The 57671-nt window shown below is 46.6% G+C and carries 58 protein-coding genes (2 of these 58 running past the window's edge); 10 read left to right on the top strand and 48 right to left on the bottom strand.

Features of this window, described 5'->3' with window-relative positions; genetic code table 11:
* From ACXX53_RS16780 to lpdA, 4 genes are all read right to left on the bottom strand, one after another.
* Nucleotides 1-577 carry the 5' portion of a dihydrolipoamide acetyltransferase family protein gene (locus ACXX53_RS16780; protein WP_458569810.1) on the bottom strand. Its footprint begins 812 nt before the window's first position, so 577 of the gene's 1389 nt are visible here — the first part of the coding sequence; its start codon is at nt 575-577; its stop codon lies off the left edge, out of view.
* 120 nt (nt 578-697) lie between these two features.
* Nucleotides 698-1684, bottom strand: coding sequence for an alpha-ketoacid dehydrogenase subunit beta (locus ACXX53_RS16775; RefSeq protein ID WP_458569809.1), 987 nt, complete (start codon nt 1682-1684; stop codon nt 698-700).
* A gap of 3 nt (nt 1685-1687) precedes the next feature.
* Nucleotides 1688-2707, bottom strand: a complete 1020-nt coding sequence (locus tag ACXX53_RS16770) for a thiamine pyrophosphate-dependent dehydrogenase E1 component subunit alpha (protein WP_458569808.1) — start codon at nt 2705-2707, stop codon at nt 1688-1690.
* 155 nt (nt 2708-2862) lie between these two features.
* Nucleotides 2863-4284, bottom strand: coding sequence for a dihydrolipoyl dehydrogenase (lpdA, locus tag ACXX53_RS16765; protein WP_458569807.1), 1422 nt, complete (start codon nt 4282-4284; stop codon nt 2863-2865).
* 320 nt (nt 4285-4604) lie between these two features.
* On the opposite strand from lpdA, the gene ACXX53_RS16760 reads away from it, so the two are divergent.
* A complete protein-coding gene (locus ACXX53_RS16760; protein WP_458569806.1) occupies nt 4605-5381 on the top strand; it encodes a hypothetical protein in 777 nt (258 codons plus the stop codon).
* A 118-nt stretch (nt 5382-5499) separates the two neighbouring features.
* Nucleotides 5500-5859 (top strand): DUF2627 domain-containing protein, encoded by a 360-nt coding sequence (locus ACXX53_RS16755; RefSeq protein ID WP_458569805.1) that lies wholly within the window; start codon nt 5500-5502, stop codon nt 5857-5859.
* A gap of 686 nt (nt 5860-6545) precedes the next feature.
* On the opposite strand, the gene ACXX53_RS16750 is transcribed toward ACXX53_RS16755, so the two are convergent.
* Together ACXX53_RS16750 and ACXX53_RS16745 are read right to left on the bottom strand one after the other, a co-directional pair.
* Nucleotides 6546-7037 carry a hypothetical protein gene (locus tag ACXX53_RS16750; protein WP_458569804.1) on the bottom strand — a complete coding sequence of 164 codons (492 nt, stop codon included), beginning with the start codon at nt 7035-7037 and terminating at the stop codon, nt 6546-6548.
* Between the two features lie 93 nt (nt 7038-7130).
* A complete protein-coding gene (locus ACXX53_RS16745) occupies nt 7131-8636 on the bottom strand; it encodes a VanZ family protein (protein WP_458569803.1) in 1506 nt (501 codons plus the stop codon).
* A 309-nt stretch (nt 8637-8945) separates the two neighbouring features.
* On the opposite strand from ACXX53_RS16745, the gene ACXX53_RS16740 reads away from it, so the two are divergent.
* Complete coding sequence (locus ACXX53_RS16740; protein ID WP_458569802.1) at nt 8946-9407, top strand: hypothetical protein; 462 nt, start codon at nt 8946-8948, stop codon at nt 9405-9407.
* Nucleotides 9408-9502: 95 nt separating this feature from the next.
* Here ACXX53_RS16740 and ACXX53_RS16735 read toward each other — a convergent pair whose 3' ends face one another.
* The 6 genes from ACXX53_RS16735 to glgB all read right to left on the bottom strand — a co-directional run bounded on the left by ACXX53_RS16735 (nt 9503) and on the right by glgB (nt 19579).
* Nucleotides 9503-11371 (bottom strand): glycoside hydrolase family 13 protein, encoded by a 1869-nt coding sequence (locus tag ACXX53_RS16735; protein WP_458569801.1) that lies wholly within the window; start codon nt 11369-11371, stop codon nt 9503-9505.
* Nucleotides 11372-11440: 69 nt separating this feature from the next.
* Nucleotides 11441-13861 carry a glycogen/starch/alpha-glucan phosphorylase gene (locus ACXX53_RS16730; protein WP_458569800.1) on the bottom strand — a complete coding sequence of 807 codons (2421 nt, stop codon included), beginning with the start codon at nt 13859-13861 and terminating at the stop codon, nt 11441-11443.
* 39 nt (nt 13862-13900) lie between these two features.
* Nucleotides 13901-15334, bottom strand: coding sequence for a glycogen synthase GlgA (glgA, locus tag ACXX53_RS16725; RefSeq protein ID WP_458569799.1), 1434 nt, complete (start codon nt 15332-15334; stop codon nt 13901-13903).
* Nucleotide 15335: 1 nt separating this feature from the next.
* Nucleotides 15336-16451 carry a glucose-1-phosphate adenylyltransferase subunit GlgD gene (gene glgD / locus ACXX53_RS16720; protein ID WP_458569798.1) on the bottom strand — a complete coding sequence of 372 codons (1116 nt, stop codon included), beginning with the start codon at nt 16449-16451 and terminating at the stop codon, nt 15336-15338.
* A 28-nt stretch (nt 16452-16479) separates the two neighbouring features.
* On the bottom strand, nt 16480-17673 hold the full coding sequence (locus ACXX53_RS16715; protein WP_458569797.1) for a glucose-1-phosphate adenylyltransferase: 1194 nt from the start codon (nt 17671-17673) through the stop codon (nt 16480-16482).
* 1 nt (nt 17674) lies between these two features.
* Nucleotides 17675-19579: a 1,4-alpha-glucan branching protein GlgB gene (gene glgB, locus ACXX53_RS16710; RefSeq protein ID WP_458569838.1), complete on the bottom strand. Its 1905-nt coding sequence runs from the start codon at nt 19577-19579 to the stop codon at nt 17675-17677.
* Nucleotides 19580-20328: 749 nt separating this feature from the next.
* On the opposite strand from glgB, the gene ACXX53_RS16705 reads away from it, so the two are divergent.
* Nucleotides 20329-20805 carry a GNAT family N-acetyltransferase gene (locus tag ACXX53_RS16705; RefSeq protein WP_458569796.1) on the top strand — a complete coding sequence of 159 codons (477 nt, stop codon included), beginning with the start codon at nt 20329-20331 and terminating at the stop codon, nt 20803-20805.
* A 149-nt stretch (nt 20806-20954) separates the two neighbouring features.
* Here the strand turns inward: ACXX53_RS16705 and ACXX53_RS16700 are convergent, their stop codons facing one another.
* Nucleotides 20955-21452: a C1q-like domain-containing protein gene (locus tag ACXX53_RS16700; RefSeq protein WP_458569837.1), complete on the bottom strand. Its 498-nt coding sequence runs from the start codon at nt 21450-21452 to the stop codon at nt 20955-20957.
* A gap of 859 nt (nt 21453-22311) precedes the next feature.
* Between ACXX53_RS16700 and ACXX53_RS16695 the strand changes: the two genes are divergently transcribed.
* Entirely contained in the window at nt 22312-23442 is a 1131-nt protein-coding gene (locus tag ACXX53_RS16695; RefSeq protein WP_458569836.1) for a DUF2515 family protein, read from the top strand.
* Between the two features lie 183 nt (nt 23443-23625).
* Here ACXX53_RS16695 and spo0A read toward each other — a convergent pair whose 3' ends face one another.
* The 26 genes from spo0A to ACXX53_RS16565 form a co-directional block, all read right to left on the bottom strand.
* Nucleotides 23626-24453, bottom strand: coding sequence for a sporulation transcription factor Spo0A (spo0A, locus tag ACXX53_RS16690; RefSeq protein ID WP_458569795.1), 828 nt, complete (start codon nt 24451-24453; stop codon nt 23626-23628).
* A 222-nt stretch (nt 24454-24675) separates the two neighbouring features.
* Nucleotides 24676-26028: a SpoIVB peptidase gene (gene spoIVB, locus ACXX53_RS16685; protein ID WP_458569794.1), complete on the bottom strand. Its 1353-nt coding sequence runs from the start codon at nt 26026-26028 to the stop codon at nt 24676-24678.
* 122 nt (nt 26029-26150) lie between these two features.
* Nucleotides 26151-27872 (bottom strand): DNA repair protein RecN, encoded by a 1722-nt coding sequence (gene recN / locus ACXX53_RS16680; protein ID WP_458569793.1) that lies wholly within the window; start codon nt 27870-27872, stop codon nt 26151-26153.
* Nucleotides 27873-27903: 31 nt separating this feature from the next.
* The gene (gene ahrC, locus ACXX53_RS16675; protein WP_458569792.1) at nt 27904-28353 is read right to left on the bottom strand and encodes a transcriptional regulator AhrC/ArgR; all 450 of its coding nucleotides are present in this window, start codon (nt 28351-28353) and stop codon (nt 27904-27906) included.
* A 58-nt stretch (nt 28354-28411) separates the two neighbouring features.
* Entirely contained in the window at nt 28412-28861 is a 450-nt protein-coding gene (locus ACXX53_RS16670) for a DNA-binding protein (protein ID WP_458569791.1), read from the bottom strand.
* Between the two features lie 186 nt (nt 28862-29047).
* Nucleotides 29048-29881 carry a TlyA family RNA methyltransferase gene (locus ACXX53_RS16665; protein ID WP_458569790.1) on the bottom strand — a complete coding sequence of 278 codons (834 nt, stop codon included), beginning with the start codon at nt 29879-29881 and terminating at the stop codon, nt 29048-29050.
* A 27-nt stretch (nt 29882-29908) separates the two neighbouring features.
* The gene (gene dxs / locus ACXX53_RS16660) at nt 29909-31819 is read right to left on the bottom strand and encodes a 1-deoxy-D-xylulose-5-phosphate synthase (protein WP_458569789.1); all 1911 of its coding nucleotides are present in this window, start codon (nt 31817-31819) and stop codon (nt 29909-29911) included.
* Between the two features lie 213 nt (nt 31820-32032).
* Nucleotides 32033-32941: a polyprenyl synthetase family protein gene (locus ACXX53_RS16655; RefSeq protein WP_458569788.1), complete on the bottom strand. Its 909-nt coding sequence runs from the start codon at nt 32939-32941 to the stop codon at nt 32033-32035.
* Entirely contained in the window at nt 32934-33194 is a 261-nt protein-coding gene (gene xseB, locus ACXX53_RS16650) for an exodeoxyribonuclease VII small subunit (RefSeq protein ID WP_458569787.1), read from the bottom strand. The genes ACXX53_RS16655 and xseB overlap by 8 nt, the downstream gene beginning before the upstream one ends.
* Entirely contained in the window at nt 33184-34554 is a 1371-nt protein-coding gene (gene xseA, locus ACXX53_RS16645; protein WP_458569786.1) for an exodeoxyribonuclease VII large subunit, read from the bottom strand. Before xseA ends, xseB begins: the two co-directional genes overlap by 11 nt.
* 33 nt (nt 34555-34587) lie before the next feature.
* A complete protein-coding gene (gene folD / locus ACXX53_RS16640) occupies nt 34588-35445 on the bottom strand; it encodes a bifunctional methylenetetrahydrofolate dehydrogenase/methenyltetrahydrofolate cyclohydrolase FolD (protein WP_458569785.1) in 858 nt (285 codons plus the stop codon).
* 105 nt (nt 35446-35550) lie between these two features.
* Nucleotides 35551-36018, bottom strand: a complete 468-nt coding sequence (gene nusB, locus ACXX53_RS16635) for a transcription antitermination factor NusB (RefSeq protein ID WP_458569784.1) — start codon at nt 36016-36018, stop codon at nt 35551-35553.
* A gap of 167 nt (nt 36019-36185) precedes the next feature.
* The gene (locus ACXX53_RS16630; protein ID WP_458569783.1) at nt 36186-36416 is read right to left on the bottom strand and encodes a DUF2273 domain-containing protein; all 231 of its coding nucleotides are present in this window, start codon (nt 36414-36416) and stop codon (nt 36186-36188) included.
* Between the two features lie 15 nt (nt 36417-36431).
* Complete coding sequence (amaP, locus tag ACXX53_RS16625; protein WP_458569782.1) at nt 36432-36968, bottom strand: alkaline shock response membrane anchor protein AmaP; 537 nt, start codon at nt 36966-36968, stop codon at nt 36432-36434.
* A gap of 68 nt (nt 36969-37036) precedes the next feature.
* Nucleotides 37037-37447, bottom strand: coding sequence for an Asp23/Gls24 family envelope stress response protein (locus ACXX53_RS16620; RefSeq protein WP_458569781.1), 411 nt, complete (start codon nt 37445-37447; stop codon nt 37037-37039).
* A gap of 119 nt (nt 37448-37566) precedes the next feature.
* Nucleotides 37567-38910, bottom strand: a complete 1344-nt coding sequence (gene accC, locus ACXX53_RS16615; RefSeq protein WP_458569780.1) for an acetyl-CoA carboxylase biotin carboxylase subunit — start codon at nt 38908-38910, stop codon at nt 37567-37569.
* A gap of 48 nt (nt 38911-38958) precedes the next feature.
* Complete coding sequence (gene accB / locus ACXX53_RS16610) at nt 38959-39450, bottom strand: acetyl-CoA carboxylase biotin carboxyl carrier protein (RefSeq protein ID WP_458569779.1); 492 nt, start codon at nt 39448-39450, stop codon at nt 38959-38961.
* A gap of 169 nt (nt 39451-39619) precedes the next feature.
* Nucleotides 39620-40264, bottom strand: a complete 645-nt coding sequence (locus ACXX53_RS16605) for a SpoIIIAH-like family protein (RefSeq protein ID WP_458569778.1) — start codon at nt 40262-40264, stop codon at nt 39620-39622.
* 29 nt (nt 40265-40293) lie between these two features.
* Nucleotides 40294-40953 (bottom strand): stage III sporulation protein AG, encoded by a 660-nt coding sequence (gene spoIIIAG / locus ACXX53_RS16600; RefSeq protein ID WP_458569777.1) that lies wholly within the window; start codon nt 40951-40953, stop codon nt 40294-40296.
* 109 nt (nt 40954-41062) lie between these two features.
* Nucleotides 41063-41908: a stage III sporulation protein AF gene (spoIIIAF, locus tag ACXX53_RS16595; protein ID WP_458569776.1), complete on the bottom strand. Its 846-nt coding sequence runs from the start codon at nt 41906-41908 to the stop codon at nt 41063-41065.
* A 24-nt stretch (nt 41909-41932) separates the two neighbouring features.
* The gene (gene spoIIIAE / locus ACXX53_RS16590) at nt 41933-43216 is read right to left on the bottom strand and encodes a stage III sporulation protein AE (protein ID WP_458569775.1); all 1284 of its coding nucleotides are present in this window, start codon (nt 43214-43216) and stop codon (nt 41933-41935) included.
* Between the two features lie 24 nt (nt 43217-43240).
* A complete protein-coding gene (gene spoIIIAD, locus ACXX53_RS16585; protein ID WP_458569774.1) occupies nt 43241-43630 on the bottom strand; it encodes a stage III sporulation protein AD in 390 nt (129 codons plus the stop codon).
* A 9-nt stretch (nt 43631-43639) separates the two neighbouring features.
* Complete coding sequence (spoIIIAC, locus tag ACXX53_RS16580; protein WP_458569773.1) at nt 43640-43843, bottom strand: stage III sporulation protein AC; 204 nt, start codon at nt 43841-43843, stop codon at nt 43640-43642.
* Nucleotides 43844-43854: 11 nt separating this feature from the next.
* Nucleotides 43855-44379, bottom strand: a complete 525-nt coding sequence (spoIIIAB, locus tag ACXX53_RS16575; RefSeq protein WP_458569772.1) for a stage III sporulation protein SpoIIIAB — start codon at nt 44377-44379, stop codon at nt 43855-43857.
* Nucleotides 44372-45451, bottom strand: a complete 1080-nt coding sequence (gene spoIIIAA / locus ACXX53_RS16570) for a stage III sporulation protein AA (protein ID WP_458569771.1) — start codon at nt 45449-45451, stop codon at nt 44372-44374. The genes spoIIIAB and spoIIIAA overlap by 8 nt, the downstream gene beginning before the upstream one ends.
* A gap of 112 nt (nt 45452-45563) precedes the next feature.
* Complete coding sequence (locus tag ACXX53_RS16565) at nt 45564-45833, bottom strand: YqhV family protein (RefSeq protein WP_458569770.1); 270 nt, start codon at nt 45831-45833, stop codon at nt 45564-45566.
* Between the two features lie 200 nt (nt 45834-46033).
* Between ACXX53_RS16565 and comA the strand changes: the two genes are divergently transcribed.
* The 3 genes from comA to ACXX53_RS16550 all read left to right on the top strand — a co-directional run bounded on the left by comA (nt 46034) and on the right by ACXX53_RS16550 (nt 48243).
* Nucleotides 46034-46852: a phosphosulfolactate synthase gene (gene comA, locus ACXX53_RS16560; RefSeq protein WP_458569769.1), complete on the top strand. Its 819-nt coding sequence runs from the start codon at nt 46034-46036 to the stop codon at nt 46850-46852.
* Nucleotides 46853-46911: 59 nt separating this feature from the next.
* Nucleotides 46912-47637 carry a 2-phosphosulfolactate phosphatase gene (locus tag ACXX53_RS16555; protein ID WP_458569768.1) on the top strand — a complete coding sequence of 242 codons (726 nt, stop codon included), beginning with the start codon at nt 46912-46914 and terminating at the stop codon, nt 47635-47637.
* A 144-nt stretch (nt 47638-47781) separates the two neighbouring features.
* Nucleotides 47782-48243: a DUF441 domain-containing protein gene (locus ACXX53_RS16550; RefSeq protein ID WP_458569767.1), complete on the top strand. Its 462-nt coding sequence runs from the start codon at nt 47782-47784 to the stop codon at nt 48241-48243.
* A 31-nt stretch (nt 48244-48274) separates the two neighbouring features.
* On the opposite strand, the gene ACXX53_RS16545 is transcribed toward ACXX53_RS16550, so the two are convergent.
* The 5 genes from ACXX53_RS16545 to ACXX53_RS16525 all read right to left on the bottom strand — a co-directional run bounded on the left by ACXX53_RS16545 (nt 48275) and on the right by ACXX53_RS16525 (nt 52710).
* A complete protein-coding gene (locus tag ACXX53_RS16545) occupies nt 48275-49528 on the bottom strand; it encodes an aspartate kinase (protein WP_458569766.1) in 1254 nt (417 codons plus the stop codon).
* 248 nt (nt 49529-49776) lie between these two features.
* Nucleotides 49777-50334, bottom strand: coding sequence for an elongation factor P (gene efp / locus ACXX53_RS16540; RefSeq protein ID WP_458569765.1), 558 nt, complete (start codon nt 50332-50334; stop codon nt 49777-49779).
* Between the two features lie 47 nt (nt 50335-50381).
* Complete coding sequence (locus ACXX53_RS16535; RefSeq protein ID WP_458569764.1) at nt 50382-51455, bottom strand: M24 family metallopeptidase; 1074 nt, start codon at nt 51453-51455, stop codon at nt 50382-50384.
* A gap of 46 nt (nt 51456-51501) precedes the next feature.
* Nucleotides 51502-51942 carry a type II 3-dehydroquinate dehydratase gene (gene aroQ, locus ACXX53_RS16530; RefSeq protein ID WP_458569763.1) on the bottom strand — a complete coding sequence of 147 codons (441 nt, stop codon included), beginning with the start codon at nt 51940-51942 and terminating at the stop codon, nt 51502-51504.
* Nucleotides 51943-52176: 234 nt separating this feature from the next.
* Complete coding sequence (locus ACXX53_RS16525; RefSeq protein WP_458569762.1) at nt 52177-52710, bottom strand: YqhR family membrane protein; 534 nt, start codon at nt 52708-52710, stop codon at nt 52177-52179.
* 238 nt (nt 52711-52948) lie between these two features.
* Between ACXX53_RS16525 and ACXX53_RS16520 the strand changes: the two genes are divergently transcribed.
* Complete coding sequence (locus tag ACXX53_RS16520; protein ID WP_458569761.1) at nt 52949-53896, top strand: DUF1385 domain-containing protein; 948 nt, start codon at nt 52949-52951, stop codon at nt 53894-53896.
* A gap of 33 nt (nt 53897-53929) precedes the next feature.
* The gene (locus ACXX53_RS16515; protein WP_458569760.1) at nt 53930-54241 is read left to right on the top strand and encodes a hypothetical protein; all 312 of its coding nucleotides are present in this window, start codon (nt 53930-53932) and stop codon (nt 54239-54241) included.
* 67 nt (nt 54242-54308) lie between these two features.
* Here ACXX53_RS16515 and ACXX53_RS16510 read toward each other — a convergent pair whose 3' ends face one another.
* From ACXX53_RS16510 to ACXX53_RS16495, 4 genes are all read right to left on the bottom strand, one after another.
* Entirely contained in the window at nt 54309-55277 is a 969-nt protein-coding gene (locus tag ACXX53_RS16510; RefSeq protein ID WP_458569759.1) for a patatin-like phospholipase family protein, read from the bottom strand.
* Between the two features lie 83 nt (nt 55278-55360).
* Nucleotides 55361-56956: a family 10 glycosylhydrolase gene (locus ACXX53_RS16505; RefSeq protein WP_458569758.1), complete on the bottom strand. Its 1596-nt coding sequence runs from the start codon at nt 56954-56956 to the stop codon at nt 55361-55363.
* A gap of 101 nt (nt 56957-57057) precedes the next feature.
* Nucleotides 57058-57483 carry a transcriptional regulator MntR gene (gene mntR, locus ACXX53_RS16500; protein WP_458569757.1) on the bottom strand — a complete coding sequence of 142 codons (426 nt, stop codon included), beginning with the start codon at nt 57481-57483 and terminating at the stop codon, nt 57058-57060.
* 138 nt (nt 57484-57621) lie between these two features.
* Nucleotides 57622-57671, bottom strand: partial view of an FAD:protein FMN transferase gene (locus ACXX53_RS16495; RefSeq protein WP_458569835.1) — the final stretch only. Its footprint extends 1045 nt past the window's final position; 50 of the gene's 1095 nt are visible here — the last part of the coding sequence; its start codon lies off the right edge, out of view; it ends in the stop codon at nt 57622-57624.

Genomic DNA, 57671 nt, shown 5'->3' with positions numbered 1-57671 from the left:
TCAATGTACGCGCAGCCTCAGAAGGCGGATTATACTGCATGGTTGATGGAGCTGCCGAGCGTTCTGCGGCAGATGGAGAAACTTGCTGAGGCGCGGATTGATTCTTTTCGATAAAGTCGCGAACGTCCTTCCGCGTGATACGTCCGCCAAGTCCTGTGCCCGTAACTTCGTTCAAGTTCACTTGATGCTCCTGTGCGAGACGCTGTACTGCAGGTGAATAACGATCACGCATCGCATTGTCTTGTGGCGCCGCACTGCCACCATGCGCTGGTTGAGCCGCAATTCCTGTTGGAGTTGCTCCCGTTGGTGCACTGTTCAGCTCAACTTCGCTGCCGATTCGGCAGATCACTGCGCCTACTGCTACAGTCTCGCCTTCCTTCGCGATCAACTCTAGCATCACACCTGATTCTGTCGAAGGAAGTTCAGCTACTACCTTCTCTGTAATGACCTCACAGATCGGTTCATAGGCATCGACGTAGTCGCCCGGCTGCTTTAGCCATTTGCCGATCGTAGCATTCACGAGAGACTCCGCTAGCTGCGGCATCACCACATCATTAGATCTTGTATTTGTTGACATCGATTCATCACTCCTATCGCATACATACGGTACGATAACTTCCGCTACCGCACCGTCATCATGCTTAGTTATTCTCTTTGCGTTGCTGCTCGCAACATGATGTAGTCTGTATGCGGTGAGCTAGAATAGAGCAAGCTGACGCATAGCTTCCTTCACTTTATCTTTGTTCAGCATGAACTCTCGTTCCATTGGCGGACTGATCGGCATAGCCGGTACATCCGGACCGCACAGGCGCATAATCGGCGCATCTAATTCAAATAACAATTCTTCTGCTATGATGGCTGATACCTCAGCGCCTACACCGCCTGTTTTGTTGTCTTCATGGATGATCAGAACTTTGCCTGTCTTGGCCGCTGCTTGCAGAATGCCTTCCCGATCAAGCGGTTGAATCGTGCGCAGGTCCAGAATGTGCGCGCTGATCCCTTCTTGGGCAAGCTCTTCCGCCGCCTGCAGTGCAAAGTGAAGCGGCAGGCTGTAGCCGATAACCGTGATGTCGTCGCCTTCACGCAGCACATTGCCTTTGCCGATTGGCACGATGTAGTCTGTGTCCGTCGGCACTTCGCCATTTATCATGCGATAGCACTTCTTATGCTCGAAGAACAGAACCGGGTCTGGGTCACGCACGGCTGCCTTCAGCAGCCCTTTCGCATCCGCAGCTGTAAATGGTGCGACGATCTTCAATCCAGGCGTGCCGAAGAATACAGACTCCGGACACTGTGAATGATATAGTCCGCCGAAGATGCCGCCGCCGATTGGCGCGCGAATGACGAGCGGGCAGCTCCAGTCGTTATTGGAACGATAGCGAATCTTTGCAGCTTCACTCATGATCTGGTTTACCGCCGGCAGCATAAAGTCTGAATACTGCATCTCGGCGATCGGCTTCATTCCTACGAGAGCCGCTCCGATCGCCACTCCAGCGATAGCGGATTCAGCAAGCGGCGTATCGATCGCGCGCTCTTCGCCGAACTGCTCATACAGACCTTTCGTGGTTGTGAATACGCCGCCTTTGACGCCAACGTCCTCACCAAGAACGAATACTTCGTCGTCTCGTTCCATTTCTTCCTTCATCGCCAAGCGAATGGCATCTATATATTCCATGACCGCCATAATCTATTGCCCCTCCTCTGCAAATACATGCTTATAGGTATCTTCCGGCAACGGATAAGGCGCTTCTTCAGCGTACTTGGTCGCTTCATTGATATGCTGCTGAAGTTCCTTATGAAGCGCGGCATCCTGTTCTTCCGACCACAAGCCGCAATCGATAAGATACTGCCGATAGCGAGGAAGTCCGTCCTTCTTGCGGTGCTCCTCAACTTCTTCCTTCGTTCGGTACAGCAAATCGTTATCCGAAGTAGAATGAGGCGGAATCCGATACATGAACGCTTCTATCAACGTCGGACCTTCACCCGCAACTGCACGAGCGCGAGCTTCCTTCATCACGCGATACACTTCCAGCGGGTCTGTGCCATCGACACGAATGCCCGGGAAGCCGTACCCTGCGGCACGATCTGCGATGCGTCCGGCCGACTGCTTCTCGAAAGGCACAGATATCGCGTACTGGTTATTCTCGCACATGATAATGACCGGCAGCTTGTGTACGCCTGCGAAGTTGCATCCCTCATGGAAGTCCCCTTGATTGCTGGAGCCTTCGCCAAATGTTACGAAGGATACGATATCCTGCTTGCGCATCTTGGCCGCGAGAGCGATGCCCACTGCATGCGGCACCTGCGTTGTAACCGGACTAGAGCTCGTCACGATCCGGTGACGCTTCGCGCCAAAGTGCGCCGGCATCTGCCGTCCTCCGCTGCTAATATCCTCCGCCTTGGCGAAAGAGGAGAGCAGCAGATCCTTCACGGTCAAGCCGACAGAGAGGACGAAGCCGTAATCGCGATAATACGGCAGAAAGTAGTCGCGTTCGCGGTCGAGCGCGAATGCGGCGGCTACCTGAGCGGTCTCTTGACCGATACCCGATATGTGAAATGTAATCTTGCCTGAGCGCTGCAGGACGATTCCTCGTTCATCAAACTTGCGGGCAAGCAGCATCATGCGGTACATTTCCACTGCCTGCTCATTGGACAAGCCAAGCTGTTCATGCTTCGTCTTCTGACGGAGCGAGATTTCTGGTGTCATGGAGTGATCCTCCTTTTATTAGAGCCGATTGAATATAACTGTAGGCTAGCCTTAATACCTGGTACTAAGACTTGCTCTAACAACTATTATACTCTTAACCCAGCAAAAAATAAAACGCATTAAATCATTCCATTTGCTCACGATATGAAACTAGGCTACATCACTAGCGATTTGCCTTCTACAGCAAGCATTGCTTCGCTCATCGCTTCAGATAATGAAGGGTGCGCATGGACAACATGTCCCAGCTCCCATTGCGATGCTTCCAGCAATTTAGCCAGAGATGCCTCACCTATTAATTCGGTCGCATGCGGACCGATTATATGGACGCCGAGCACGTCTGATGTGTCTTCATCCGCAACCACTTTGACGAAGCCGTCAGTGTCCCCCTGAACCATTGCTTTCCCGATCGCCTTGAATGAAATCTTGCCGATCTGAACATTCAACCCCTGTTCACGCGCTTGCTCCTCCGTTAAGCCGATGGATGCCGCTTCAGGACGTGAATAGATCGCTTTCGGTATATGAAGCGGCGATAACGCGATGCCTTGCTCGCCTGTTATATGCTTGACCGCTGCAATCCCTTCCGCTGATGCCGCATGCGCAAGCTGCAAACCGCCGATGCAGTCGCCGATCGCGTAGATATGCGGTTCATTCGTCTGCATATGCTCGTTAACGACTATAACGCCTTTATCCACGCGCACATTTGTATTGTCCAAACCAATATCTTCAACGTTAGCAACACGGCCAACCGAGACCAATACCCGATCTACCGATAACGTGATTGGTTCCTGTTTGCCTTTAAGCAATAGCTGCACAGCGTGCTCATCCTTCTTCACACCGTCCTGCTCTACGACCGTATTCGTATGGATGCGTACCCCTCGCTTCTTCATCACACGCTCCATCTCGCGCGACACGTCCTTGTCTTCCGTTGGAAGGACGCGAGGACCCGCTTCGATCACATTCACCTCAACGCCGAAGTCGGCGAGCATCGACGCCCATTCCATGCCGATAACGCCGCCGCCGATGATCGCGACACTGCTCGGCAGCGTCTGCCATGCCAGCGCATGGTCGCTTGTCGCGATGCGATCTCCGTCAGGCTCAAGTCCAGGCAGCACTCGCGGTCTGGAGCCTGTCGCGATGATCAGATGCTTTGGCACAACTGTCACAGCCTCGTCATCTGGCAGCTCAACGGCAACTGAACCGCTCTGCGGTGAGAAGATGGACGGCCCCATCACACGGCCGGTCCCGTTTATAACTTCGATGTTATGCTTTTTCATTAAATATTGAACACCACGATGCAGCTGCTCCACAATGTCCTGCTTTCGTGCTTGAACTCGCTCAAAGTCCACCCGCACGCCTTCAATATGTATACCGAATCGATCGCTTTCCTTCGCCTGCGCGACGATTTCCGCACTGCGCAGCAGCGCTTTGCTAGGAATACAGCCTCGATGCAAGCAGGTTCCACCTAGCTTGTCCTTTTCAATGATTGCTACTTGTAATCCAGCTTGCGCTGCAACGATAGCCGCGATATATCCGCCAGTACCGCCGCCTAAGATCGCGACATCCACTTGCTTTGTCATAAGGTACAACACTCCCCCAAATTATATTTCTCTTATTGTACATGCTTTTTATATGCTTCGCCAAACACACCGTTTGAATTGAATGAGCTTAGTGCAGTGCTTGTCCAATTGAATGTTCATTGTTCATGTTGCACAGGATCAACAAATGCAAAACTCGTTTAGTTTAATATGAGCTCGCGGATTATCGGTCATTTTCCATTCAAGTAATTTACATATATTGCCGCTTGTATTAGATTAAGAATGAACATGGTTATGGATATTCCAATAATGCCGTTTATTGTACTCAACTGATAGTTCAATAACTGAAGGAGTGAAATAGGATGAGGAACCTAGCTGTAGCCATATTACTATCTATGCTACTGGTCGGCTGCAGTCAAGATAAGCCTGTGCAGACTGAATTCTTATCGTATGCAAACCAATCCGAATATATAATAAGCGAACAATACGTACGGGCTCCATTCGATGTACAGTACAGCTTTCCTGAGGCAAGCTTCCCCTTGAAACAGGAGTGGCGCGCCTTAAACATCAAGTCCGAAAGAGCCAGCAAGAGAAGCTTTTATTTTGCATATAACAGGGACGACAATAGGCTGGAACCTATCAATAAGAAGTATTACAATACGCTGACGCTCCAAGAAATCCAACAGGATCTGTACGAACTATCGTTGTATTTAATAGTCGAGGACAATGAGAAATCAACTGAGACAGATAAGAGACTAATCGGCTCATTTGAATGGTCGCGCCCCCTACCCGAGAGCTTGCACCATAGGCCGTATATATTCGTTGGAGCAGAAGGAGAATTGACCTACGAAATTGATTATGCTTCGCTTCATGGCCGTATCAAGCCCGTATTTACAACATTGCACGATGGTATGGGTTGGCAAGGAGAAATGGCCGGGGAGGTTCCGCTGTTTGGGACTTTTAGCATAAGAGCATTTCAGAATAGTGCCACCGAGATAAAGTATGAGCAATTCTGCTACTTACTGCCTGTACACAATGAAATCAAATCCTCGTATCAAGCTAGATTCAAGGACGGTGAATTACGAGTACTTCAACTGGGACGAACCCCTCTGCCATATGTAAATGTTGAAATCGACTAATCATCATTCAACATACCCTGTCAGGTAATATTAGACATGTAATCATTTACAAGTTAATATAAGAGGAAGAATATACCTTATACCGATAAAGGATGAAGCTGTTACGATGAGGTTAAAATTGGCAAAATTCATTGCAATTCTATTATTAGTTATTCCGGGACTCCTGGCTACATATGGTTTTTTTATTATTAGAGATACTGTCTTTCAATACATAGCTGATCATGGAAATGAGAGCATAGCTGATCCATCATTTGGTTGGCTGCCGTTTCTTGGAGGTCTAGTGTTATTTCTGTTCGGGATAATCTTCCTGGGAGGTTGGATCTTCTATCGTGATCGCAAACGCAATTACGTCGCGACCCGCTTCCGAAAGAAGAAGGGTCCTCGCCCGGCAAGTCTGGGACGCCCTGCTGTCCATAATCAGCCTGAGCTGAAGCCTGTTCAACACGATGCCGAATCCGGACAGACACCTTCATCATAATTTAACTACAAAAGAACCTTCAACACCGCTGCTTGGTGATTGAAGGTTCTTTTGTGTCCGGTAAATAGGAACATCATCCGTTGATTCACTTTTGCGGACACAGAAGCCGTTATTCTTGAAAAAAAGTGCATTTTGGAAGTTTGGCGGACTCAGGAGACGCTATTTAGGATAAAACTAGCGTTTTTCTGGTGATATCGCCCAAATAGCGGAACCACGGTCCGCGAGCATGGTGAAATGGCGATGTTGAACCAAAATAACGGATCGTGTGTCCGCATCCGGCTCTTCCGTCGCCTCAACTAGGAATAATGTCTCCCTCCGATAGGAACATCATCCGCTGAAACACTTTTGCGGACACAGAAGCCGTTATTCTTGAAAAAAAGAGCACATTAGGAGTTTGGCGGACTCAGGAGACGCTATTTAGCATAAAACTAGCGTTTTTCTGGTGAAATCACCAAAATAGCGGATCCAGGGTCCGCAAGTATCGCGAAATGGCGATGTTTGACCAAAATAACGGATCGTGTGTCCGCATCCGGCTCTCATATCGCCTCAACGAGCCGAAAAAATGTGCAAGGCGCTCAATTTTACCACGTAGGCTACTTATCGACTCTCTCTAATCCAACACACTGAGCCAAAAAATGCCTGGGACGTCCATAAAAGACGTCCCAGGCATACCATTAGCTGTTAGCTCAGCGTTTCTTCGATTGTCTCGGCTTAGAGAAGTTCCTGCGAAGCTTGCGGTGGCCGCGCTTCCCACGCTTTCTCTTGGACTCCCGATTGCGAAGCCCTTCTTCCTCTGCCTCAGTGTGTGGACCAATAGTAGCAGCTTCTTCAGCAGCTAACTCTGCTCCTGCTTCCGTTGGCGGGAGTACGCCCGACTCTTCCAATGCCTCAAACAAACCAATGTCTTCAGCTAACAGATCCTCATTAAATAGATCTTGCCCGAATTTAAATCTACTGAAATCACCGCTCAGTATCACCTGCACACTCTTAGAGCGGTTCACGATCACTGATTCGATCCGCAGCCATTCACAGAGCAGCGCAGCTATTACAACTACCTTCTGCACAGTCAACGGATGCTTTGGCGGACATGGCGGCTGATTAGAATTCTTATGAGCCTTGCCATCGGAACCGCCTTTGTCTCGATGCAGTCGGCCTTGATGATCCCGATGTGGACCCACAGCTAGCCCACCTTTCATGAATAGCTTTCATCTAGAGTTAACCAACTGCTATCAGTATAGTCAATTGTACCGAGATGTGTGAGTCCTGATCCTTTATTCGTCTTTCTGTGCGATCTTGCGCTTCAACCTCTCCAGCTCCCTCGTCACATCATCAGGGAGCGGCGGATTGCTTGCGCTCATCAGCATCGTGTCGTCTCTAGGTTTATCTTCTGATGGCTTCTGCTCAGGATCCGTATCCTTTAAATTGTCCATCACTTTCCGAACAGCCGCGACCTCGAGCAATTCCGTACCTCTCGGCGCATCCGCTGTAGGTTCCGCAACCTGCTCCTGCGCAGCTATTGTCTTTCCAGCAGCTTCCGGAAGCTTGGATTGCTCATCCATCTCAGAAGACTCAGATGTGTCGGTCTTCGTTTCCGAATCGTCCAGCTCACGTTTTACCGTTATAACAGTTCGCGTTCCGCTCATCCGCTCGTAGAACAGCAGCTTATCGCTGCTGAATATCCGAAGCAACAGATGAATGCCGCATGCCGCAGTCAAGATCATGAGAAGTACAAAGGACAACAATGTCCCCCACCGCGGAAGATCTCCGTACAATGCGGATATCATCAGTAGACTGAACACCCCGCCCAGCACAATATGCAGCATCCCATATCGCTTAACCAGTGCGATCCATGTTATTTCCCTCGGTTGTCCTCTACGCTTGTCTTCAATAACATGAATCCGTGTCACCATCTTACCGATCGTTCTTCCACCCGTAATGGTAGGTAAGATAATCATATAGATCAAAATGATTATGAACATACATAGTACTGAATACACCGCATTATTCAAATCCGTTGACCCGAACACAGCACCAGCCCGCTCAAACCCAAGCTTTATAGGGATCATTAACGGCATCAGCATAGCCATGCACATCATATCAATCAACAATGAGATACCGCGGCGAATGAAGCCAACTGTCATATGTTCCAATTCCACATTCTTATCCAGCTCTTCTGATCGAGGCAAGAAGTATGTAAAGATCGGCGACAACCAGAATCCAAGCATGCCCCCAAGTGTGTTAATGATCAAGTCGTCAACATCGAATAGACGATAGGGGCAGTCATATATCCCGTATAATCCGGTTAACTGCGTTACCTCAAAGAACAATGCCGTACAAGCGCTGATTATAAATGTTTGCCACACGTTGCGACGAAAATAATAGCGCATATAAATGCCCAACGGGATCGTTAAGCATATATTGAAAAATACTTGTAAGAAGGAATTCTCCTTCAGCAAGCTCAAGTACGAAGCTGGATTGTTCCAGCTGAACTGTGTTTGTCGAGCAATATCATTCACGAATTCGAACGGAGACAACTGCGCGTACGTCAACAGCGAACCCTCGCGAATACAGTTGCTTGTATCTTTAGGCAGCGGCAGGATGACCAGATAGTAAGCCGTTATACAATACAGCAGGAAGGAAAACAAGATGAATGAACGAAACTTGTTCACATAGCCATATTTACGATACTGCACGATCAGAAACGGTACGGTCAACAGAGCTGCTAGAATCGGAAACGTGAACAGCGCATATTTAATGGGCAGCACATAAGCGTCCATATCAAGTGACACCCCCTTTCAACCCTCTATTTAGTAAAATTAGTATATTACTCTCTCTTATCAGCGGTATCTAGTATATCATAGGTTGCATATGTTTCTGCCTTACAATGTTGAAACCTACATATCAATTCTGGTCACATGCTGACAATTATTCCTCTGAAGGCCGATCAAATGTCTGCAATCCCGTTTGCGATTCTCGACACGCATATCGATCAATTGTAAACTAGCTGTCGAACCTATTATTTTCAGTTCCTATGTATAACTTCAATCTCCGATGTATAGAATGATAGCAAGGAGTTGATTACATATATGGAACGTAGAGATATCTGGACCCATGAGCATGACGAATTGCTTAAAGATACGGTTCTGTACCATATCCAAAATGGCAGTACGCAATTGAAAGCTTTTAAGGCTGTGGCGGATAAGCTGCATCGCACAGCGGCTGCTTGCGGTTTCCGCTGGAATTCAGATGTAAGAAAGAAAGTGGAGCATGAGATCAGACAAGCAAAAGCAAGCCGAATCAAGAACAAGATGACATCCAAGTCAACTAGATCGATACTTCATCATGATCTCACAATTGATTCCATTGTATCTCACTTGAGTAAAGTGGAACGCATTCTCAAAGAGAAGGACCAATTGATTGAGCAGCTCAAAGGGGAAATTCAAGACTTAAAGGCCAGAAGCTCTAATGATGATTTGAATAGCTTAATCGCCATCTTGAAGCGCGCTAAAGATCTTGGAGCGTTGGACAAGTCCTCCAAAATCAGCTAAGCCTTGTTCTATATGAATAAGGGCTTTTCATATGGTGAAACAAAGGAAAAAGAACCGTCAACACGCATCATTCGTGTACTGAAGGTTCTTCTTTCTCATCTATTGTCATGCTGGGCTGGCACATTTTCAAATAATACATATCCATACTTGCCTAACATAATTCTCTCGCCTGATTGCACACAATTGTGGCTGAGGATGACATCGCCCGCAATATCGAACCATTCAACGATATCGTCATTTACGTTAAGGAGGGCTGTAAGCTCAGATCTATCATACATTCTTCTGAATCCGAACAAATAGTCTTCAGCTATCACAATTTCTATCGTACCTAGCGCTAATGCTTCATAGCTTGTTTTGATCCTTCCGAGTTCAACATAATAATAGAGCAGATTCTCATTCATGCTGTCCCATTGAAAATATCGGCGGTTAAAGGGATCTTCAAATCCCTCCATCCCTGCTTCATCTCCATAATAGATGCAAGGGCTTCCAGGCAGCATGTATTGCAAAAATGCGGCAGCCTTCTCCTTCTGAATCGCCAACTTTAGCGCTTTAGGGGATAGCTTATGCGTCGCCTTTTCATCTTTAGTCAAGTCGAACCGCTCTGTACCAACAGCCGTGAGTATGCGCATCGTGTCATGAGTAGACAGGCTGTTCATCAAGCAGTCGAGAACGGGCTTCGGATAATTTTCCGCGATCGTCATGACCGTATTTGCGAGCTCCGCTGCGCTGCTCTCCCCTTGAATAAAGGCAATAATCGCATTCTTATAAGGGTAGTTCATGACCGAGTCAAGCTCTGACTGTGTAAAGTACTTTCGCTTAATGCCGTAGCTTTCTTTGTTCGATGCATCTTCCCACACTTCACCGATAACGATAGATTCATACTTCTCATCCTTGACGATATGGTTAAGCTTCACGATAAACTCATCAGGCAGTTCATCCACAACATCCAAGCGGTAACCGTCAGCTCCTAGCCTTAGCCAATGTCGGATCACGCTATCATCACGGTTCAGCATAAAGTCCAAGTAACTGGAGTCCATTTCATTGACACAAGGCAAGGTATGAATGCCCCACCAAGATTCATAGCGTTTCGGATATTCAATAAAGTTGAACCATGACGAATATGGAGAGTTCGGATGGTGATACGCGCCATTGCCAAATACATTCTCCTTGTCGAAATAAACACTGTTGCTTCCAGTGTGTGAGAACGCGCCGTCCAATATGACCTTCATCCCGAGCTCTTGGGCAGCGTCGCATAACTCGATGAAGTCCCGCTCTGCTCCCAGCATCGGATCAACTCTCTTATAGTCCGCCGTATCGTAGCGATGGTTAGAATAGGCCATAAAGATTGGATTCAAATAGATGATCGATACACTTAGATCTTTCAGATACGGGAGCTTTGCTTGAATGCCCTTCAGGTTCCCGCCGAAGAAGTCGTTGTTCTCGATCTCGCCTTCATCATTCGACTGATATACAGGAACGTCTGTCAGCTGATCATGTACATGAAAGGGCTTCAGCTTATCGCTCAGATCGCATGAGCCCAGCTTGTTGAACCGGTCAGGGAATATTTGATACATGACTTTGCCTTTATAAGCTCGCGGTGTATCGTAATGCTTATCATAACAAGTAAGCTGCCAGCACTCACCCGAGCCAATGTTAGTTCCATTGAACCCTTGCTTGTAAACCTTGAATTCCGACCTCGTCGTCACCACTCTGAAATGATAATAGTACAAATCACAGTACTCTAACGCAAAACCGCCTGAATACCGATCCAAGCCGTGCTGCAAGGAGCTCCACACCATAGGAAATTCCTTATAATAGCCATGGTGATTCTCTACGCAGATGAATACCTCTTTCACTGCATACCTACGTGGAATGCCAATATTCATCGAACAAAGTTCATCCTGGCGAACGCAGCCGAATGGATCTTTATGCTCCAGCCGTTTGCTGTCATACATGATTGCCATTACTATCACCCGCATCTGCATAACAAGCTATGCTGTAGATGTGAAATCTATAACATAGCTTGTCAGAAATTATTTAATTTCCTTTACGCCCCATATGTTATCAGCATACTCTTTAACTGATCGATCCGACGAGAAAATGCCTGCTTTCGCGATGTTGACGAGCAACATGTTCGTGAACTTGCGCTTATCTGCATACGTGTTCGAAACAGCGCGCTGAGCGTTTACGTAAGAATCGAAATCAGCAAGAATCATATATACATCTGCTGTACCCAAGTTGTTCGTCAGCAACGATGCGACAAGATCGTCAAATCTTGTGCCCAGCGTGCCAGACTTCAGCATATCGATGATCGCCTTCAATTCTCGATTGCCGTTGTAATAGGTGAGCGGATTATAGCCCTGTCGCCATAGCGCTTCAACTTCTGAAGCGGTCATGCCGAACAGAAACATGTTGTCATGGCCCACTTGCTCGAGGATTTCCACATTAGCGCCATCCAACGTTCCGATTGTTACCGCCCCGTTAATCATTAGCTTCATATTTCCAGTGCCGGACGCTTCCTTGCCAGCAATCGAGATCTGTTCCGATATTTCAGCAGCTGGAATAATAATCTCGGCAAGCGAAACTTTGTAATCCTCGATAAATACAACCTTGATCTTCTCGCGCACAACAGGGTCTGCATTAATCATCTTGGAAACCGAAGAGATCAATTGGATAATCTGCTTCGCTCGCAAATAACCGGAAGAAGCCTTAGCCGCAAATATGAACGTGCGAGGAATGAACTCCATCTGCGGATTGCTCTTGATCTGGTCGTACAAATACAGGATATGCAGCACATTCAGCAGTTGCCTCTTATATTCATGGAGACGCTTAATCTGTACGTCAAATATCGAATCCGGATCCACAACGATACCATTGATCTTGGAAATATAGTCGCACAAAGCAAGCTTATTATGACGCTTCACTTCCCTTAGCTGTGCCAAGACGCTGCTGTCATCGTAATGCTTCACCAGGCCTTCAAGAGCCATAGCATCACGCATGAACTCGTCACCGATCAGCTCTTTCAGCAGCGCGGTCAGCTTTGGATTCGATTGACAGAGCCATCTACGATACGCGATACCGTTCGTCACATTGGTGAATTTAGACGGATACGTATGGAAGTAATCGCTAAAGATGCTCGTTTTCAGGATCTCGGTATGGAGCTTGGATACACCGTTCACCTTATGGCTGGCCGCGAGACAAAGATTCGCCATATGGATATGCCCATTAGCAATAACAGCCATATAGTCTACCTTGCCCTTATCCCCAGGATATAGCTCATATAGCTGCTGCGTAAGTCTACGGTTAATTTCACATACGATCTGATAGATTCTTGGCAGCTGCTGTTTAAACATATGCTCCGGCCAGCGCTCCAGCGCCTCGCTCATAACTGTATGATTCGTATAGGCTATCGATCTCGACGTGATGTCCCACGCCACTTCCCAATCGTAGTCATGCTCGTCCACTAACAGTCTCATGAGCTCGGGGACGCACAAGGCTGGATGCGTATCGTTGATGTGAATGGCAATCTTATCCGGCAAATTATACAGCGTGCCGTACTCCTTCATGTGCTTGTTCAGAATGCTTTGCAGTGAAGCGGAAACGAGCAAGTACTGCTGTTTCAGACGCAGAATCTTGCCGTCAATATGGTCATCCGCAGGGTACAGTACCTTCGTAATGACCTCAGCCATCATATTCTGCTCCAACGCCTTGACATACTCTCCGCGCGAGAAGGCGCTTAGATCCAAGCGATTCGGAGACTTTGCGCTCCAAAGTACCAGCTTATTTACCGCCTCCGAATCGTAACCCGATATCAACATATCATACGGCACAGCAATTACCGTATCATAATGGCATTGCGTCGCTTTATATCGGCCGCCTTGCATCGATTCCTCTACGCAGCCTCCGAACTTAACCTCATAGATCTCATCTTCTCTCGGTACGAGCCACACATCCCCGCGATTAAGCCAGTCATCAGGAAATTCCACCTGCCATCCATCAATGATCTTCTGCTTGAAGATCCCGAACTCATATCGAATGGAGAAGCCGGTGGCCGGTACAGCCGTTGAAGCTAGTGAATCCAAATAACAGGACGCGAGCCGTCCTAAGCCGCCATTGCCTAACCCGGCATCTGGTTCTAACTCGTATAGATCATCAATGTTGGTATCCAGCTTCGAAAGCGCGCTGGTAAAGGCTTGCTCCAGCCCTAGATTATACAGGTTGTTGCGCAATGAAGTCCCCACCAAGAACTCCATCGACATATAGTAAACCTGCTTCGCCTGCTCCCGTTCAACACGTTCACTGAACTGCTTGCGATGTTTCATCAAGAGATCTCGTACGACCGCGCATACGGCTCGATAGATCTGCTTCAATGTCGCTTCTGAACAATAACAACCGTTGTACTTCAAGCTTTTGTCATTCAACAATGTTAATATTTCAGTATGGTTTAAGTCCATCGTAGTTGCCCCCTGCTCTAGCTGCATAACACATTCACCTTAATGCGTAATTTCTTGATACAGCTCTAAGTAGCGTTTAACTGGCTCTTTCCAACTACAGTCGTATTTCATAATGGAGGAAACGATTACTCTGTGTTTTGCTTTGTCCTTATAGAAGTCCAGGCTTCGCTCAACGGCATTCAGCATATCGTGCGCATTGAACAATTTAAATGTAAAGCCTCGACCCTCAAGTGTCTCGATATTAATGGCTGGAACGGTATCGAACAGACCTCCCGTCTCACGGACGATCGGAATCGTTCCATAGCGCATCGCGATCAGTTGAGCCAAGCCGCATGGCTCACTCTTCGATGGCATAAGCAGCATGTCTGCTCCCGCATAGATTTGATTCGCAAGAGCAGCGTCAAATGTAATATTTGCAGACATCTTATTCGGATAATGCATGGCAAGTTCCTTGAACAGGCCCTCATATTTACGGTCACCTGTCCCTAGCATGACAAATTGCATATCGAGCCCCATCAGTTCTTTCGCGACACCTTCTACCAGCTCGAGCCCTTTATGCTTAACAAGTCTCGTTACCATTGCTATCAGCGGAATATCTGGATCAACCGGCAGACCTAGCTTCTCCTGCAGCCACGTCTTGTTCTCCAGCTTATGCTTCACGCAACCAACACGATACGTTTTATGAATCTGAGGATCGTGGTTCGGATCGTAATAATCGGTATCGATACCGTTGACGATGCCGTCTATTTTGTACGCATTCTCCTGCAGCATACGCTCTAACCCATGTGCATAGTAGGCATCACGAATCTCGTAGGAATACGTCTTGGATACCGTCGTGATCTTATCCGACAATACGATCGCGCTCTTCATAAAGTTAATACAGCCGTCATAGCTCGCTGCACCGCGCCATTCCTCCGACAAGCCTAATACATCAGCGAAGAATCTATCGCTTACTTGACCTTGATATTCGATGTTGTGAATCGTAAAGACCGTACGAATCTGCTCATACTGCGGGATGTGGCTGTAATTGGCCTTAAGCATTATAGGTATCAAGCCTGTTTGCCAATCGTTGCAATGAATCACATCGGGATAGAACCCGATATATGGCAGCGATTCTAGAATGGCTTTGCAGAAGTAAGCATATCTCTCACCGTCATCAAAGTGACCATATAGCTGATCACGATAAAAATAGGTCTCATTGTCAATAAAATAGTAGGTTAGGTTGTGCTTCACGCTGCGTGCTTTAAAGATTCCACAATGAATCGTCCGCCACGATAGACTGACAGCAAAGCTGGTTACATATTCAATCTCGAATTCCGGATTATTCTTGATCGCTTTATAGTATGGAAGGAATATACCAATTTCGACATCTTTGCAGTTAGCTAATTCGTTAGGCAGCGCATTGGCGACTTCACCTAGACCACCTGTTTTCACATAAGGGAATGCCTCACTCGTGGCGAATAATAGGTTCATATTAAATTCTTTCCCCTTTTTTAATAATCACAGGAGAGGACTCCACGCCTATAAGCGTCACGCCATCCGATATATGGACATTTTTATCAATGATTGCATATTCAATATGGGCGCCTTTCCCGATATGTGTTCCTTGCATCACGATGGAATTGCGAACCACGCTCTCTTGTTCAAAGGTGACGTCACGAAAGATAACCGAGTTCTCAACAGTTCCATCAATTCGGCATCCGTCGGCGATTAGGCAGTCAATGACTTTTGTGCTGTCCAAATAATGCGTAGGCACCTCGTCGCGCACCTTCGTATAGATCGGTCTCTCAGAATTGAAGATCTCCTCGCGAACACTCTCATCCAGCAGCTTCAGGCTGTTCTTATAATAGGAATAGGTGCTTTCATTTCTTAACACGGTATCCGTAAATTCATATACGTTCATTTTTAGCTTGTTCTCTGAAAATCTGCGCTGCAGAAATTCCTTTTCAAAATGATAGTAGCCGCGTGCAACGGAGTCTTCAATAATTTGAAGCAAGAAGCTCTTCTCCATCACGTACATGCCCATACCGCAGTACATATCACTAGTATAGGTATAATTAATTAACGCTTCGGTTACTTCTCCATGCTCCACCTTGAGTACAAGGTCCTTCTTCTGATTGGACAATTCAGGCACTTCATGATTTGCAATTACCGTTATGTCCGCACCCGACTTGAGATGGGATTCCAGAACAGGCTGATAATTAATGTTACACAGCACATTCGAATCGGAAATTAGTACATAATCACAGTTGATCTTATTAATAAAACTGACTGCCCCATGCAGGGCTTCCAGCTTGCCTTTATACACATTTCTCTTTCCTGCACCAAAGGGAGGAAGAATAAACAGTCCGCCGTTCTTGCGGTTTAGATCCCACTCACTAGCTAGATGTAGATGGTCCATCAGGGATTGATAATTGTACTTGGTAATAACCCCTATGGATGATATATTTGAATTCACCATATTGGACAGCACAAAATCAATCTGTCTATATCTACCTCCAAATGGAAGCGACGCATTCGTGCGATGCTTGGTCAACTCCCCCAATGCCTCATCATATATATTTGAAAATACGATCCCCAACATTTTCATTGCAAATTCCCCCCTTCAGTCATCAGCTCTAAACTATTTCATTCGGATAAATCACTTGACCCTCGATTACTTCCTTGTTCTGACCTACGACACTAATTCCTAAAGTACCCGTCTCCGTAGATACCGCGCCTCTTCCAATCAAGGCTTTCGTGCCAATCGTTACGTTTTCTCCGATGATGGCATATTGAATATCGGCATCCTTCCCTACATAGGAATTCGGCATGATAACACTGTCCTTGATGTACGCACCTTCATCTATCGTGCAGCCCGTAAATATAACGGAATTCTCCACTTGCCCTTTAATGTTGCAGCCCTCTGCAATCATTGAATTTTTGATCTTTGCTTTGTTGGAAATGAAGCACGGAGGCTTCGCATAGTTTCTCGCATATATCTTGAATTTTTGATCCTTCAGATCAATCGGTATATCTGGATTCAACAGGTCCATATTGGCTTCCCATAAGCTTTCGATCGTACCGACATCCTTCCAATAGCCGTTGAATAAGTAAGCGTACAGCTTCAGATTGTCTTGAAGCAGCTTAGGAATCACATCTTTACCGAAGTCATTTGAGGAGGCGGGATTCTGTTCATCTTGTATTAAATACTGCTTTAATACGTTCCAGCTAAAGATGTATACACCCATCGACGCTTTCGTGCTCTTCGGCTCTTTAGGCTTCTCTTCAAACTCGTATATGGCGCCGTCTTCATACGTGTTCATGATACCGAATCGTGAAGCTTCCTCGATCGGAACATCAAGTACCGCAATGGTACAATCAGCGCCTTTTGCTTTATGGTAATTGAGCATCTTCGCGTAATCCATCTTGTATACGTGGTCACCCGAAAGAATTAATACATATTCAGGATTGTACATTTCTATGAAATGAATATTTTGATAGATTGCATTCGCCGTTCCTTTATACCATTCTGACTTCTCACTTCCCTGATAAGGAGGCAGTATATGCGCGCCGCCATAATTATGATTCAAGCCCCATGGCTGTCCATTGCCAATATAGTTATTCAGGACAAGAGGTTGATATTGCGTGAGGATACCCACCGTATCAATACCAGAATGCACACAGTTTGAGAGCGGAAAATCAATAATTCTATATTTACCGCCAAATGGCACAGCCGGCTTAGCAATATCCTCTGTCAGCACTTTTAATCTGCTCCCCTGTCCACCTGCTAACAACATGGCAATACACTCTTTGCGGCGGCTTTCGATCATACTAATTCCTCCTTACAGTTCTTTTTTTCTTATTCATGTGCTTCTTAACTTGATAGAACACAGTTGACATCGGAGGAATCGTCATACGGATGCTGAAATCATAATTGTGATAATGGATCGGCTCACTAATGAGAGGCGACAGCACCGTTCCGGTTCCCCCGTATTTCGCATCATCGCTCGATAAGACCGGTATATAGGTTCCCTGATAAGGAACGCCAATTCTATAATCCTCCCAAGTTACAGGACAGAAATTGCATGCGACGATGATCTCGTTGCCATTGCGATCCATTCGACGAAAGAAGATGACGCTCTTCTGCCAGTCGTCATGGCTGATCCACTTAAAGCCTTCCCAATCGGCATCATTCTCCCATAATGGAGGATTCTCAAGATAATAGAAATTAAGATCTTTCACGTAATCGTGCATCTGCTGGTGTTTCTCATAAGTGAGCAATGACCAATCCAGACCTTTGTTATAATCCCATTCGATAAACTGAGCGAATTCATTTCCCATAAAATTAAGCTTCTTGCCTGGATGACCGATCATATAGCCGTAGAAAGCTCTCAGGTTGTTAAACTTCTGGTCGTAGTCGCCCGGCATCTTATTAATCATGGAGTACTTGCCATGTACGACTTCATCATGAGACAACGGCAGAACATAATTCTCAGAAAACGCGTATGTAAATGAAAATGTAATATTGTTGTGCTTATTTTTCCGGAATAAAGGATCGGTAGACATGTAATCCATCATGTCGTTCATCCAGCCCATATTCCATTTGAAGTTAAAGCCAAGTCCGCCCATGTAATCCGGCTTTGTTACGAATGGAAATGCAGTGGATTCTTCCGCTATCATCATCACGGTCGGATCATAGGCAAACGCTGCTTTATTCAGCTTCTGTAAGAACGTTACGGCTTCAAGATTCACATTTGACCCATGTATATTAGGCCGCCATTCTCCACCTCTTCTGCCATAGTCCAGATAGAGCATGGAAGCAACCGCATCAACTCTCAGTCCATCGATATGGTAGTTCTCAATCCAGAAGATCGCATTCGAAATTAGAAATGACATCACTTCATTCCGTCCATAATCGAATATGCGCGTGTTCCAGTCCGGGTGCTCATTTTTCAACGAATCTTTGTATTCATAGCAGCATTCTCCGTCAAACTCATACAACCCATTCTCATCCTTAGGAAAGTGCGCAACACTCCAATCCAATATCACTCCAATGCCCATCACATGACACTCATTAATGAAGCTCATCATTTCATGCGGCGTCCCATAACGAGAGGTAGGTGCGTAATAGCCTGTTACTTGATAGCCCCAAGAAGGCTCATACGGATATTCTGAGACCGGCATTAGCTCAATATGGGTATAACCCATTTCTTTCACGTACGGTATTAACTCTTCTGTCAGCTTCGCATAATTGAAATATTCGCCATCCTCATACTGCTTCCAGGATCCTAACTGCACTTCATAGATGTTAACTGGCTCGTTCATTACTTGTTTATTGGTCTTACTGTTACGATAGGTCTGGTCTGTCCACTTGAATCCACAGATGTCATAGATTTTGCTCGCGGTACCCGGTCTCGTTTCCATATGAAATCCATACGGATCGCTCTTGTAGACGAATGTACCGTCGGGCCTTTCGATATAGAATTTGTATGAATCATATGGTTTTGCACTCTCAGCAAAGTACTCCCATATCCCGTCCGTTAGCTTATTCATGATGGGGGCATCTATATTCCAATCGTTAAAGCTGCCAACGACTCTAACACTTTTAGCATGCGGGGCCCAAACCCTGAAGATATACCCCTCTATGTTCTTTACTGTATGAGCGTGACATCCTAACCATTCATAAGCCTTGAAATTTGCTCCTCGGTGGAATAGCTCGGCTGGCGTTTGCTCCATGCTTTTGATCATCATCACGTCCTTTTCCTATTACATATCAACCGATCTTTTTTTGTTATAAATGGAAAACAGGTTACATCGTTATCTTTATGTATTAATAAAATAATCATGCCGCTATGAAAATAGAACGAAATTTACATTTATTTCATTTTCTTTATTTTCATAAATTCGCCTAATTTATGGTAATTAATCATTTGTGTTTATTTTATAGCTAGTTGAGGTAATTCTAGAGGTTTGGTGTGGTGGTCGGGAAAAATGGGGCAACAAACAAAAACACCGCCTACAGCGCATATAGTTTTAGAAAACTTGAAAGGTTCTAAACTATATGCACGATAAGCGGTGAATACGAACGTAAACTTTATACGATTAGTGAAATTGCGGTAACTGCGAATATCGGAATAACCACAATTAATGCAGCAATGATCAGTTTCTTCTTCCTCATAAAGTGGGAGATCTCATTTATCTCTTCGCGCCAATCTGTCTCTTCTATATGTTCCGAGATATTTAATCCACACTTACAGCACAACGCAGCATTTGAAGTCAGTTCATGATCACATTTTGAAGCACTAATCATTTCTACATCCCTTTCAGATCTGATATGTTCTCTCCTTCACAAAGTTTAGCACAATAAATCTTAGGGGTAAATGGTTGTAAGTTCTTAGCAATGTATCATCTGGTAAACTGACTAAATAAAGCACTTACTTTGAATACACACATAAACAAAACCGTTAATTAAGGAGACTTCTAACATGAACTATTCTTTTGATGTGTCTTTAGAACAGAACGAAGCGTTTTCAGTTTTCCTGAAACAAAAGATCAGGGAATTCAACAATGAAAAATCAATTTACCACCGTGAAGCACGCAAAGAAGGGGCTGTCCAACCAATCAACATCATCGTCTTGGATAAAGACAAGACATGGATTGGCGGCATTTCTGCCGAAGTCTATTGGAACTGGTTAGAAATTCACGATTTTTGGCTCAAAGAAGACTATCGTGGTAACCGGCTTGGCAGCCTCTTACTCGATAAAATAGAAGCCCTTGCTGTGGAGAAAGGTGCAACAAAGGCATTGCTCACAACTTACGAATTTCAAGCACGAACATTTTATGAAATGCACCAATACATGGTTGTAGGCGAAATTAAGGATTACCCGCCTGGGAGCAGTTACTACACAATGGTAAAAGAACTCAAGGGTGAAATTTGTGTTCATGGCTTAAGGTTGGTATGATAATCATATAGCTCATAAGTAGAGACGAATTCATCCTTATTGAGAGTGGGGATGAAGCCTCGAACCAAGAAGCCGCAGGATAACCCTGCGGCTTCTTGATTTATTGACTAATTTGCAACACTTATTTATTCAAAAGAAATCTGTTAGCATTAAGTTCTTGGCGAAGGGAATCTTGCTCCTTCAAAGTGTGTAGAAGTTACTCCAGGTATATTAGGTGCTACCTCACCAGCAATACCGCTGTTAACGATAATATCTACATGATCCCCTGCTTTGAGATTCAGAATAGTTGACACATTGACCACGTTATTATTGTTGGATGGTCCAAAGAAATCGTTGTCAGCAGCAACATAAGGATCACCGTTAACTCTAATTGCGACTAGAACCCTATAATTTACCGCATGATTGTTAGGGTTAAACGATACGGTACCACTAATCAGATAAACACCATTATGCCTTGGAGTAAAGGTAGAAGTAACAGGATTATATTCATTAGCCAGATCAAATTGTTCTTCCGGGAATAGAACCTTTACATTCGTGTTAGCTGGTACGGGTTGATTCGCAACACCTACTGCTCTAAATGCAGATGCTACTACCAGATTATCAGATCCATAACCGCCCACGTTGACGGTTACTACCGGATTACCGATGTTGTTTAAACTTGGATTGCCCACATTCGATATCGTGTCTGTATCATTCTGAGCTTGTGCTGTTTCTTGAGCTGTTGAATGATTTTGAGTCTGTGTTTGTGCTTGAGATTGATTCTGGGTTTGGGTCTGTGCTTGAGATTGATTTAGAGTTTGGGTTAGTATTTGTGATTGCATTTGGGCTTGGAGCTGGGCTTGCTGCTGAAGCTGTACTTCGACCTCCACTATCCTAGCCTTCAGCTTGCGGTATTTATATTTGCATTTGTCCTCCAAGATGAATACCTCCTACTTCTGTTATGATCACTGGCGACCTCTTGAGAAAGATCTATGACTTCGCGGCGATCATTAAAATAAACGGAATATATCGAACAGGACCTCTCTACCAACTCGCCAATGTATTACTAGTATGTTCATAACTGATAGGTTTGGTGTGGACGAACTTACGACTCTATTCGTTTAATTATTGATAGAAATAGGTGCATAGTATTACGCCTATAATATAGTTTGCTAGTTCGAGTATGACTTTAATGCTGAACAAAGCACATACGAAATAGATGATTTGAAGAAGCGTCCCTTGTAAGTTATTAAAATGACCGTTTTGATTAAGAAGGAATATAATTTTTTGTTCTACTTTAAGTGTTATTGCTGGCAATATACCGGTTACAACCGAGTATAAGATAATAAGCAGAAAAATGAATCTCGCTTCTCCCTTGATCATGGAATACAGTAACTTGATGTTACACACATCTTGTTTTTTAGTTGCTCTGTACAAGGTCTTCATGGCAAAGCTCCTTATTAGCAAAATAGACTGTTCTTGTAAGCTCAATTCTTTGAACTTCTCCCCCTGAAGGAGGGTGTTAATATCTTTTCTACAAGAAAACGCCAAATAACACCACTTGAAACGATTCGCAAGGAATTAAAGAAAAAACTGAAACACTCCCCTTCCGTCTCGAATAAGCTAACTTTTTCAGAGCAAGAGCTTTTGAATAAAATTAGTCGGATGACCCAGGAGCACAACCTAAATAATGTGACCCGAACAAAGGCCTATCTTGAGTTTTATCTTCGACATCCTGAAATCCACTGGGCATTTTTAGGACATATGGTATCAAGGAACGGTGGATGGAATATGACCGATCTCAGGGGAGAGTTTCTAACCAAACTGCTCTCACGCAAAGAGCAGGAATCATTTTTTCATTTTTTAGAACGCGGTAACTGGCTGATTTTCCAAGATATATACCCGCAATTTCTGCTTTACAGTGAGAGTTTAAAGCAAAATAGACCCATGTTTTATCTACTCCCTCAACTAGGCGTTTCCATGTTTATGGAAACGGTTTGGAACTATTTTTGGAGAGTTCGAGATGCGTATATTCTTTGTATAGCGTTAGTCATCAATGAACAAAGCTACCTGGAACAAAGGGTCGTTCAAAATCCCCATTATCAAAAAGAAATATTCAACAAAATCGAATTTCAACTTCAGAACTGGCTGCCAATTAATCAAATTGTTTTTCCTTCGGAAGGCAACAATCTAAAGGGGCAGATTCTTCAACAATTCCAGTCTCTATCAGAGCGTATTATATTTGGAAAGAGGCTGTATGCCGTTTTATTTAAAAATATGGATTTTCATAAACAGGCCCTGCATTGGGCGAAATGTCATCCGCATACCGGATCAAGAAAAGATTATTGGCCGCATTTATTCAATGATGTAAATGAAGGTGTACCTGGAATTACTCTTCCATTAAGGTTAAAATCGTGCCGGCTTCGCAAAGGAGCGAGTAGAATTTACAGCCCTAAACTAGAGTTTGCCTGGAAAAATGTCAATCAGCCTGAAGCAGAACCAGGGGATTGGTTTCATGATGTAAACGTAGTGGACTATTTAGAGGATGACCTAGAAATGATGGAAGGAGAGATCAAGAATGAATACTGTAAAACATTGGTACTTCTTGAGGTCGCCACACATGCCAAAAAAACGATTGACTTTTTTGATCAAAGATAATTTAGTATGCGCAGTGCTGGCATCATTGCTTGGCATAATGTCTTACGCGAAAGATTTTTTGATGAACAATAAAGCATAAAATCATTAATTGAAATTCTATTTCAGTCATAAAAAATACCGCCCTTCATCGGATTTTTACACCCAATAAATAACGGTATTAGTTGATATGATACATAGATGCCTCTACGACACTTTATGCTCAATTCTCAGCTTATCCGCAACCATCGCGATGAACTCGCTGTTTGTCGGTTTCGACTTGCTGATATTGATCGTATAACCGAACAGACGGCTGATGCTGTCGATGTTGCCGCGTGTCCAAGCGACTTCAATCGCGTGGCGAATAGCGCGTTCGACGCGGGATGGCGTCGTCTTGTACTTCTCAGCAATCGCCGGATACAGCGTCTTCGTGATCGAGCCAAGAATCTCGATGTTGTTGTACACCATCGTAATCGCTTCACGCAAATACTGGTAACCCTTTATATGGGCAGGTACCCCGATTTCATGGATTATCGTCGTTATATTCGCATCCAGGTTCTTGCTCTTGGCCATAGGAACTACATTGTTCTTGTGTACGGAGCTTGTAATAAAGGAGCTCGCAGCAGAGCTTGAACCAGTCGTTTGAATCGATCCAGAACCGACAAGCTGACGAATACGGCTAACCAACACATCCATATCAAAAGGCTTCAGTATGTAGTATGACGCTCCAAGCTGCACCGCACGCTGTGTGATGCTCTCTTGACCGAACGCAGTCAGCATAATGATCTTAGGCTGCACAGGCAATTCCATCTGGCGGAGACGTTCCAACACACCAAGACCATCAAGATGCGGCATAATAATATCGAGAATAAGGACGTCCGGCACCGTTCTCGACTGATCGAAATACTGCAGCACTTCTTCACCGTTATAGGCGACACCAGTAACGACCATATCTTCTTGTTCAGACAAAAAACCTGCTAACAAGTTCGTAAATTCTCGGTTGTCATCCGCTAACAATACCTCAATCTTTTGCACTAAAGTTCCTCCCTTGACCCAAGTATCATATCTGATATGTTATCACTATGCTGTGTTTTGTTTATTTCTTCCTTAGATCAAGTAATTCGACATTTGCAATGAAATTCCTCCTGTCGAATTTAATTTTTCTTTTCTTTTTCGAGAATTTATTTTATAATAATAAATTTGCACATCATTCAACAGATTTCATTCTTGTTCGTCCCAATTCGACATTCACTCTTATTAAACCGAAAGGTTCACGCGCTTGTCGTGAACCTTTCCTTGATTCCATTGCGATTCTGATAAGACCACACCAGCATCCTGCAGCATCCATTCGATAAAGCAGCCATAGCCAGAGCTCGGATTGTTAACGAAAACGTGAGTTACGGCACCAATTAATTTATTGTTCTGTATGATCGGACTTCCGGACATGCCCTGAACGATTCCGCCTGTCTTCTGCAGCAATCGCGGATCGGTTATCTTAATCACCATACCCTTGGTTGCTGGAGAGCTTTGCTTAGTTACATGCACAATCTCAATCTGGAAGCGTTCTACCTCTTGACCATTCACGACAGTCAACATTTCAGCCGGACCCTCTTGTACCTCTTCATTGAAACCGATCGGAATCGGTTCCTTGAACAAGCTGTGTTCAGGATTAGCTACCATCTTGCCAAATATGCCAAATGGCGTATTCCGCTCAACATTGCCCAGCACTCGGCTTTCCTTCAAGAAATGAGCTCTCTTCTCTCCTGGTTCACCATTCTGACTCTTCGAGATCGAAGTTACATTGGATTGTACAATTTCTCCTGTTCCAACCACAATTGGAGTCTGGGTATCCATATCCGTAATGACATGTCCAAGCGCGCCGAATACACCTTGATCAGGGGCATAGAAAGTCAGGGTTCCTACCCCAGCAGCGGAATCACGGATATACAGGCCTAGCCTCCACGCCTTGTCATCCGTATCATACGCTGGCTCAAGCTTCGTATTCAGCTCGCTAGAACCACGCTTAATCACAATATCCAACGGTTTCTTCTTCTCTCCCGCTTCACGGACGACATCAGCAACTTTGCTTATGTCTTGAATGCGTTCACCATTTATGCGAACAATAAGATCGCCACGCATAATGCCAGCCTGCTCTCCAGGCGACAGCTTACGTTCTGATGACACCTGAACGAGATGGTGACCAACAACTAGTATACCGGCTGATTTAACCTTAACTCCAATCGTCTGGCCCCCTGGAATTACGCGCAAGTCAGGAACCACATTGACTTTAAATGTCTTTAGAGGTATGCGATTAAACAGCTTAAGCTTCAGTTCAGCCTGTCCCGACTGGGAGGATGACAAGGAGATCGGTTGATTCAACGGTACATTAACAGAAGCGGATTGAATTCCGTTGACCTGCAAGATGTCCGGTCGATCTACAGTTGCCTTCGCCATAACCGGCATTACCAGATTAAGCTGTTTCTGCTGCCCCTCAAGAATGCGCAGTTGGGTTGGCAAAGCGGCATAAGTGCGAAAAGGAGCTGTTGTACAGCCAATACAAATCATAATAACGAGTACAAGACCTAACAGCCGTTTCAAGTTGGGGTTCAAAGGTGTCCTCACTCCTTTGTTGACAAGCTTAACGCTGAAGGGTTGCCCCCCTCAATCGTAACATTAAGTTAACCCTGACCCCTGTCTTTTATGAGTGAAAATGATTCCTAGAACCCTTGATTTTACGCGCCTTTTTGCCGTTCCGCCAGCTTGAGCATTTCTTGTGCGTGGTAGATAGTCTTTTCCGTTACTTCCACTCCGCCCAGCATTCGAGCCAGTTCTTGAACTCGCCCTTCCTCGCTCAATTCCGTCACCTGAGTGGAAGTTCGTTCCTCCACGACAGATTTCTCTATGTAATATTGATGATCCGCCATACACGCGACCTGCGGCAGATGGGTAATCGCAAACACTTGCCCGCTGAGCGCAACCTCTGACAGCTTCTCTGCAATGGCTTGAGCAGCTCTTCCGCTGACGCCAGTGTCCACTTCATCAAATATAAGTACAGGAATACGGTCAACCTGCGCAAATATCGTCTTCAGCGCAAGCATGATACGCGACAATTCTCCGCCTGAAGCAATCTTGTGGAGCGGTCGTAAAGGTTCGCCAGGGTTAGCTGAGATCAGGAATTCAACATCATCCCAACCATTCTTGGTCAGTCTGATGAATGAACCGTCAACCTCTACCCCTTGCGAATCTTGGATCCGTTCCATGCGAATGCCAAGACGGGTTCTTTCCATATGTAAATGTTTCAATTCACTCTCGATCTTCATAATTAGCTCAGCAGCCAGTTCTTTACGGCAATCGCTTAACAATTGAGCTTGATGCACGGCCTCTTGAAGGCGAACCTCCACTTCACGTTCCAGCTTCCCGATCCGTTCATCTTTGTGCTCCAGATTGTCGGCTTCGTTCTTGATTCGCTTGAGATGCTCCAGCATGTCTTCAATGGTCGAACCATATTTACGCTTCAATGAATGAATAAAGTCAAGCCGATCTTCGATTTCCTCCAGGCGTTCTGGATTGAATTCGATCTGCTCTCGGTAATCACGCAATTGGAACGCGGCATCTTCTAAGGAGTAGAAGGCTGTCTGCAGCTGCTCTACAATCGGCTGAAATTGCTCAGGATCAACCATTGCAATCTGTTCCAGCTTATCAACCGCAACGGTAACGGCATCCATCGCACCATGTCCATATAACAGCTCATAAGCACCACTGACATGATCCATTAGCTTTTCCGCATTGGATAGTTTGCGCTTTTCTTCAGTTAACCATTCATCTTCGCCAATCTTTAGCTTAGCGCCCTCTAATTCCTCAATCTGAAAACGATACAGATCCAGCATCTGAAATGCCTTCTGGCTCGTTTGCTTCAGCTGTTCCAATTCATTCTTGACGCTCACAAATTGCTTGTAGTGGTCTTGGTATTGCTGTTTCAGCACAGCCAGCGGCTCACCGCCGTAAGAATCCAGCCAATCCAAGTGCTTGTCTACTCGCAGCAGCGATTGATGCTCGTGCTGTCCATGGATATTAATTAACATATCGCCAACTTCACGCAGCATCGTCAGATTCACCATTTGCCCGTTAATACGACAAGAGCTCTTCCCTTGAGCCGTTAACTCACGTCGAATGATGAGCAGTTCCTCTGAAGATGCCGCAATTCCAAGCCCTTCAATAACAGACCACACCGGGTGATCCTGCGGCAGATCGAAAGAAGCCTCCACTTCCGCCTTTTCACATCCATAGCGAACGAAATCAGATGATCCTCTTCCCCCTGCGACTAAACTTAATGCATCGATAATGATCGATTTACCCGCGCCTGTCTCACCTGTCAACACATGAAAACCTTTGTGAAATCGCAATTGAACCGATTCGATTACTGCTAAATGACGAATTGACAAAGCTGCTAGCATTGCAGCACTCCCCCCCCCCCCGAAGTATAGCCTATGAAATATAGTTCAATACTTGATCGACGACCTTCTGCCCTGTTTCGTTCGTGCGGCTTACGATCAGAATCGTGTCATCACCGCAGATTGTCCCCATTATTTCAGGCCATTCGATGGAATCCATATTAACCGCAATCGAGTTAGCAGTACCTGGCAGACATTTGATCACAACCAGATTCTCAGCGCGATCGATACTGACGAAGCCGTCCAATAATGCTCGCTTCAGCTTCTGTGTCGGATTGAATCGTTGATCAATCGGCAGAGAATACTTATATCGACCGCTGTCCGTAGGTACTTTGATCAAGTGCAATTCCTTCATATCACGCGATACTGTTGCTTGAGTCACGTGATATCCCGCATTGCGGAGCGCATCGACCAACTCATCCTGCGTTTCAATCTCATTGCTCATAATAATTTCTCGTATCTTGATGTGCCGTTGACCTTTCATGGGGTCCCTCCATTGAGATATTTATATTGTATAAATCATTACTTCAATGTTAAATGATCTATTCAGCCGCTGTTTCAGGCTCACCTATATCTATACGTACAACCCTTACACTGCGTTCTGCCTGATTCACAATTACGATTCCATCAGATTCTGGAAGTGCCATGCGATAAGCAGCCCACAGCTTCCGCAATCCTGCCGCGCTCCAATCCAGCTCCATTCGTTCACGGACAATTCGTACCGGATACCATTCCTCATCCCGCGTCACCATACAGTCAACCCATAAGCGAGACACGCGTTCTTCTTCCGTATCCACGCGAAAATGCAAGGGAATATAATACTTTCCTCCGATGATCTCAAAGCCTTCCCTTTCCAGCCACCTATCTACTTCTTCGTCATGTACATAATGATCTGTCAGATGAAGCTGTTCCAGCGGTTCCGGACGATGCAGCGCATAGTAAGTAGCGGCAGCCGCCCATACAATCAGTGCGATAATAATCAAAGCGAGCACTAAATTATCCCCTAACATCAGACACCAACTTCCTTCCAGGGTATTTGCTGGTATTGAATGGATCTGGAAGCGTTATGCAAGTTAATCGAAGTCATTAGTATAATTATGCACTTATAGGCGGTGAAAAGAAACTCATCCTTTAGAACATTCTTAATAGGATGAGTTTCTGTGTGAAGCGGTATTCTGTTACACGGATCGGAACTTACTGTTGGCTTCCTTCACAACATCTGCAATTCGATCTCGTGATACGATAGTACTCTCTGCTGTAACATCCACTTCCGGCACTTCCCATAGGGCTAAAAATTCAATATTGCCTTCGCCACCGGTAATTGGCGAGAATGTGAGTCCTTGTAATGTGAAGCCCAGTGTTGCGGCAAAGTCCAGTATGTCGCGCAGTACGGCTTCATGAGTTGCTGGCTCTCGCACAACACCGGACTTTCCAACCTTGTCTCGCCCAGCTTCAAATTGCGGTTTAATGAGCCCCACAACACGTCCTGGACGAGAGATCAGCGCCTTCAGCGGCGGCAGGATAAGCTTTAACGAGATAAATGAAACATCTATAGTCGCGACATTCGGTGCAGGTCCATCAAGATGCTCAGGCTCAACATAACGGAAATTGGTGCGTTCCATAACCCGGACTCGCTCATCATTGCGCAAGGACCAGTCTAATTGATTATAGCCAACATCGATAGCGTATACCATCTGTGCACCATTTTGGAGCGCACAATCTGTGAAACCTCCGGTTGACGCTCCAATATCCATCATGATCGCATCTTTCATCTCAATACCGAATTCAGTAATTGCTTTTTCAAGCTTCAGGCCGCCCCTGCCCACATACGGATGCGGAGCACCCTTCACATGGATCGGGACTGAGCGAGGCACCTTCATACCAGGCTTCTCAATACGCTCTCCCTCTGCATAGACGAGCCCTGCCATTATCGCGGCCTTCGCCTTCTCTCGACTTTCATAGAAAGCTTGTTCTACGAGCAGAACATCTATGCGTTCTTTTGGTATAGACATATCCGAACTCCGTTCTGTCAATATTGCTTACGATGTGGATTGTGCTCGCGACATACGATTGTCATTGCGTGCAAACAGCATCGTTTTCACTTCATTTACGACGCGTTCCGGTACTAATCCAACTTCTTCACGCTGCTCCTTGATGCTGCCGTGCTCAACGAAATAATCTGGTATTCCAAGCAGTGTGATCGCCATATGATGAATATGATGCTCTGCATAGAACTCCAACACAGCGCTTCCTAGGCTTCCTTTAGCGGCTGCTTCCTCCAGCACGAAGATTGGCAAGCGTTCTTTCGATAGCTGCAGCAGCATCGCTTCATCCAACGGCTTCATAAACCGAGCGTTGATCACACGCAGGGAGATACCTTCACGCTTCAGCGTCTCAGCCGCTTCTTCCGCGACTTGAACCATCGGTCCAATCGCAAGGATAGCTGCGCTATCGCCAGGTCGCAGCATTTCCCATGTTCCGATAGGTATTGGTGTCATCACGGGATCGATAGGAACTCCCACGGTATTGATTCGCGGATAACGAACTGCGATTGGACCGCAATCATAATCGACTGCTGTCTTCATCATATTCCGCAGCTCATTCTCATCCTTCGGCATCATTAGCACGATGTTTGGAATATGACGCATATACGCGATATCGTATATACCTTGATGAGTCTCCCCGTCCGGACCTACAAAGCCTGCACGGTCGATCGCAAATATAACATTCGCATTCTGACGGCATATATCATGCACAATCGAATCATAAGCGCGCTGCAAGAATGTCGAATATACCGCGAATACAGGCTTCATGCCTTCTAGCGCCATAGATGCGCACATCGTAGCAGCATGCTGCTCGGCTATGCCGACATCGATCATACGGTTCGGGAACAGCTCCGCGAACTTCAGCAAGCCGGAGCCGCCAGGCATCGCGGGAGTAACCGCAACGATTCGCTCATCCTCACGCGCTAGTTCAATCAGCGCATTTGAGAATATTTCCGTATACATCGGGTTGCCGACTGCTTTGAGAACCTGCCCTGATTCAATCTTATATGGTGTTATGCCATGCCATTTATGAGAGTCAGCTTCAGCTGGAGAATATCCTTTGCCCTTTGTCGTAATCACATGTACAAGCACAGGGCCGTCAACGCGGTCAGCTTGTTCGAACACGTCTATTAATTTGGGAATATCATGACCGTCCACTGGTCCGAGATACGTAAGTCCAAACTCTTCAAACAACATGCCGGATACAACCAGATACTTCAGTCCATCCTTTAGGCGTTCAGCTTTCTTCGCCAGATTGCCGCCAATTGCCGGAATCTTCTTCAAGAACTGTTCCAATTCATCCTTCATCTTCACATACGTTCGATCAGATCGTATCTTGGTTAAGTAATTGTGAAGCGCACCTACGTTCGGCGCTATGGACATCTCGTTATCGTTCAGGACAACCATCAGCTTCTTCTGTTCATGTCCGATATGGTTCAACGCCTCAAGCGCCATTCCCCCGGTCAACGCTCCATCACCGATCACAGCGATAACCTTATTGTCTTCGCCTTTAAGATCACGCGATAGTGCCATCCCCATTGCCGCGGACAACGATGTACTGCTGTGGCCGGCTTCCCATACATCGTGCTCGCTTTCAGCACGCTTGACGAAGCCGCACAGACCTTTATGTTGACGCAGAGTATCGAATTTATCTTTCCGACCTGTCAATATTTTGTGTACATAAGCTTGGTGTCCCACATCAAACAGGAATTTATCTTTCGGACTGTTATATAGATAGTGGAGGACAACTGTTAGCTCGACCACTCCCAAATTAGGGGCTAAATGCCCGCCTGTTTCAGACAGCTTCTCAATTAGAAAACGACGTATTTCTTTGGACAGAGCAGGTAACTGTCCGACTGGAAGCCGCTTCAGATCACTTGGTTGATTAATCTGTTCGAGCAGCACAAGATTACCTCACTTTCGTTGGTTCAGAATATGACACTTTTTCATGAGCAAAGTGATGCCCTGCGTCATTTCAATAAAGTTAAAACATTTTCCTAAATGATAGCACAATTTGCGTTGCAAAACTAATCGAACTGTCACAGGCTAATGCATAGGGCATCTACAATATCCGTTTATGTCTAATTATATCATAGATTAGAGCCAAGACATTCCTAATCAATGATCTCGATTCATTAAAAAGTCTGCAAGATCAAACAGATGCGCAGGTGATGGAATGTTAGCATCGATAAGCGCTTGCTTCGCTTCCTCAGTTAAACTCGCTACCTTACGCTGCGATGCTTCAAGACCAATGAGATAAGGGTAGGTTACTTTGCCGCTCTTCTCATCGCTGCCTTTGGATTTGCCTGTTCGTGCTTCTTCTCCGATAACATCAAGAATATCATCTTGGATTTGGAAGGCTAGTCCAATATTATGACCGTATCGTTCAAGACCCGCTATCTGCTCCTGTGTCGCTCCGCCTATACGAGCCCCAGCCCGTAAAGAGAAGATAACGAGATCGCTCGTTTTATGCAAATGGATATAATCCAACTGTTCTTGTGAAGTTATTCCCTGTTCGCCAAGCATGTCAGCTGCTTGACCGCCGACCATGCCGCGCATTCCCGCATATTCCGCTAGTTCTTCCGTTACGGCCAATGTGACCTCTGCTGGTACTCCGTATCGTTTGGTTGTTTGAGAAACGCTGTAAAAAGCTTGCGTCAGCAGGCCGTCCCCAGCCAGTATAGCCATCGCTTCGCCATACACCTTATGATTCGTGAGCTTGCCGCGACGATAATCATCGTTGTCCATTGCAGGTAAGTCATCATGTATGAGCGAATACGTGTGGATCATCTCGATAGCGCAAGCCGTAGGAAGCGCCGCTTCCATGCGTCCACCTACACTCTCGCATGCAGCGATCACCATCAGCGGTCGCAGCCGCTTGCCGCCTGCCATTAGGGAGTAGAGCATCGATTCGCGCAGCGGTCCAGGCACATCCCATTCGCGGTTCAGCTCACGGGGAAGCGCTTCCTCAATCATCGATATTCGGGCATCCATATACGCCCGAATACGATCTGCTTGATTACTCATTACCGTCACCCGCTTCCGGCTGGAACGGTTGACGCTTCCATTCACCGTCCTGCTCCGTCAGCATCTCAATTCGACGTTCTACCTGCTCAAGCTTCGCTGAACAGCTATTGGACAAGAGCATGCCTTCTTGAAATAGCTCGATCGCTTGCTCTAGCGGCACATCTCCGCTTTCGAGCTGCTGCACGATGTGCTCAAGCCGTTCCATGGCCGCCTCAAAAGACAGGCTCTGAATTTGTTCCATCTCATGATTCATCTTCGTCTCTCCCTTTCAAAGACCAGACTTGGGCATCGATCTGCCCATCGGCCACCTTCACTTTGATCACATCGCCCAACTGCACGTCGTCCAGCTTGCGAATCAGCTTCGTCTCCTGCTCGTCATAGACGAGGCTGTAGCCGCGAGCCATTACTTTAAGCGGGCTAAGCGCATCGAGCTGCCGTATAGCTGCAGTTAGCTGCATGCCCTGCCTGCGCGTTAAAGCGTGCATCGCCGCCCGCATCTCTCGGTCAGAGGAGCGCAGTCGATTGTGCGCGATCTTCACCTGATGCACAGGCGATTGATCCTTCAAGCGCGCGGTGAGCGCTGCGAGCTGCTTCTCCTTGCGGCTTGCAAGCGATCGGCTCTGATTCATCAGCCGATCGTTCCAGCGCGCAAGCGCAATGCGCCGCTGCTCCAGCGCTTGCTTCGGGCGGCGCATGACGCCCGCCTGCTGCGAGCGCAGCAAGCGCTCCTGCTGTACGGCGATCGAGCGCCGAACTGCCTGCTTCAGGCGCGAGCCGAGATGGCTCAGATGCTGCCGCACATCCTCAATGTGCGGTACAGCCAGCTCGGCTGCCGCCGTAGGCGTTGGAGCGCGGAGATCCGCGACGAAGTCGGCGATAGTGAAGTCGGTCTCATGACCGACCGCTGAGATGACAGGGATCGCCGATTCTGCAATTGCGCGCGCCACCTCTTCCTCGTTAAAAGCCCATAGCTCCTCGAGTGAGCCGCCGCCGCGTCCAGCGATGATGACATCAACCTCGCCATAGCGGTTGAAGGCACGGATCGCTGCCGCGATGGATGGCGCCGCCTGCTTGCCCTGCACAAGCACGGGCATTAGCAGCACGGGAATACCCGGCTGTCTGCGATTCAGCGTCGTTATAATATCGCGTATCGCGGCCCCTGTCGGTGACGTTACCACACCGATGGCTTTCGGGAACGCAGGAATATTCCGCTTGCGCGTCGCATCAAACAGCCCTTCACTCTGCAGGCGCTCCTTTAACTGTTCATAAGCCAAGTACAGGCTTCCTAAGCCGTCAGGCTGCATCTGCTGAGCATAGAATTGATACTGCCCGTCACGTTCATATACCGTGACATATCCCTTAGCAATGACGCGTGTTCCTTCCTTCGGTCGGAAGGCGAGTCTCTGATTTGCAGAAGAGAACATAATAGCCTTAATTCTGCTGTCCGCATCTTTAAGAGTAAAGTACATATGACCGCTGGAATGGTGCGTGAAATTTGATATTTCCCCGCGCAGCCATACATCCTGCATTCGTGCATCGCCGTCCAGCTTCATGCGTATGTACCGGTTCAGATCTTTCACGCTCAAGATTCGGTCTTCACTGGCTTGCAGCATTCTCCGCCTCCTTTCGGTCCATTCCTGCTGTCATTATTGAATCTGATGAATTCGCTTGGCAGACTTAAGCGTGTTATACATCAGCATCGTTATTGTCATAGGTCCTACGCCGCCTGGAACAGGAGTAATCCACTCACACATGTCCTTCACGTCCTGGTAATCTACATCGCCGGCAAGCTTGCCGGATTCCAAACGGTTCATTCCTACGTCGATGACGACAGCGCCCGGTTTCAAGTAGGAGCGATCCAGATAATTAGCACGGCCGATTGCCACCACAACGATATCAGCCAGCTTCGTCAGCTCTTTGATGTTCTCTGTGCGAGAATGGCACATGGTGACCGTCGCATGCTCTCGCTGCAGCAGCAATGACACCGGCTTACCGACGATATTGCTGCGGCCGATCACGACGGCATGCTTGCCCGCGATCTGAACCTGATATCGCTTCAACATCTCAATCACACCTGCAGGCGTACATGGAAGCAGGGAATCATCTCCGATAACAAGGTTGCCTACACTGACAGGATGAAACCCATCTACATCCTTCTCAACGGCAATGGCATTAATAACTGCCTTCTCGTTGATATGCTTCGGTAGTGGAAGCTGCACGAGAATGCCATGAATCGTATCTTGATTGTTCAAACGATCAATCATAGCCAGCAGCTCTTCTTCACTCGTATCTGCAGGCATACGATGCACTTCCGAGTAATAGCCAATCTCATTGCAAGCTTTATGCTTACTATTTACATAGACTTGAGAAGCTGCATCGTCGCCAACTAAGACTACCGCCAGACCCGGCTGTATATTGAGCGACTTCAAGCGTTCCACTTCCTGCTTCATTTCTTCCCGCATTGCAGCAGATACAGCTTTACCATCCATCACATTCGTCTCCATAGTTATCCCCCTCACAGTTGTAACTAATTACGACTATAAGTCGTTAGCAGCATCCAGCTGACTCGCCCGTTCCCCTCAGAAGTCAACGAAGACCTTGAGCTTTATTTACTCCGAGGCAGGAGCTGAAGCTCCCTGTTCTACTTCACGGTCACGCAGCATTTGCCCTAACACACCGTTAACGAATTTACCGGATTCATCTGTGCCGAAATGTTTTGCCAGAATGACAGCTTCGTTTACCACTACTTTTGGCGGCACATCGTCGCGATGTATTAGCTCATATGCGGCGAATCGCAATATTTGACGGTCAACGCGCGACAAACGATCCACTTGATAACCCTTCAGATATTTGGTAAGCACAGAGTCAAGCTCTTCCCGCTTATTCCATGATTCTGTCACCCAATGCAATACTTGATCATGCATTGCAGTAGCGTGTTTGCCCTCCATGCCGAGTTCACTTTCCTCTTGATTCGCTTCTTCTACGACCATCTTCACTGCCTGTTCTGGAGACACACCGTTCATCTCCATTTGATATAAGCTATGAATTACCATCTCACGCGCCATGCGTCTTTTCATTCGATTTCCTCCTGCAATATGCTTGTATTCATATCGTTCTCTCATTATCTAATGCTAATCCTACATAGTTTCATTTCCCTCTGCAAACACACAAAAATCCTATACTCGCTCCGTTCGTCTCCATCGGTCAGACCGAGGTGTTGCAGTCGTTCGGAGCGTGCATAGGACTACTTCAACCATCTTCTGCGTTCAGACAGCCATGACATCATACGCTGCCATGGAATCATGGGACCCAAGTTCAAATCTTTATGCTTACCTACCTGATAACCGATAAAGACGACCAAGGCAAAGAATAGCATGTCCCAAAAACCAGCAAATAAATAAATGAATCCGAGACCGATCCCTGCTCCAATGCCAATGATGCGGCTACTGTGACTCTCCCATAACTCTTTCCACATTGGAAAGCTCACCACCTATTCAACGCGTGCCTTAAATGTTTGCGATTGCACAATGTTGGCAACGTATACTGACACATAAGACACAGGAATCCCCGTAATTTCGTGAACATAGTCTCTTACATTACGCTGTACTTCTTCCGTAATCTCTGGAATGGCATGTTCCCCATCCACAATGGCACGGATGGTAATCTCAAGACCAGCATCATTCGCATGAATGCGCGCTTTCAGATCTTTTACTCCACGTACTCGCGTCGCTGCCTTAAGGGCAACATTCTCAATCGTTTCAATCGAAATCTTAATATCTCCGATATCTGTACGTTGATCAATTGATGGCAGAGTTGTGCGTTCCCGTTTAACTGACATGACAAAGAAACGCAAACTAAATAGAAACATTACAGCAGCCGTCACGATGACTGTGCCTATTAGCCAATCTGGACCCGTTATAGAGAAGCGCGGTATAAGTCCTGTAGTGGCAGCGATAGCTGCCAAGGAGAGCGTCCCGATAACGAAGCTATATACAAACAGCATAAGCCTGTCTAATATTCTGCTCATGGTGTCGAGCCTCCTTGTCGAATTACAGGTAACCCCCTGCCTAAGGGAGGGGGTTACCGCAACCTGCTTTATTTTACGCGAGCAACAGCTTCAACTTCTTCTACTTTCTCTGCTGCTTTGAAATGAACGTCATGTACATGCACGTTAACTTCTATTACATGCAAGCCAGTCATCATCTCAATCGAACGCTTCACATTGTTCTGAATGTTAGCTGCAACTTCAGGGATCTTGTTGCCATAGTGAACAATAATCGATACATCTACAGCAGCTTCACGCTGTCCAACTTCAACCTTTACACCCTTCGAAAGGTTCTTGCGTCCTAGCAGTTCAGCGATACCACCTGCAAACCCGCCGCTCATGCCTGCTACACCGTCAATTTCAACCGTTGCTAATCCTGCAATGACTTCAATTACCTCTGGCGCAATTTGAATATTTCCTAAATCTGTACGTTCGAACTCGGAGATCATTGTTTGACTCATCCTAAACCACTCCTGACTAATTGTGTTTGGATATACCCACTTTGTCCACCTATTATTCATAACTATATCATCTGTGCATTTTTATGACAAACGATATCATGAAAAACAAATTACCAAATTTATACCTCGTGATCTTCTAAGAATTTGATGTCAAAATCCCCACGAATAAAAGTAGGGTGCTGCAAGAGACGTAAATGGAACGGAATCGTTGTATGTATTCCTTCGATTGAAAACTCGGACAAAGCCCGTTTCATTCGCTCAATGGCTTCTTCACGCGTTGGCGCCCATACAATCAGCTTCGCAATCATGGAATCATAATACGGAGAGATCGTATATCCTGGATAAGCGGCACTGTCAACTCGTACACCGTAGCCTCCAGGCGGCAAGTAGAATGAAATATGACCTGGTGAAGGCATAAAGTTGCGGGATGGGTCCTCCGCGTTCACGCGGCATTCAATCGCCCAGCCATTTATCACGATATCTTCCTGGGATACGGACAGCTTCTCGCCTTCAGCGACGCGGATCATCTCTTTAATAATGTCAACGCCGGTAATCATCTCGGAGACCGGATGCTCGACTTGAATGCGTGTATTCATCTCCATGAAGTAGAATTCACCGTTCGGAGCAAGCAGAAACTCCAGCGTACCCGCGCCGGAATAGGAAACGGCATGCGCTGCGCGCACTGCTGCAGTACCCATACGTTCGCGAATCTCATCGTTCAGAACAGGGCAAGGCGCTTCTTCAACCAGCTTCTGACGACGACGCTGCACGGAGCAGTCGCGTTCACCCAGATGCACGACATTTCCATGCTTGTCGGCTACGATCTGAACCTCAACATGCTTCATACCTGTCAAATATTTTTCCAGATACACACCGGCATTGCCGAACGCCTTCTCCGCTTCCTGCTGCGCAGTCTTCATCTGCTTAATGAGATCTTCCTCATTATCAGCGATCCGAATTCCCTTGCCACCGCCGCCGGCAGTCGCCTTAATGATGATCGGATATCCGATATCGCGAGCGATCATCAACGCTTGTTCCATATCATCCACAAGACCGTCAGAGCCTGGAATAACCGGAACACCCGCATCCTTCATCGTTTGCTTGGCAACAGCCTTGTCACCCATACGCTCGATCGCATCAGGTGACGGACCGATGAACGTGATTCCACAGGAATCGCAGATCTCAGCGAAGTCCGCATTCTCAGCTAAGAACCCGTATCCCGGATGAACCGCATCGCATCCCGTAAGAGTTGCAACACTCATCAGATTCGTAAAGTTTAGATAGCTGTCCTTGGAAGATGTCGGTCCGATGCAGTAAGCTTCGTCAGCAAGCCGCGTATGCAGCGAATCACGATCCGCCTCCGAGTACACGGCTACAGACGCAATACCCATTTCACGACACGCGCGAATGATTCGAACGGCAATCTCGCCTCGATTGGCTACCAGTATTTTTTGAAATTTCATGTTTCAGCCTCCTCTTGGTCTTTCGCAACGATTCAGAACGAATTCTGATTATTCCGGCTTTACCAAGAACAGCGGTTGTCCGTATTCGACCAATTGCCCATTCTCAACTAGCACTTCAACAATCTCGCCTTTAACGTCAGCTTCGACTTCATTCATCAGCTTCATCGCTTCAAGAATACATACGACGCTCTTCTCATGAACCTTGCTGCCTACTTGTACGAATGGTGCGGCATCTGGTGATGAAGCGCTGTAGAATGTGCCTACCATCGGCGATGTAACGGAGTGAAGCTCCTCTTGCTTAGCCGCAACAGGCTTAGTCTCTGTAACGGCTTCAACTGCAGGCGCAGGTGCAGGAGCACTCACGACCAACGGTGCGGACACAGCAGCTTGAGGCGCAGCCCCAGCATTCACCGCTACCACTTCCGTACGACCAGGCTTGCGCAGCGCGAGACGGAATCCTTCATTCTCAATTTCCAACTCCTGAACTGAAGTTTGGTCCAACAGCTTAATGAGCTCTTTAATTTCGCTTATTTTGAACAAGACATTCACTCCTCAAAACGATATGTATCCGAATTTATCATATACCTAGGTTGTGGACAATCAATCGAGACGTAAGTATTATATCATAAACGTCCCAAATAGAAAGAGCCCAGTTGCTTGAACCGGGCTTGGTGCTGTTTACACAGCTGCGTACATCGCAATTAAACTATTAATCCGTGACATATTGAATACTGACTTTATCCTGTGTCACATTCAGCTCTTTCATCAGCTTGCTCATAATGTCAACCGCTTGTTTAACTTCCAGCTTGTTGCTCTGTACAACGACTTTATATTTGTCTTCTTCCTGCGTAATTACTGCATTATCATAGTCTTGCTGAAGCTGAGCTTCTAGGTTCGTTATCTTCTGCTCGCGATCCTCGATCTTTTCCATTTCATCATATGCACTGTACAGCTTCTCATCCGTGATCGTCGCGTCATTGATCATGGCTAATAACTTATCCTGTGTTTGCTCATATTGTGTATGACGCTCCATCTGCTTCTCTTCGATCAGGCTGCGTGACATCACGCCTTGCGACTCCACTTGATCCAATATCTTTTGAGTCTCTTCCGATATCGATCCTTGTGACACGTTGTTTTTGCCATCTTTTGCAGATGTTGAATTGCCCGTAACCTCTTGATACTGTACATCTGGGGTTACAGCTGCTTCCTTCGCGTTGCCCTTGACTGTTACTTGGGTACCATTTCCATTGACTGTTTCCGGCGTCGCATCTTCTGTGAACAAGTAATAGGCGGACAGTACGACCATCAAGCTCAACATCGAAACCAGCCAGATCGTTTGACGTTTCGTATTCATTCCATACAACCTCCCTCTTCTACCCCTCATTATTCGACAATCTTCCGCGGTACGACCGAGATGCGATAGGATGGAACATTCAAGCCTTTCTCGACCGCATCTGTAATAATTTGCTTCACCACTTTGTTCTCCGCACCGCCAGCGACTACGACAACTCCTCTGACCTTAGGCTTGATGCGCTTCGTCACGATCGGTGTATTATCGCCTGACGATTCCAGCATCACGATCTCGCCATCACGTGTGAATTGCGTGATGTGCCTTGTTCCGCCATTGGCATCCTTCTCTTCTGTCGTCTGCTGACTGTCCTTCATATTGCGCTGAATGACTAGCTCCTCCGTTGAATCGATCGTGACCATCACGTCAACTTGTCCTACACCGATGATGTCTTCCAAGATGTCGCGCACACGAGCCTCGAACGAATTCTCGATAGATTCGAATGAATTCGCAGCAACCTGCTTATCTGGTTCTGCCTCGCCTTGAGTTTGAAACGCACCTACCGCTGGAGGTTCACGCCCATCATTCCCCTTTAGCCAGTTGCTTGTACCGCCGAAGACATTTAATGAGCTCATTAGAACTAACGCAGCGCCGATAAGACCGAGAAGCAGAAGCCAACGAAAGGTTTTTATTTTGTTAGTTCCATTCGATCCTTTGCCAAGCAACGATTCAATCTGCTGCAGCCACTTTGCCACGACGACCTACCGCCTTTCGCTCTCGTAAACATGCATTTCATACTCCTCATTTCACCTATACGCTCTATGTCCATATTTATGACAGGTTTGTCCAAATATTTTTCATAAGCTATTCCCATTGCACCTTAACCTGCTCGGCGCTTACAAGCCATTGCGTCGTTAGAAGCCTTATGACTTCTGCTTCAGCCATCCGCTTCTGCTCCTTCTCCATCTCTCTAGTTGCTTCTCTGCCTTGTCGTGAAGAAGAATTGTTGGCTTCATGCCTCTCCTGCTTGCTTGCTTCTCCAAGCTGAATGTTCGGATTGGCTTGAATGGTTACAGGCTGAACATTCTCTACAGGTGCTATCGCATCAGTTCCAGTAGACGAATCCCCCCCTGTATCCTGCGGCAGCCTCCGTAGTTCATCACCCGCAGCTTCGGCAGCAGTTCGCCATCTTAAGATGATCCCTACCGAAGCTATCTTTGGCTCTCCGGCAGCCGTGTGTGCTATCTCAACTGCTACAGATGAGATATCTGCCTGTTTCATCTGCTGCGCTGACAGCGCAGGAACCGCGGCTTCTTGGCTGCCCGAAGCTGATCCAAGCGCCGCTGACTTCGTCGCCAACGCTTCGCGCAGCTGCACCTTCATATTTGCTTCCAGCTGCGTTGCGGCTACCTTCATCACTTCAGCATTGCGCACTGACGTTAAACGCGATGCTTCTCGTTGAATCGATGTCAGCGATTCAAAGGCTCCAGGGGTATTAGCAGAAGCCTTCTCCCATTCCGCAGCCAGCTCCTCCGTGATCTTCGAATCAAACAGCTTCATGATCGGCGACAGCAGAATGAGCAAGATGATGAGACTCATCATCAGCTTGACATACCGCTGCATTGTACGGTTCGGGAGCAGCAGATCGATAAAGGCTGCCAACAGAATGACCATGATGATTTCCTTTAGCCATTGGCTTAACCAGCTCATGCTCTCCCCCTCTTCCTCATAGTTTTAACGCATCATAACCGTTACATTGCCTGCGGTAAGCAGAATGGTAATGGCTAAGAAAAACATCAATCCGACTGCAGCGAGCGCCGCAAACACATAGATCATGCTCTTGCCAACGGTTCGCAAGCAGCTGACGACAGGACTATCGCCAAGCGGCTGCATTATAGCAGCTGAAACATTGTATATTAGCGCGAGTGTCATAATCTTTAGGGCTGGAAATGCACAGAGAAAGAGCAGAATGATTACACCCGTCAGACCGACCGCATTTTTAACCAATAACGAGGCTGATATTACAGTATCCGTAGCGTCGGAGAACACGCGCCCGACAACTGGCACAAAATTGCCTGTGATATACTTGGCCGTCCGTAGCGCAACTCCGTCTGTAACCGAACTTGTTACCCCTTGTACTGAGATGACTCCGAGAAAAACGGTCAACAGTATCCCAAGCAATCCAACGCTTGAGTTACGAAGGAGGTTAGCCAACTGTGTCACTTTGTATTTATCCGTCAGCGTGCTGACAATATGAAGAACGGCGGAAAAGAACAATAACGGGAATACGACGACATAGATCAGTGTCCCGACCATATGAATCATGAACACAATTAACGGATGCATGACAGATACGGTCACGACATTACCTAGTGAAGCCAGCAGCGTAAACAAGAGCGGCACCATCGCCATCATGAAGTGGATCATGCTCGTTATCGCATCTTTGGCATAACCGATCGCAACATAGAAGCTGTTAATGGCTAGTATGATAATGACCATATACGATATCGAATAAGCGATCTTACTGACTGTATTGCGTTCAAATGCCGTTTGCAGCGTCTCCAGCACCATGCTGAATACAGCCAGAATGACGATTGTGACAATTAGCTTGCCGTTCAGCATGATTTCCTGCAACATGAATTTACCCAGTGCCTTCATCGTGTTGCTGATCGTCAGCTTCTCACCGCCTGGAAGCAGCAAGTCCGCAAAGTCTGGCAGTGAATCGCGCGGGAAGAACCCGCCGTATTTCGACAATAACTCCTGCCAATAGGTTTCGACTTCTCCAGTGTTCACCTGCTTCGTCTGCCGCTGCACCCATTCGTTCGTCATGGTTACCGACTCATCAGCAGGCTCAGCGATTACGCTAGCCGCACCTATAATCTGCTTGTCCATAGATGCTTCACCGCTAACGGTCGAGCCACCGAAGCTGATGCCGACAGCAGCGATCATGAGGCATAGCGCCAAAACTACCCATATGCGCTTCGAATCCGAGGCAGCGTGCAGCCTGTGTCTATTCACCTTGGATAGCCCTCCTCGTTCCGCCTATGTCGGCAGCAGCTTCATGACGGTTTCAATGATTACGCTAATGATCGGAATGGCGAGCACCATGATCAGCACTTTTCCAGCTAATTCGATCTTAGAGGCGATGCTGTCTTGTCCAGCATCTCGCACCACTTGTGCTCCAAACTCTGCGATGTAGGCAATTCCGATAATTTTGAGAATCGTTTTTAAGTAAACAGGCTGGATGCCGGAACGCTCTGCAAGATCCTTCAGCACTTCGATGACGGCCTCAATCTTTCCAATCAGAAATAGGAAGATCAGCACACCTGCAAACGATGTGATGAGAAAAGCAAACATCGGCTTCTGCTCCTTCACAACAAGCGCAAGAATCGCTGCAATCAGCCCTATTCCGACAATCTGTACGATTTCCATCTCACTCACCTACTGGAACAAGAAAATGGTCTTAATCTCCTGAAACAGATGATCCAGCAAACGGATAACCATGAATAAGACCACAACGAACCCAATGAGCGTAACCCAGTGCGCCATATCTTCTTTGCCCATTTGCTTTAATACGGTATGAATCATCGCGATAATGATGCCGATTCCGGCAATCTGGAATATTGCGCTCACATCCACATTCATGTCATGGCACCTCAATACATCAAAATGACAGCTAAAATGCCGCTAAGCAGCCCCAAGCTTCTGTACATCTTTCCATACTTGCCCTGCTCTTCGCGAGCGGATAGCTCTTCTTGCTCCAAACGCTTGACCGCATGGCGAATATGGTTGCGTTGATCATCCTTGTCGCTCACGCCTAGGCTCATGCCAAAGTCTTGCAGTATTCGTAAGTCTTGCTTCTTAAGCGACGTCTGCTTGCATACTTCCTTCAAGGCTTGCAGCCAGGCTTCCTTAGCTGTGACGATCGTAATGTCACGGGCACGCATCGTGCCCGCCGCTCTATCGAACAGACCGTTGATCGGGGTTGGCAGCTGTTCTCCTAGCTCGGCAAAGGCTTCATCCAGCGGTGAATGGCCATATACGATGGCTGTTTCCAGCCTTTGAAGCCCGACGATCAGCGTTCTCAGCTGCTTAGGCCGTTCCGAATAAGAAGCCGATTGCAGCCATCCGATAGCTGTAGCAACGCTAATAACGATTGCGGCACCGATCAGTTTAAGCATGAGACCCGCCGCCTTTCGTGACAGGTGTGGCTTGCATAGCAGACGAAGCATATGCTGACTGCGCAGCTTGGGTAACCTGAAATGTATGCGGTGCTTCTGTTAGAAGCAATGCTCTTCGCTTCTCGTCATAAACACGGCGTGTCCATTCTTTCTTCGTTCGCCTTAGCAGCACGATTCGACTGAATACGCCTTCCGCCATCATCGTACCGATGCCAGGTCTGCGGCTGACTTCGTCTATATCGCTGCCGTGGGCGGTTGCAACAACGCGCACACCTGCATGTATAGCCTCTTTCATCGCGAAGACATCGTCTTCACGACCAAATTCATCGACCACTATAACATCAGGCGACATGGAGCGAATGAGCATCATCATGCCTTCTGCCTTCGGACATCCGTCTAGAACGTCTGTCCGATATCCTAGATCGAAGCTAGGCACGCCTTTCAGGCAGCCAGCGATCTCGGACCGTTCATCTACGACCCCAACTTTGAGCGCTTTCCACTTCGCGTCCGGATGGTACCAACAGCCAGACGCAATCGAGCGAGCCACATCCCTAAGCATCGTCGTCTTGCCGTGCTGCGGCGGGGAGATGATCAACGTATGATGCACCGTCTGCTGCTTGAAGTCTAGGAGATGCGGCATAATGGAGCATGCAGCCCCTTGTACTTCTCGGGCAATTCGAAGATTGAAGCTGGATATTTCCCGCAAATGGCTCACCTTGCCGTTCGAGAGCACGGTTCGGCCTGCTAGTCCGATCCGATGTCCGCCTGCGATCGTGACAAACCCTCTCCTAAGCTGTTCTTCCATCGTATAGAGAGAATGATTCGTCATCAGATCAAGCAGCTGGTGTGCATCTTCTCTTGTCGGCACATAGGCTTCTTGCGGCAGATCGGTCAGCAATCCCTTAGGGGTAACGAAATGAAATTCACCTCCGCTGCCTATTTCCAGCGGACGGTGTTCGCGAATCCGTATTTCCTCCAGCTCTCTTAATTTGTTGGGCGGTATATGAAGGATGAGCGAGCGGAGCTCAGGCGGGAGAACGAGTGACCAGCCCGTCCGAAGTTGATCGTTCATGCAGCACCACCTCTCTGGATGTGAATAGGATTGAAGCATGGTTGACCGTTTCTATCAGATGTTTATGGGTCAAGCTCAACAAATATGACTTCTTGTACAAATGTGATAGGCTCTACTTTTTCAGAACACCAACCAGCAGACATGTGACGCCAAGAGCAATCCACAATATCTTGCTCCATGTCAATTTATCTGCAATTCCGATAAGACCAATCGTCGTCGTTGCAACCAATACCAACGGTCCTACTAAGGCAAGCATTGAATTAACCGCCAACGCCTTCGCCGGTTCGTTCAGCCTCAGCATAATAATGGCTGCGATGATCTCCAACGAACCTGACATAAGCCGCAGACCCGCCATACTCATCACGAATTTATCCCAGTTCACTCTTCTTCCAGCCTCCTCATCAAACGGTTATCCTGTTTACACCGCCTGTCCAATTAATTCATTGTATGCTCGAGGAGATGTGAAACATGCCCACCATTGTATAGGCACCCGTCAGGGATACTCGGCATATATTGCTTGCATGAGTTAACACGATTATGGATAAATTTAGATTAGTTTGTGTGGCAAAGGAGAACACGAGCATGAATTTACGGAATGCGGTATCGACGTGGCCGGAGCAATTATGCGATCCGAGCGGGATGCGACTTCTTAAACCGAGAAGCAGCGGCTTCACGATGGTGATGGATAAAGGACTTGGCATGCGCGCATTCGAGGATATGATTGCTACTGCTGGCGAGCATCTTGATGTTGTGAAGCTGGGCTTTGGCACGTCGGTACTAGTACCTCTATCGCTAGTCAAGATGAAGACCCATCTGGCACGTCAACATGGAATTGCGATCATGCCTGGCGGAACCTTATTAGAGGTAGCCTACTTAAAAGGCATGGTTACAGATTATTTTCATATGATGAGAGAGATGGGCTTCTCCGCGGTTGAAGTATCTGACGGCACCATTTCAATGTCACGTACCGAACGTTCCCGACTGATCCGACTTGCCAAGGAGCAAGGATTCGAGGTTTGCACCGAATACGGCAAGAAACTGAGCGGAAGCCGCTTTGATGTCGAACAATTAGAGGAAACGCTGCTGTACGACCTGGATTGCGGCGCCTCCTGGATGACGCTTGAAGGACGCGAGTCGGGTGCTGGCGTTGGCATCTACGACCGCAATGGCGAATGTGACCACATGATGGTCGAAGCCATCCTGCAGCATATCGTACAGAAGGATCGTCTTCTATGGGAAGCCCCGCGTAAAGATCAGCAATTGTTCATCTTGAAGATTGCTGGGGTCAACGCCAGCATTGGCAATGTATCGCCAGAGGATATCCTTTCATTAGAAGCATTAAGACGCGGACTGAGATCCGATACGGTCCTAGAACATCATGTGTTCAACTATGAAATATAAGACCTTGGTCACAAACGAGGCTCAGTGGTATTAGATCATCATAAAGGGGGTATTTACCGATGCATATCGACGTCATCGCAAGCGTCGGCGAATCGAGGGTTATCGATCTGACCCATCGTACAGTAATCGTAATCGACGCACTGCGCGCTACGAGTACCATCGTAACCGCGCTTGCACATGGCGCGCTCGGTGTAGTACCGGTAGAAACAGTTGGTCAGGCCAAGCAATGCTGTGAACCAGATGATGTGCTCGGAGGAGAGCGTTTCTGTAAGAAGATAGCCGGGTTCCATGTTGGTAATTCTCCATTTGAGTATATGAATGAAGAGATTCGGGGCAAACGTATCGTGATGACGACTACGAACGGTACGCGCGCGATCCAGAAGGCCATTCGGGCTGAACGGATATTGGCTGGCTCATTTCTGAATGCGAGAGCTTGCGCACAAGCGGCCTGGAACCTGCGCAAGGATGTTGCTCTGCTGTGCGCTGGCACACAGGATACATTTGCATTAGAAGATGGGCTATGCGCGGGGCTGCTGCTGCATGAACTCATGAAGACTGCGGAGAGCAGCTCTGATTCGGTTACTACTAACGACCTCGGCAGCATGTCCATGAGCGCTTATCTACATCATGAAGCTAATCTATATGAAGTACTATTGAACAGCTCCAGCGGTAGAAGATTGTCTAAGCTTGGCTATACGAAAGATATAGAATACTGTTCTACTGTAAACAGTATTTCACTCGTTCCGCACTATGACCAACTGATGATGATCCCAATGGCGATCTAAATCGAATCAAGCGACATGTGTTAGTTCTAAACTCGCTCAGCATTGGCATAACGTGAAGTATAGGGCTTGTCTCAAGCTGTTCTCTTATTATGGAATAGCATTATACGATACAGCCCTTTCACTCTTCTTTAAGGAGCAACGCCTATGAACGGGGAGTTCATTCTTGTTACGCTTATTCTGATCGGCTTGGTCAGCCGCTCACCTATTATTACAACGGCAGCATGTATATTGCTGATCGTCAAGTTAGTTCATCTGGATCGGTTCTTGCCGACGCTTGAAAGACGCGGATTGGAGTTCGGTCTGCTGTTTCTGACGATTGCAGTCCTAGTACCATTCGCATCAGAGCGAATTCATATGAAGGACATCGTCTCTACGCTTACATCATGGACAGGCATTCTAGCACTGCTAGGCGGAGCGCTGGCTACATTTATGAACGGCCAAGGTCTTCATCTGCTAAAAAACGACCCACAAATGATCGTCGGCCTCGTAGCCGGTTCAATCATCGGGATCGTTTTCTTAAGAGGCATACCTGTCGGGCCGCTCATGGCCGCAGGAATAACCGCATTCTTCGTTCAATTGTTCAAATGGTTCTTTCCTTCACCGTAGCAGCCCTTCATCAATATGTACAATGAATAGACTAGCGGCGATCTTTCGGTCCACCTACAAATGCTTGATCCACCGTATCCAATCCGTATGCGGTATGCAGCGCGCGGATAACATCATGCAACTGGTTGTTGGCAATGACGCAGGATAGTTTGATCTCGGATGTGCTTACCATCTTAATGCTTATGTTAAGGCTGGACATCACTTGGAACATCTGAGCCGCTACGCCAGGGTTGCTAACCATGCCAGCACCGACGATCGATACTTTAACGAGATCCTTCTCAGATGTTATATCGCGATACGGAAGCTCTGAGCGAAGCTTATAAAGAACCTGGATGGCCTTCTCGCATTCTTCTAAGCCAGTTGTGAAGGAGAAGTCTGCTGTGCCATCCATTACGCCGCTCTGTACGATAATATCAACATCTATTCCCGCTTCAGCCAACGTACCGAACACTTTAGCCAGTATACCCGGTTGATCGACTACACCCAGAATACTAATGCGAGCTACGTTCTTATCGTATGCAATACCACTCACTACAACTCCCTGTTCCATAACCGCTTCCTCCTTGACGTATGTCCCTTCATTATGATTGAAACTTGAACGCACGACCAAGCACACATTGTTATGCTTAGCATACTCTACAGCTCGAGGATGAAGGACTGCAGCGCCTAAATGAGCCAGCTCCAGCATTTCATCATATGAAATTTCCTTCAGCTTGCGAGCACAGTTAACGATTCGTGGATCTGTAGAGTAGATTCCATCCACATCGGTGTAAATTTCACATACATCCGCTTGAATAGCAGCCGCTAGCGCAACTGCAGTCGTATCCGACCCGCCGCGGCCCAATGTCGTAATCTCTCCAGACTCCGACATGCCTTGGAAGCCTGCTACGATAACGATACTGTCTGCTTGGAGAGCCGCTTGAACACGTTCAGGTTCAATATCCAGAATCCTAGCTTTGCCATGCGTACTATCCGTACGAAAGCCTGCTTGCCACCCTGTAAAGGAAGTTGCTGCATGTCCCAACTGATGAATCGCCATCGACAATAACGCTACACTAATCTGTTCGCCTGTCGTCAGCAGCATATCCATCTCTCTTGCTGGCGGTTGTTCAATTAACAGCTTCGATTTATCAATTAAATCGTCCGTCGTGTCTCCCATTGCTGATACCACGACAACGCATTGATGACCTTCCAGTTTCTTCTCGACGACACGTTTGGCTACTCGCTGCATACGTTCGATATCGCCGACCGAACTTCCTCCGAATTTCATTACGAATAATGCCACGCTGACTCACTCCTATCCCGCAGGATGTAAATTTCATCTAAAAACTTATTATAAAGCATCCACTTTGACATGGGAAAGCAATATTTACATATTTCGTGAAAATAGTTGCCATCCCCTTTCAAGCTTCCTTCGTCAGATCTCTACATTATACCATAATCTTCTCTGCGGTAAAGCGTTATTGTGTGATAGTATAAAAAGAACCCCAGCGCTCCGAGGAGCAGCCAGGGTTCTTTCATTTACATTCCTAATTACGCGCGGGACATGTATTTGCCGTCACGAGTATCAATCAAGAGAACATCATCTTCGTTGATGAAGAGTGGAACCATAACGTTCAAGCCTGTTTCTACTTTCGCATTTTTCAATGCGCCTTGAGCCGTGTTGCCTTTAACGCCTGGCTCAGTCTCGATAACCTTCAGCTCTACGCTTGTAGGCAAGCTGATCCCAAGGATTTCACCTTGGAAGCTGGAGATGTTAACGATCATGTTGTCCTTCAGGAATTTGATTTCCCATTCGAGCTGATCTTTGGACAAGTTAAATTGATCATAAGTCTCGTTGTCCATGAATGTGTACTCTTCACCGCTGTTGTAAAGGTACTGAACTTCACGGTTGTCGATCTGAGCGCGGCCGATTGTTTCACCTGCACGGAACGTTTTCTCTGTGATGTTGCCGTTGCGCAGATTTCTAAGCTTGGAGCGAACAAACGCCGCACCTTTACCCGGTTTTACGTGTTGGAATTCAACAACGGAGAAGATGTCACCGTCTACTAATACTGTCAAGCCTGTTTTGAAATCATTTACTGATATCACTATTCATTTCCCTCCTACATACGTTCAGACCCGTAAAGCATGTATGATTACATATCAAGTACGAGCAGATCTTTCGTTGAATGTGTTATTATTTCAATCCCGTTTTCCGTAATGACGATGTCGTCTTCAATGCGAACACCGCCGAATCCAGGCACATAAATGCCAGGCTCAACCGTTACGGTCATACCAGGAGTTAACACCGTATCTCCAGCTTTGGACAGGCGAGGAGATTCATGAACCTCCATACCCAAGCCATGTCCTAGGCTGTGTCCGAAGTTCGGACCGTATCCATGCTTGGTAATAATATCGCGAGCAAGCGCATCGGCTTCACGTCCAGTCATTTCAGGACGGATATGCTCCAACGCATACAGCTGCGATTCCAATACAATATTGTAAATCTCTTTGTGCTTGTCTGATGGTTTGCCCAGTACGACAGTACGGGTAATGTCAGAACAATAGCCTTTATACAGAGCGCCAAAGTCCAACTTAATAAACTCATTGCCTTGGATGATTCGATCGCTGGCAACGCCATGCGGAAGCGCAGAACGCTCGCCCGAAGCCACAATCGTATCAAATGAGCTGGAGGTTGCACCGTTCTTGCGCATGAAGAACTCCATCTCAAGCGCGATATCAAGCTCCGACACACCCGGCTTCAAATAGCCGAGAATATGTGAGAATGTGCGATCCGCCAGATCAGCCGCTTCTCGCATAATACGAAGCTCGTCTTCATCTTTAATCATGCGGATGTCCTCTACTAATCCGCTCGTTCCGACGAGTTCAATTGGATTAAGGTCCTGCTGAAGCTCTTTGAATGTGGCATAAGACATATGCTCCTGTTCAATGCCCATCTTCTGAATACCCATATCCGAGAGCAAGCCTTTGAGTGTATCCGATACTTTAGCGTGCTCCACCACTTCGAAGTCTTTCGCTTGCTGTGGAGCTTGCGTCATATAGCGGAAATCAGTTAACAATACTGCTCGATCCTTCGTTATCAGGACGAAGCCTGCTGAACCTGTAAAGCCCGTCATGTAACGGCGGTTAATGCCGCTAGCAATCCACATCGCCTCAAGACCGTTATTGGCCATTGCGGCGCGCAGTCGCTGCACACGTGAGTTACTCATCCGAATCATCTCCTCTATAAGATCATTAATGTCCGTGATAACTTACTTACATCTGTTGAGCGGCATGATGTAAGGCATGGAGCCCCAACTCATAGCTGTACGCACCGAAACCAGCAATTTGCCCGATCACGACAGAAGCCGTCACAGAATGATGACGGAAAGCTTCTCGTTTATGAATGTTAGACATATGAACCTCAACCGTTGGCAGCCCAACTGTGCTTAAAGCATCCCGAATGGCATAGTTATAATGGGTCCATGCACCGGGATTGATCAAGATGCCGTCACAATTTCCATAAGCGGCATGAATACGGTCAATTATAACCCCTTCATGGTTGCTCTGCAGAAACTCAAGCTCAACACCCAGATCAGCAGCCACCTTGCTTAAGCGCTCTTCTATAGAAGCGAGTGTTACGACTCCGTACACATCCGGCTCACGAATGCCCAACATATTAAGATTAGGGCCGTTCAATACAAGATAATGCGCCATATCTATCCCACCTGTTTATGCCGAGTATCTCTATCCATCTAAATAGCAAACGAGACAACAGAGAACTTATGTAGACGAATACTCACGTATTTTATCACACGAAACAGCGCTTGAGAAGCATATACACAGGATAAGCATCGATTAAATCACACATTTTCTATTCCAATATGGCTGATTCTGTTTGTGAGTGATCCTCCACGAGATCGATTTGTACAAGTTTATGTCGAGTTTGTCCTAACTGGCCTGTTGATTACCATTCGTCGGATTAACCGACTCACGTACTCGCTCATCATTATATTCGATAGCTACTGTGTAGCCGATAAATAATCCCCAAAGCAGAAACAAGCAGCTATCTGTCCAGATGGAATTCCAATTTACTTTCGTTATTGGAGGCATCCATTTCAGCATCGGTCCAATTGCGATAAATAGAACAACCCACCAGATGACCCCGTATACAATACCCGCCAAGAAACCTGGAATTTTCTTAAACAGGAGCGTATAAATCAAACTTGCAATTATAGACAGTACAATAAAGGAAGCCCATCCCAACCATCCGCCTGCCGGCTTTTCCAAAAATTCATGTTTGAAGTATGGCTCCAATATGAAGCCGGGAACGACGATGGTAAAGTGCAGCTCGTACGCTATCCATCGCAAGCCTCCCCAGATAAGACCAGCAAATAATCCAAGCTGCAGCGAAAAAGTGAACATGTTTGTTTTATGTTTCTTCCGGTTCATTTGTTCCTGTTTTCGAAAATACGCCTCGTTCATGATGCATCCCCTTCTACAAGCTTTAAGTTTCTCACACCAAGCACCCGTGTTTCGAGCGGCTTTATGTATGGAGCTAATTATGGGTAGTATGCGCCAACAAAGTACAACTAGTCGGGTAATTGGCAATAAACTATATCTTGTAATCTATATGTTGTGGCAAAAGTGTCTCAAATTCGATACAATAGCATTAATAGTAGCCGCTTAAGGCATGTATGAACTCATAAGGATGGTGAAGAGATTGTCTGAACAAGCACAAGTTGCATACGGAGGACAAGCGGTTATTGAAGGCGTAATGTTTGCAGGTCGCAAGGTGAACGTTACCGCAGTTCGCCGCAAAAATAATGATATTGATTACTACGAGGTACCGCGCACCGATAAGAAATGGGTAACCGCGCTCAAGAAGATTCCGCTCCTGCGCGGCTTGGTGGGAATTATCGAAGCTAGTGCCAAAGGAGCTATGCACCTTAATTTCTCCGCTGAGAAGTACGCTGAAGATGAGGATGATGAAGGTCCTGAAGCTCAACAGGAAGGTAAGAAGTCAAGCTGGGACCTTTCTATGATACTCGGCGTTGCTGTTGTTGGGGTATTATCATTTATAGTTGGTAAGGTCATATTCACAGCTGGACCTGCTGCAATCGAGCAGATTCTGTTCGGAAAGCTGTTCGACAATAGAGTTATTCATACCATCATTGAAGGTATCATAAAGATTATCATTCTAATTGGTTACTTATGGGCGATCTCCTTGACACCGCTCATTAAACGACTGTTCCAATACCATGGAGCGGAGCATAAAGTAATCAGCGCTTATGAAGCTGGCGTCGAGCTTACTGTTGACAATGTTCAGAAGTTTACGAGATTGCACTATCGCTGCGGAAGCAGCTTCGTCGTTCTAACTGTATTGATTGGCGTCATCATCTATTCCTTCGTTCCATATGATGGATTAGTAGACCGAGTTATCGGACGGCTAGTTATGCTGCCTGTCGTCATCGGCGTTTCGTATGAATTCCTGAAACTTACGAATTCAGTCCGCGATGTGCCCGTGCTCCGTTTTCTTGGTTACCCTGGGTTGTGGCTGCAGTTACTGACGACCAAGGAACCTTCTGATGATCAAGTAGAAGTGTCCATCGCTTCCTTTACGCGAATGAAAGAACTGGATAATGAGCTTATGGTAGATATCGCTTCGTAATTATACCAACGTATCGGAAAGGGCGGATAATCGATGAGACGTCCATCATGGCCTTTGCTCGTATTGCTGCTGCTCGCTGGAATTGGACTCATAACTTGGATCACAAGCGATCCATACACCTTGTTGATACCTATTGTATTGATCGCAATCATATTTGCGGCATACAAGTTCGGTCCGAAGCGCGGACCTGTTAAGCCGAAGATTAAGAAGTCGGCGAAGACTGAAGCAAAGGTAAGAGCCATGAAGTCTGGATCGAATCATCCGCCGCGCAAGACGGAACGCCCCCGTTCCTCTGCCGATCTCCGTTTAATCGAAGGCAGCAAGTCTAAAGAGAAGAGCAAATAACAGAATGAGGCTCACACATCCACCGTTCAGATCGGATGTGTGAGCCTCTTTTGAATAGATGGTCAGCTCATATCTTGGTCTTCGTAATATAGGTTCCATAGTAAGTCTCATAACTACTGAAGTTCCACTTTTTAAAATATTCAGTTCCAGCCGCAAGACCAGATGCATACAAGGCAAGGCTTCGATCCTTCGTAATATCGAATTCTGTTACGCCTACTCCCAATGTCGGAATCTTAATGGTTCGATATATATTGTGCTTCTCTATATAACGCTGATCATGAGCGGACATCATCGTCTCCACCATTGCCTGCAGCATAGAGATGACTCCATTGATCTGACGCGGCTGGTTTTCCTGTCTACCAACCATCTGAAACCCAATCGTAGGCACAACACGTTTCGTGCGCGGATCCTGGTCATGTTCGAACAACCATAACGGAAAGTTGCTCAACATCCCTCCATCCACAACATACGAAAACTGCTTCTTGAACTGTTTTCGCACACCTTTCACTGGAGCATCGCGAATCATCACTGGATCGAAAAAGTACGGAATGCTCGTGCTCATCCGCACGGCCTTGCTAATTCGCAGATTGCGGGGCTCGATTCCATATTGCTTGATATCGTCGGGCAGCACTAACAATCGGCCGTTCGTAATATCGGAAGCAATGATGCGAAGTTTATCCGGATTCAGATCTCCGAATGTTCTTATTCCCTTTGCCGCGAGCAAATCATGAACCCAATGCTCCAATGCTTCGCCAGAGTATAAGCCTTTTTTCATCAGCAGCCTTGCTGCAGGACCGATCCATTTCACCTGAAAGATTGGCGCTCGCTTCAGGAACGATGTAAACGGCGTTCGCATAATGATGTCCCGCATCTCTTCTGCTGTGTAGCCTGCTGCGATTAAGGAGGCTACGATTGAGCCTGATGACGTCCCTGCTACTCTGCCAAAGCTGAATCCGGCTAGTTCAGCCGCTCTTACCGCACCAGCAAGTGAGATCCCCCGTACTCCCCCTCCTTCGAATACGGCATTCATGTGCATATAATGAACACCCCCATCTGCTCCTGTTCACACAGGCCTCATACTGTTATGTATGAGAGGATGGGGGTGTCTTATGTTAGTCCTTAATAATCAGTTGTATTATAGTATTCTCGAAGTCTATCAGCAACCTGCTTCGTGTTGCTAGTCAGATCCTTCGCGCTGAAAAATATATCTCCGCCGATATTGCTGTACTGCTCATTATATTTCAATTGATCGATCAGCACATCTGCGGTAGTCCAATTCTTCTCCGCTGCATCTGCTAATTTATACGCTGCATGACCAATATACAGATCGACTCCTGTTCCCGCAGTTTCCTTCACCCACCAGTCTACTAGCTTCGCATAGTCTGCGTCCTTATGTCCAATATGCCAATAGATCTGCGGCGCTACATAATCGATCCATCCATTGCGAATCCAGGTGCGCACATCCGCATACAAGGAATCGTAACTGGTTACACCTGCATTAGTTGGAGAACCTGTTGGATCAACCTTCGAGTTGCGCCATACTCCGAATGGACTGACACCGAATGAAACATATGGCTTCTCTGCTTTAATTTGCTTTGACAGCTCCTGAATAAACTGATTTACGTTGTTGCGGCGCCAATCTTCCTTATTAGAGAATGATTTATTATATTTTTCATAGGACTTATCGTCGTTGAATGGCTCACTATCTTGACCATAAGGATAAAAATAATCATCAAAATGAATGCCGTCGATATCGTAATTCGTAACTACTTCCATAATCGAATCGATGATGTATTCCCGAACAGCAGGTACACCTGGATCAAACCAGAGCTTGTTGTTATGCTTTACCACCCAATCCGGGTGCTTGCGTGCTGGATGATCAGCTGTCAGCTTCGTAATATCACTCTGGACACTTACACGATAAGGATTAAACCATGCATGGAATTGCATGCCTCGTTTATGTGTTTCTTCGATCATGAAGGCTAGCGGATCATAACCTGGATCCTTTCCTTGCTTGCCTGTCAACCATTCTGACCACGGAAAATAGGCAGAAGGATAAAATGAATCTGCTGTCGGGCGAATCTGTACAAATACGGCATTCAGCCCCATCTCTTTCAGATTGTCCAGCAGCGCTATGTAATCTTCTTGTTGCTTCTTAGCGTCAAAGCCTTTGCGGGGGTCCTTCGGCCAATCAATATTGTATACGGAAGATACCCAAGCACCCTTAATTTTGGTCTGCGCCGCCTCTTCCCCATTCGTTACCATGTTGATCGTCCGAGTCGATTGATCCCAGGTTACAGTCAGTCCGAGGTTCTCTGCAACAAACCGCAGCGGCACCATGGTCCGGTTAGCCTTGATCTGCGGAGCGGCATCCAGCTTCACGGCTTCGCCTGAAACAATAGCCGTATTCTTGCCCACATTCATCTGAATGAACGTCTCGTCCTTCTTGAACGTAACCTCTTGCAACTTCTGATCCCACGTCACTTCTGCTCCGAGCGCATCACCGATTGCTCGAAACGGAATCATCGTTACATTCACCTTCGGAATGATATAAGGCGATACATCCGTCACCAATCTTTGTTTATTCACAAATATGCGAATTTCATCCTTTGTAGATTTTGATTCAGCTAGCGCCGGCTGTGCTGAACCAATCGTTGTCATCAAGAATACGATTGTCATGCAAGCTGCTAACCACTTCTTCCCCATCTTGCGCATCTTTCACTCTCCCATTTCAAAATGTATTTCTTGCTAGTTTTGAGCCATTCATAAACTTAGACGCAAAAAATAAAACATCTGTTTCGGAAGAAACAGATGTTTTATGAATCATTATCTAATTCACTGCGAATCTTGCGTAAATCTTCGAGTCGTTCCGGATCACGTTCAAAGTATGCAACCAGCGATTCGATACAAGTAATGGAATCTCCGCTTAGATGATGTTCAATACCTTCTACATCTTTATAAATGTGCTCGTCCTGCACCCCGATAATCGTTAGGAAATTCTCCAGAAGCTGATGGCGATCCACTAATCGCTTCCCAATCTTCTTTCCTTTGCTTGTTAACACTAGACCTCGATACTTTTCATAAATTAAGTATTGGTCTTTGTCAAGCTTCTGAATCATTTTCGTAACGGAAGACGGATGCACCTCAAGACCTTCAGCGATATCGGATACGCGAGCATATCCTTTCTCATCGATCAGCTTATAGATGCGCTCCAAATAATCTTCCATGCTTGGTGTAGGCATCAGTTTCCCTCATTTCATCCTTACAATTCATCAACATTTTACTTCAACCTCTCCAGTTTACATGGTTTGCGGCTCAAGTTCAACCTAGCTTCTATCAAAGGAAATATTTCACAAACACATAACAGCTGCTCTCGCAGGCTATTTTACTGTGGATTTAGCACCTTTGCTCTTCAACATGGACCACATCC

The organism is Paenibacillus marinisediminis (assembly GCF_054343325.1).
Note: the sequence above shows the minus strand (reverse complement) of the source record. Positions and strands in the feature narration are given on the sequence as shown.

Excerpts from the sequence above, each read along its gene's own strand:
- ACXX53_RS16745 (WP_458569803.1), bottom strand. The coding sequence starts at position 8,636 with ATGGACGCTTATGTGCTGCCCATTAAATATGCGCTGTTCACGTTTCCG.
- ACXX53_RS16535 (WP_458569764.1), bottom strand. The coding sequence starts at position 51,455 with ATGAGTAACTCACGTGTGCAGCGACTGCGCGCCGCAATGGCCAATAAC.
- ACXX53_RS16620 (WP_458569781.1), bottom strand. The coding sequence starts at position 37,447 with ATGAGTCAAACAATGATCTCCGAGTTCGAACGTACAGATTTAGGAAAT.
- ACXX53_RS16510 (WP_458569759.1), bottom strand. The coding sequence starts at position 55,277 with ATGCACATGAATGCCGTATTCGAAGGAGGGGGAGTACGGGGGATCTCA.
- ACXX53_RS16655 (WP_458569788.1), bottom strand. The coding sequence starts at position 32,941 with ATGAGTAATCAAGCAGATCGTATTCGGGCGTATATGGATGCCCGAATA.
- ACXX53_RS16775 (WP_458569809.1), bottom strand. The coding sequence starts at position 1,684 with ATGGCGGTCATGGAATATATAGATGCCATTCGCTTGGCGATGAAGGAA.
- ACXX53_RS16770 (WP_458569808.1), bottom strand. The coding sequence starts at position 2,707 with ATGACACCAGAAATCTCGCTCCGTCAGAAGACGAAGCATGAACAGCTT.
- glgB (WP_458569838.1), bottom strand. The coding sequence starts at position 19,579 with ATGGAGCAAACGCCAGCCGAGCTATTCCACCGAGGAGCAAATTTCAAG.
- spoIIIAA (WP_458569771.1), bottom strand. The coding sequence starts at position 45,451 with ATGAACGATCAACTTCGGACGGGCTGGTCACTCGTTCTCCCGCCTGAG.
- ACXX53_RS16715 (WP_458569797.1), bottom strand. The coding sequence starts at position 17,673 with ATGATCGAAAGCCGCCGCAAAGAGTGTATTGCCATGTTGTTAGCAGGT.
- comA (WP_458569769.1), top strand. The coding sequence starts at position 46,034 with ATGAATTTACGGAATGCGGTATCGACGTGGCCGGAGCAATTATGCGAT.
- ACXX53_RS16605 (WP_458569778.1), bottom strand. The coding sequence starts at position 40,264 with ATGAATACGAAACGTCAAACGATCTGGCTGGTTTCGATGTTGAGCTTG.
- glgA (WP_458569799.1), bottom strand. The coding sequence starts at position 15,334 with ATGAACCTATTATTCGCCACGAGTGAGGCATTCCCTTATGTGAAAACA.
- ACXX53_RS16550 (WP_458569767.1), top strand. The coding sequence starts at position 47,782 with ATGAACGGGGAGTTCATTCTTGTTACGCTTATTCTGATCGGCTTGGTC.
- ACXX53_RS16630 (WP_458569783.1), bottom strand. The coding sequence starts at position 36,416 with ATGTGGAAAGAGTTATGGGAGAGTCACAGTAGCCGCATCATTGGCATT.
- recN (WP_458569793.1), bottom strand. The coding sequence starts at position 27,872 with ATGCTAGCAGCTTTGTCAATTCGTCATTTAGCAGTAATCGAATCGGTT.
- ACXX53_RS16730 (WP_458569800.1), bottom strand. The coding sequence starts at position 13,861 with ATGGACTTAAACCATACTGAAATATTAACATTGTTGAATGACAAAAGC.
- aroQ (WP_458569763.1), bottom strand. The coding sequence starts at position 51,942 with ATGGCGCATTATCTTGTATTGAACGGCCCTAATCTTAATATGTTGGGC.
- mntR (WP_458569757.1), bottom strand. The coding sequence starts at position 57,483 with ATGCCTACACCAAGCATGGAAGATTATTTGGAGCGCATCTATAAGCTG.
- spoIIIAB (WP_458569772.1), bottom strand. The coding sequence starts at position 44,379 with ATGCTTAAACTGATCGGTGCCGCAATCGTTATTAGCGTTGCTACAGCT.
- folD (WP_458569785.1), bottom strand. The coding sequence starts at position 35,445 with ATGGAGACGAATGTGATGGATGGTAAAGCTGTATCTGCTGCAATGCGG.
- ACXX53_RS16735 (WP_458569801.1), bottom strand. The coding sequence starts at position 11,371 with ATGGCAATCATGTATGACAGCAAACGGCTGGAGCATAAAGATCCATTC.
- ACXX53_RS16505 (WP_458569758.1), bottom strand. The coding sequence starts at position 56,956 with ATGCGCAAGATGGGGAAGAAGTGGTTAGCAGCTTGCATGACAATCGTA.
- xseB (WP_458569787.1), bottom strand. The coding sequence starts at position 33,194 with ATGAATCATGAGATGGAACAAATTCAGAGCCTGTCTTTTGAGGCGGCC.
- spoIIIAC (WP_458569773.1), bottom strand. The coding sequence starts at position 43,843 with ATGAATGTGGATGTGAGCGCAATATTCCAGATTGCCGGAATCGGCATC.
- spoIIIAF (WP_458569776.1), bottom strand. The coding sequence starts at position 41,908 with ATGAGCTGGTTAAGCCAATGGCTAAAGGAAATCATCATGGTCATTCTG.
- glgD (WP_458569798.1), bottom strand. The coding sequence starts at position 16,451 with ATGAAAATGTTGGGGATCGTATTTTCAAATATATATGATGAGGCATTG.
- accC (WP_458569780.1), bottom strand. The coding sequence starts at position 38,910 with ATGAAATTTCAAAAAATACTGGTAGCCAATCGAGGCGAGATTGCCGTT.
- ACXX53_RS16515 (WP_458569760.1), top strand. The coding sequence starts at position 53,930 with ATGAGACGTCCATCATGGCCTTTGCTCGTATTGCTGCTGCTCGCTGGA.
- ACXX53_RS16740 (WP_458569802.1), top strand. The coding sequence starts at position 8,946 with ATGGAACGTAGAGATATCTGGACCCATGAGCATGACGAATTGCTTAAA.
- ACXX53_RS16665 (WP_458569790.1), bottom strand. The coding sequence starts at position 29,881 with ATGTCTATACCAAAAGAACGCATAGATGTTCTGCTCGTAGAACAAGCT.
- lpdA (WP_458569807.1), bottom strand. The coding sequence starts at position 4,284 with ATGACAAAGCAAGTGGATGTCGCGATCTTAGGCGGCGGTACTGGCGGA.
- ACXX53_RS16705 (WP_458569796.1), top strand. The coding sequence starts at position 20,329 with ATGAACTATTCTTTTGATGTGTCTTTAGAACAGAACGAAGCGTTTTCA.
- ACXX53_RS16555 (WP_458569768.1), top strand. The coding sequence starts at position 46,912 with ATGCATATCGACGTCATCGCAAGCGTCGGCGAATCGAGGGTTATCGAT.
- nusB (WP_458569784.1), bottom strand. The coding sequence starts at position 36,018 with ATGAAAAGACGCATGGCGCGTGAGATGGTAATTCATAGCTTATATCAA.
- ahrC (WP_458569792.1), bottom strand. The coding sequence starts at position 28,353 with ATGAAAGGTCAACGGCACATCAAGATACGAGAAATTATTATGAGCAAT.
- ACXX53_RS16760 (WP_458569806.1), top strand. The coding sequence starts at position 4,605 with ATGAGGAACCTAGCTGTAGCCATATTACTATCTATGCTACTGGTCGGC.
- xseA (WP_458569786.1), bottom strand. The coding sequence starts at position 34,554 with ATGCTGCAAGCCAGTGAAGACCGAATCTTGAGCGTGAAAGATCTGAAC.
- amaP (WP_458569782.1), bottom strand. The coding sequence starts at position 36,968 with ATGAGCAGAATATTAGACAGGCTTATGCTGTTTGTATATAGCTTCGTT.
- spoIIIAD (WP_458569774.1), bottom strand. The coding sequence starts at position 43,630 with ATGGAAATCGTACAGATTGTCGGAATAGGGCTGATTGCAGCGATTCTT.
- ACXX53_RS16525 (WP_458569762.1), bottom strand. The coding sequence starts at position 52,710 with ATGAACGAGGCGTATTTTCGAAAACAGGAACAAATGAACCGGAAGAAA.